The 49,936-nt window shown below is 71.9% G+C and carries 39 protein-coding genes and 3 pseudogenes (1 of these 42 running past the window's edge); 25 read left to right on the forward strand and 17 right to left on the reverse strand.

Annotated features, from left to right (window positions below; translation table 11 throughout):
* The 4 genes from ACFVHO_RS05615 to ACFVHO_RS05630 form a co-directional block, all read left to right on the forward strand.
* Positions 1-1,086, forward strand: partial view of a thiamine ABC transporter substrate binding subunit gene (locus ACFVHO_RS05615; protein ID WP_385710521.1) — the 3' portion only. It extends 21 nt beyond the left edge of the window; only the last 1,086 of its 1,107 coding nucleotides appear in the window; its start codon lies beyond the left edge, outside the window; it ends in the stop codon at positions 1,084-1,086.
* Complete coding sequence (locus tag ACFVHO_RS05620) at positions 1,062-2,771, forward strand: ABC transporter permease (RefSeq protein ID WP_385710523.1); 1,710 nt, start codon at positions 1,062-1,064, stop codon at positions 2,769-2,771. The genes ACFVHO_RS05615 and ACFVHO_RS05620 overlap by 25 nt, the downstream gene beginning before the upstream one ends.
* Entirely contained in the window at positions 2,771-3,838 is a 1,068-nt protein-coding gene (locus ACFVHO_RS05625) for an ABC transporter ATP-binding protein (RefSeq protein WP_385710525.1), read from the forward strand. The genes ACFVHO_RS05620 and ACFVHO_RS05625 overlap by 1 nt, the downstream gene beginning before the upstream one ends.
* Positions 3,839-3,947: 109 nt before the next feature.
* A complete protein-coding gene (locus ACFVHO_RS05630; RefSeq protein ID WP_385710527.1) occupies positions 3,948-4,739 on the forward strand; it encodes a maleylpyruvate isomerase family mycothiol-dependent enzyme in 792 nt (263 codons plus the stop codon).
* Between the two features lie 14 nt (positions 4,740-4,753).
* On the opposite strand, the pseudogene ACFVHO_RS05635 reads toward ACFVHO_RS05630, so the two are convergent.
* A pseudogene (locus ACFVHO_RS05635) lies at positions 4,754-4,993 on the reverse strand (Rossmann fold nucleotide-binding protein); the annotation flags it as partial.
* Between ACFVHO_RS05635 and ACFVHO_RS05640 the strand changes: the two are divergent.
* Entirely contained in the window at positions 4,947-5,129 is a 183-nt protein-coding gene (locus ACFVHO_RS05640) for a hypothetical protein (RefSeq protein ID WP_385710646.1), read from the forward strand. The pseudogene ACFVHO_RS05635 and the gene ACFVHO_RS05640 overlap by 47 nt on opposite strands.
* Before the next feature lie 24 nt (positions 5,130-5,153).
* Here ACFVHO_RS05640 and ACFVHO_RS05645 read toward each other — a convergent pair whose 3' ends face one another.
* The 5 genes from ACFVHO_RS05645 to ACFVHO_RS05665 form a co-directional block, all read right to left on the reverse strand.
* A complete protein-coding gene (locus ACFVHO_RS05645; protein WP_385710529.1) occupies positions 5,154-5,558 on the reverse strand; it encodes a VOC family protein in 405 nt (134 codons plus the stop codon).
* Positions 5,559-5,721: 163 nt separating this feature from the next.
* Positions 5,722-6,921, reverse strand: a complete 1,200-nt coding sequence (locus tag ACFVHO_RS05650) for a hypothetical protein (RefSeq protein ID WP_385710530.1) — start codon at positions 6,919-6,921, stop codon at positions 5,722-5,724.
* A complete protein-coding gene (locus ACFVHO_RS05655) occupies positions 6,903-7,727 on the reverse strand; it encodes an ABC transporter ATP-binding protein (protein WP_385710532.1) in 825 nt (274 codons plus the stop codon). Before ACFVHO_RS05655 ends, ACFVHO_RS05650 begins: the two co-directional genes overlap by 19 nt.
* Positions 7,728-7,930: 203 nt before the next feature.
* A complete protein-coding gene (locus ACFVHO_RS05660; RefSeq protein ID WP_385710534.1) occupies positions 7,931-9,313 on the reverse strand; it encodes an aspartate aminotransferase family protein in 1,383 nt (460 codons plus the stop codon).
* The gene (locus ACFVHO_RS05665; RefSeq protein ID WP_030362007.1) at positions 9,298-9,807 is read right to left on the reverse strand and encodes an Lrp/AsnC family transcriptional regulator; all 510 of its coding nucleotides are present in this window, start codon (positions 9,805-9,807) and stop codon (positions 9,298-9,300) included. Before ACFVHO_RS05665 ends, ACFVHO_RS05660 begins: the two co-directional genes overlap by 16 nt.
* Before the next feature lie 156 nt (positions 9,808-9,963).
* Here ACFVHO_RS05665 and ACFVHO_RS05670 point away from each other — a divergent pair, with 156 nt between their 5' ends.
* From ACFVHO_RS05670 to ACFVHO_RS05680, 3 genes are all read left to right on the forward strand, one after another.
* Entirely contained in the window at positions 9,964-11,403 is a 1,440-nt protein-coding gene (locus ACFVHO_RS05670; RefSeq protein ID WP_385710631.1) for a gamma-aminobutyraldehyde dehydrogenase, read from the forward strand.
* A 172-nt stretch (positions 11,404-11,575) separates the two neighbouring features.
* Complete coding sequence (locus tag ACFVHO_RS05675) at positions 11,576-14,419, forward strand: hypothetical protein (protein WP_385710536.1); 2,844 nt, start codon at positions 11,576-11,578, stop codon at positions 14,417-14,419.
* 73 nt (positions 14,420-14,492) lie between these two features.
* Positions 14,493-15,776: a spermidine/putrescine ABC transporter substrate-binding protein gene (locus tag ACFVHO_RS05680; RefSeq protein ID WP_385710537.1), complete on the forward strand. Its 1,284-nt coding sequence runs from the start codon at positions 14,493-14,495 to the stop codon at positions 15,774-15,776.
* Between the two features lie 86 nt (positions 15,777-15,862).
* On the opposite strand, the gene ACFVHO_RS05685 is transcribed toward ACFVHO_RS05680, so the two are convergent.
* Positions 15,863-16,273 carry a hypothetical protein gene (locus ACFVHO_RS05685; RefSeq protein ID WP_385710538.1) on the reverse strand — a complete coding sequence of 137 codons (411 nt, stop codon included), beginning with the start codon at positions 16,271-16,273 and terminating at the stop codon, positions 15,863-15,865.
* Between the two features lie 161 nt (positions 16,274-16,434).
* On the reverse strand, positions 16,435-17,046 hold the full coding sequence (locus ACFVHO_RS05690; RefSeq protein WP_385710539.1) for a TetR/AcrR family transcriptional regulator: 612 nt from the start codon (positions 17,044-17,046) through the stop codon (positions 16,435-16,437).
* A 179-nt stretch (positions 17,047-17,225) separates the two neighbouring features.
* Here ACFVHO_RS05690 and ACFVHO_RS05695 point away from each other — a divergent pair, with 179 nt between their 5' ends.
* Positions 17,226-17,972 carry an SDR family NAD(P)-dependent oxidoreductase gene (locus tag ACFVHO_RS05695; protein ID WP_385710540.1) on the forward strand — a complete coding sequence of 249 codons (747 nt, stop codon included), beginning with the start codon at positions 17,226-17,228 and terminating at the stop codon, positions 17,970-17,972.
* Positions 17,973-18,054: 82 nt separating this feature from the next.
* On the opposite strand, the gene ACFVHO_RS05700 is transcribed toward ACFVHO_RS05695, so the two are convergent.
* The 3 genes and pseudogenes from ACFVHO_RS05700 to ACFVHO_RS05710 all read right to left on the reverse strand — a co-directional run.
* Positions 18,055-19,242 carry a serine hydrolase domain-containing protein gene (locus tag ACFVHO_RS05700; protein WP_385710542.1) on the reverse strand — a complete coding sequence of 396 codons (1,188 nt, stop codon included), beginning with the start codon at positions 19,240-19,242 and terminating at the stop codon, positions 18,055-18,057.
* Positions 19,243-19,390: 148 nt separating this feature from the next.
* On the reverse strand, positions 19,391-19,705 hold the full coding sequence (locus ACFVHO_RS05705) for a winged helix-turn-helix transcriptional regulator (protein ID WP_385710633.1): 315 nt from the start codon (positions 19,703-19,705) through the stop codon (positions 19,391-19,393).
* Positions 19,666-19,764 (reverse strand): annotated as a pseudogene (locus ACFVHO_RS05710) (hypothetical protein); the annotation flags it as partial. The gene ACFVHO_RS05705 and the pseudogene ACFVHO_RS05710, both read right to left, overlap by 40 nt.
* A 202-nt stretch (positions 19,765-19,966) precedes the next feature.
* On the opposite strand from ACFVHO_RS05710, the gene ACFVHO_RS05715 reads away from it, so the two are divergent.
* On the forward strand, positions 19,967-20,599 hold the full coding sequence (locus ACFVHO_RS05715; protein ID WP_385710544.1) for an NADPH-dependent F420 reductase: 633 nt from the start codon (positions 19,967-19,969) through the stop codon (positions 20,597-20,599).
* A gap of 9 nt (positions 20,600-20,608) precedes the next feature.
* On the opposite strand, the gene ACFVHO_RS05720 is transcribed toward ACFVHO_RS05715, so the two are convergent.
* The 4 genes from ACFVHO_RS05720 to ACFVHO_RS05735 form a co-directional block, all read right to left on the reverse strand.
* A complete protein-coding gene (locus tag ACFVHO_RS05720) occupies positions 20,609-21,376 on the reverse strand; it encodes an SAM-dependent methyltransferase (RefSeq protein ID WP_385710635.1) in 768 nt (255 codons plus the stop codon).
* 101 nt (positions 21,377-21,477) lie between these two features.
* Positions 21,478-22,203: a glycerophosphodiester phosphodiesterase gene (locus ACFVHO_RS05725; RefSeq protein WP_385710546.1), complete on the reverse strand. Its 726-nt coding sequence runs from the start codon at positions 22,201-22,203 to the stop codon at positions 21,478-21,480.
* 110 nt (positions 22,204-22,313) lie between these two features.
* Positions 22,314-23,366 carry an adenosine deaminase gene (locus tag ACFVHO_RS05730; protein WP_385710548.1) on the reverse strand — a complete coding sequence of 351 codons (1,053 nt, stop codon included), beginning with the start codon at positions 23,364-23,366 and terminating at the stop codon, positions 22,314-22,316.
* A 280-nt stretch (positions 23,367-23,646) separates the two neighbouring features.
* Positions 23,647-24,180 carry an NADAR family protein gene (locus tag ACFVHO_RS05735; RefSeq protein WP_385710550.1) on the reverse strand — a complete coding sequence of 178 codons (534 nt, stop codon included), beginning with the start codon at positions 24,178-24,180 and terminating at the stop codon, positions 23,647-23,649.
* 207 nt (positions 24,181-24,387) lie between these two features.
* On the opposite strand from ACFVHO_RS05735, the gene ACFVHO_RS05740 reads away from it, so the two are divergent.
* From ACFVHO_RS05740 to ACFVHO_RS05775, 8 genes and pseudogenes are all read left to right on the forward strand, one after another.
* Positions 24,388-25,893, forward strand: a complete 1,506-nt coding sequence (locus ACFVHO_RS05740; protein WP_385710552.1) for a gamma-aminobutyraldehyde dehydrogenase — start codon at positions 24,388-24,390, stop codon at positions 25,891-25,893.
* A 72-nt stretch (positions 25,894-25,965) separates the two neighbouring features.
* A complete protein-coding gene (locus ACFVHO_RS05745) occupies positions 25,966-27,207 on the forward strand; it encodes a spermidine/putrescine ABC transporter substrate-binding protein (RefSeq protein ID WP_385710553.1) in 1,242 nt (413 codons plus the stop codon).
* 34 nt (positions 27,208-27,241) lie between these two features.
* Positions 27,242-28,405 (forward strand): ABC transporter ATP-binding protein, encoded by a 1,164-nt coding sequence (locus ACFVHO_RS05750; protein ID WP_385710555.1) that lies wholly within the window; start codon positions 27,242-27,244, stop codon positions 28,403-28,405.
* On the forward strand, positions 28,402-29,328 hold the full coding sequence (locus ACFVHO_RS05755; RefSeq protein ID WP_385710557.1) for an ABC transporter permease: 927 nt from the start codon (positions 28,402-28,404) through the stop codon (positions 29,326-29,328). Before ACFVHO_RS05750 ends, ACFVHO_RS05755 begins: the two co-directional genes overlap by 4 nt.
* Positions 29,328-30,149, forward strand: coding sequence for an ABC transporter permease (locus tag ACFVHO_RS05760; protein WP_385710559.1), 822 nt, complete (start codon positions 29,328-29,330; stop codon positions 30,147-30,149). Before ACFVHO_RS05755 ends, ACFVHO_RS05760 begins: the two co-directional genes overlap by 1 nt.
* Positions 30,150-30,186: 37 nt before the next feature.
* Complete coding sequence (locus tag ACFVHO_RS05765; protein ID WP_385710561.1) at positions 30,187-31,638, forward strand: NAD(P)/FAD-dependent oxidoreductase; 1,452 nt, start codon at positions 30,187-30,189, stop codon at positions 31,636-31,638.
* A gap of 142 nt (positions 31,639-31,780) precedes the next feature.
* On the forward strand, positions 31,781-32,410 hold the full coding sequence (locus tag ACFVHO_RS05770; RefSeq protein WP_385710563.1) for a hypothetical protein: 630 nt from the start codon (positions 31,781-31,783) through the stop codon (positions 32,408-32,410).
* Between the two features lie 349 nt (positions 32,411-32,759).
* Positions 32,760-33,776: pseudogene (locus ACFVHO_RS05775) on the forward strand (chitinase); the annotation flags it as partial.
* A gap of 40 nt (positions 33,777-33,816) precedes the next feature.
* Here the strand turns inward: ACFVHO_RS05775 and ACFVHO_RS05780 are convergent.
* Together ACFVHO_RS05780 and gabT are read right to left on the reverse strand one after the other, a co-directional pair.
* Positions 33,817-34,383 carry a phosphatase PAP2 family protein gene (locus tag ACFVHO_RS05780; protein ID WP_385710565.1) on the reverse strand — a complete coding sequence of 189 codons (567 nt, stop codon included), beginning with the start codon at positions 34,381-34,383 and terminating at the stop codon, positions 33,817-33,819.
* Between the two features lie 486 nt (positions 34,384-34,869).
* Positions 34,870-36,204: a 4-aminobutyrate--2-oxoglutarate transaminase gene (gene gabT, locus ACFVHO_RS05785; RefSeq protein WP_385710567.1), complete on the reverse strand. Its 1,335-nt coding sequence runs from the start codon at positions 36,202-36,204 to the stop codon at positions 34,870-34,872.
* Between the two features lie 347 nt (positions 36,205-36,551).
* On the opposite strand from gabT, the gene ACFVHO_RS05790 reads away from it, so the two are divergent.
* The 7 genes from ACFVHO_RS05790 (at position 36,552) to ispG (ending at position 49,420) form a co-directional block, all read left to right on the forward strand.
* Positions 36,552-38,930, forward strand: coding sequence for an ATP-binding protein (locus ACFVHO_RS05790; protein WP_385710569.1), 2,379 nt, complete (start codon positions 36,552-36,554; stop codon positions 38,928-38,930).
* A gap of 492 nt (positions 38,931-39,422) precedes the next feature.
* On the forward strand, positions 39,423-41,027 hold the full coding sequence (locus tag ACFVHO_RS05795) for a PucR family transcriptional regulator (RefSeq protein ID WP_385710571.1): 1,605 nt from the start codon (positions 39,423-39,425) through the stop codon (positions 41,025-41,027).
* Positions 41,028-41,484: 457 nt separating this feature from the next.
* On the forward strand, positions 41,485-42,930 hold the full coding sequence (locus ACFVHO_RS05800) for an aldehyde dehydrogenase family protein (RefSeq protein WP_385710573.1): 1,446 nt from the start codon (positions 41,485-41,487) through the stop codon (positions 42,928-42,930).
* Positions 42,931-43,136: 206 nt separating this feature from the next.
* Positions 43,137-45,086 carry an acyl-CoA dehydrogenase family protein gene (locus ACFVHO_RS05805; protein ID WP_385710575.1) on the forward strand — a complete coding sequence of 650 codons (1,950 nt, stop codon included), beginning with the start codon at positions 43,137-43,139 and terminating at the stop codon, positions 45,084-45,086.
* Positions 45,087-45,431: 345 nt separating this feature from the next.
* Positions 45,432-46,730 (forward strand): 1-deoxy-D-xylulose-5-phosphate reductoisomerase, encoded by a 1,299-nt coding sequence (dxr, locus tag ACFVHO_RS05810; protein WP_385710577.1) that lies wholly within the window; start codon positions 45,432-45,434, stop codon positions 46,728-46,730.
* Positions 46,727-48,028: a M50 family metallopeptidase gene (locus ACFVHO_RS05815; RefSeq protein ID WP_385710579.1), complete on the forward strand. Its 1,302-nt coding sequence runs from the start codon at positions 46,727-46,729 to the stop codon at positions 48,026-48,028. The genes dxr and ACFVHO_RS05815 overlap by 4 nt, the downstream gene beginning before the upstream one ends.
* Before the next feature lie 237 nt (positions 48,029-48,265).
* Complete coding sequence (ispG, locus tag ACFVHO_RS05820) at positions 48,266-49,420, forward strand: flavodoxin-dependent (E)-4-hydroxy-3-methylbut-2-enyl-diphosphate synthase (protein WP_385710581.1); 1,155 nt, start codon at positions 48,266-48,268, stop codon at positions 49,418-49,420.
* Positions 49,421-49,936: the final 516 nt, after the last annotated feature.

Consider the following 49,936-nt stretch of genomic DNA (forward strand, 5'->3'; position numbering starts at 1 on the left):
AAGAAGGCCTCGGTGAAGAGGGCCTCGGTCACGGCGGTCGCCGTGGGCCTCGGGCTCGTCGCGGTCACCGCGTGCGGCTCGGACAGCGGCTCCAAGGGCTCGGACTCCAAGTCCGTGACCCTCGTGACGCACGACTCCTTCAACGTCTCCAAGAGCGTCCTGAAGGACTTCGAGAAGACCTCCGGCTACAAGGTCAAGATCCTGGAGGACGGCGACGCCGGGCAGGCCGTGAACAAGGCGATCCTGTCCAAGGGCAACCCGCAGGGCGACGTCTTCTTCGGCGTCGACAACACCCTGCTGTCGCGTGCCCTCGACAACGGCGTCTTCGAGCCGTACGAGGCCAAGGGCGCGGACATGGTCCTGCCGCAGTACCGGCTCGCCGGGGGCGAGAAGGGCGTCACGCCCATCGACTCCGGCGACATCTGCGTGAACTACGACAAGAAGTACTTCGCCGACAAGAAGCTCGCGCCGCCGAAGACGCTCGACGACCTGATCAAGCCCCAGTACAAGAACCTCCTCGTCACCGAGAACGCCTCGACCTCCTCGCCCGGCCTCGGCTTCGTGCTCGGCACCGCCGCGAAGTACGGCGACGACGGCTGGGAGTCGTACTGGAAGAAGCTGAAGGCCAACGGCGTCAAGGTCGTCGACGGCTGGGAGCAGGCCTACAACGAGGAGTTCTCCGGCTCGGCCGGGGGCAAGAAGGCCAAGGGCGACCGGCCGCTCGTCGTGTCGTACGCCTCGTCGCCGCCCGTCGAGGTGCTCTACGCCAAGCCGCAGCCCAAGGAGGCGCCGACGGGTGTCGCCACCGGCACCTGCTTCCGCCAGATCGAGTACGCGGGCCTGCTCAAGGGCGCGAAGAACGAGAAGGGCGGCAAGGCACTCCTCGACTTCATGATCAGCAAGAAGTTCCAGGACGACATGCCGCTCCAGATGTTCGTGAACCCGGTGGTGAAGGCCGCGCAGACGCCCGAACTGTTCCGGAAGTTCGGCGTGACGGTCGACAAGCCGCAGACGATGGCCCCCAAGAAGATCGCCGACAACCGTGAGCAGTGGGTCAAGTCGTGGACCTCGCTCGTTCTGAAGTAGCCGAGTCCCGCTCCGGGAAGGCCCGTCGGGGCCTTCCCGGGAGGTGGCGGGGGAGCGCGGCGCGGCTCGGTCTGATGGCCCTGCCCGTCGCGTTCTTCGGCGTCTTCTTCGCCTACCCGGTCGCCGCGATCGTCGCGCGCGGCCTGAAGCCGGACGGGAGCTGGCGGCTCGGACGGATCACCGAGGTGCTCGGGCAGTCCGACATCCAGCAGGTCCTGTGGTTCACCACCTGGCAGGCACTCGCGTCGACCGGGCTCACGCTCCTCATCGCGCTCCCCGGCGCGTACGTCTTCGCACGCTTCGACTTCCCCGGCAAACAACTGCTCCGGGCCGTCGTCACCGTGCCGTTCGTGCTGCCGACGGTCGTCGTCGGCACGGCCTTCCTCGCGCTGATCGGGCGCGGCGGCCTCTTCGACGAGCTGTGGGGGATGCGCCTGGACACGACGGTGTGGGCGATCCTGCTCGCGCACGTCTTCTTCAACTACGCCGTCGTCGTCCGCACCGTCGGCGGGCTCTGGGCGCAGCTCGACCCGCGCCAGGAGGAGGCCGCGCGGATGCTCGGCGCGTCCCGCGCGCGTGCCTGGCGGACGGTGACGCTGCCCGCGCTCGCTCCCGCCGTCGCGGCGGCCGCGCTGATGGTCTTCCTGTTCACGTTCACGTCGTTCGGCGTCGTCCAGATCCTCGGCGGACCCGCGTACTCGACCCTCGAAGTCGAGATCTACCGGCAGACCGCGCAGCTCCTCGACCTGCCGACCGCCGCCGTCCTCACGATCGTGCAGTTCGCGGCGGTCGGAGCGGTCCTCGCCGTGCACGCCTGGACGGTGCGCCGGCGCGAGAGCGCGCTGAAGCTGGTGGATGCCTCGGCGACGGTGCGGCGGCCGCGCGGTGCCGGGCAGTGGAGCCTGCTCGGCTTCGTGTTCCTGACCGTCGCGCTCCTGATCCTGCTGCCGCTCGGCGTCCTGGTGGAGCGGTCGTTCGACGGGCCCGACGGCTTCGGATTCCTGTACTACGAGACGCTGCGGTCGGCCGACGGCGGGGCGTTCCTCGTCCCGGCCATCGACGCGATCGGGAACTCGCTGCGGTACGCCGTCGTCGCCACGGCCATCGCGGTGGTCGTCGGCGGGCTCGCCGCGGCCGCGCTCACCCGGCGTGCGGGGCGGTTCGTGCGCGGGTTCGACGCGCTCCTGATGCTGCCGCTCGGTGTGTCCGCGGTGACCGTCGGCTTCGGCTTCCTGATCACGCTGGACGAGCCGCCGCTCGACCTGCGGGCGTCCTGGTTCCTGGTGCCGCTCGCGCAGGCGCTGGTGGGAGTGCCGTTCGTCGTCCGCACCATGCTGCCCGTCCTGCGCGCGGTGGACGGGCGGCTGCGCGAGGCCGCGGCCGTCCTCGGCGCCTCGCCGCTGCGGGCCTGGCGGGAGGTCGACTTTCCGCTGGTGCGGCGGGCGCTCCTGATCGCGGCGGGCTTCGCGTTCGCGGTGTCGCTCGGCGAGTTCGGCGCCACGGTGTTCATCGCCCGGCCGGACAACCCGACGCTGCCGGTCGCGGTGGCGCGGCTGCTCGGGCGTGCCGGGGACCTCAACTACGGGCAGGCGATGGCCCTGTCGACGATTCTGATGGTGGTGTGCGCCGTGTCGCTGCTGCTCCTGGAGCGGTTGCGTACGGAACGTACGACGGGAGAGTTCTGATGACGGCCACGCAGGCCAAGCCCGGCGCGACCGGTGCCGCCGCCGAGGCGCTGCTGCGTCTCGAGGACGTGACGGTACGGTTCGGGGCCCGCGCCGCCCTGGACGGGGTCGGCCTCGACGTCGCCGAGCACGAGATCGTGTGCGTGCTCGGGCCGAGCGGCAGCGGCAAGTCGACGCTGCTGCGGGTCGTGGCCGGGCTCCAGGGCCTGGACGGCGGGCGGGTCGTCCTCGGCGGGCGCGACCAGGGCGGGGTGCCCGCGCACAAGCGGGGCGTCGGCCTGATGTTCCAGGACCACCAGCTCTTCCCGCAGCGGGACGTGGCCGGGAACGTCGCCTTCGGGCTGCGCATGCACGGCGTCCCGCGCGCCGAACAGGCCCTGCGGGTCGCCGAGTTGCTCGACCTGGTGGGATTGCCGGGCGCGCAGAAGCGGGCCGTGTCCGCGCTCTCGGGCGGTGAGCAGCAGCGCGTCGCCCTCGCCCGCGCGCTCGCGCCCCGTCCCCGTCTGCTGATGCTCGACGAACCCCTCGGCCAGCTCGACCGCTCCCTGCGCGAACGCCTCGTCGTCGAACTGCGGGAACTCTTCGGCGAGTTGGGCACCACCGTGCTCGCCGTCACGCACGACCAGGGCGAGGCGTTCGCGCTCGCCGACCGGGTCGTGGTGATGCGGGACGGGCGGATCGCCCAGTCCGGCACGCCCCTGGAGGTGTGGCGGAACCCCGCCGACGAGTTCGTGGCGCGCTTCCTCGGCTTCGACAACGTGGTCGACGCGACCGTCACCGGCGAGGCCGCGGACACCGTGTGGGGAAAGGTCCCGGTGCCCGACGGGACCCGGCAGGGGGCGTGCCGACTGCTCGTACGACCCGCCGGGGTGCGGCTCGTGGGGGCGCGGGACGGGCTCGCGTGCGTGGTCGCGGCGCGGACGTTCCGGGGCACACATGTCGCCGTCCAGCTCGAGCCCCCGGGCGGCCCGAGGCTCGAAGCGGCGTGCGCGCTGCGGGACGCGCCCGCCGTGGGGGACACGGTGGGGGTCGCCTTCGACTCCGGTGACGTGGTGGTCCTCGGCTGAGGGGCGGCCGGGGCGGGCCCGCGGGGGTGCGCCGGGTGTGCGCCGGGGTGGGGCCGCCGTACCGGAAATGGGGCTGTCATCAGCGCAGACGCCGATCTATGGTTCGGCCATGACGAGACTTGGTTACGACCTCTACCGCGCCGAAGTCGGCCGCCAACTGGCGCTGTTCAGGGAGACGCTGGCCGGGGCCGACCTGACGGTCACCGCGCCGACCTGCCCCGAGTGGACCCTCGGGCAGTTGGCCCGGCATACCGGCGGCGCCGTGCGGTGGGTCGAGGCGCATGTGCGGACCCGGGCCGAGAAGAACGTCCCCGAGTCGGAGGTCCCGGACTTCGCGGGGCCCGCCGACGACGACCCCGCCGCGCTCGACGCTTGGCTCGCCGAGACGGCGGAGCTGATCGACACGGCCTTCGCGGGGGCCACGGGGGAGACCGCCGTATGGACGTGGGCGGCGGAGCACACCGCCGATTTCTGGGCGCGGCGGATGACGCACGAGGTGGCCGTGCACCGGGCCGACGCGGCGATCGCCGCGGGCGTCGAGTACGTCGTCGCGCCCGAGGTGGCGGCCGACGCGATCGACGAGTGGCTGGAGATCGTGCAGTACGTCCAGCGGACCAATCTCTCGGACAACGCCAGGGAGTTGCGTGGGGGTGGGCGGACCATCCATCTCCACGCGGTGGACGCGGAGGAGTCGCTCGACGCGGAGTGGGTGGTGGAGCTCGCCGAGGAGGGTGTGGTGTGGCGGCGGGCCCATGAGAAGGCCGACGTCGCGGTTCGGGGGCCGCTCACGGAGGTTCTGCTGGCCTTCTATCGGCGGCGGGGGCTGGACTCCGGGCGGGTCGAGGTGCTCGGGGACCGGGAGTTGCTGGAGTTCTGGCTGGAGCGGGCCTCGTTCGGGTGAGCTTGCGGTGACGTCCCCGTGAGGTCGGCCAGCGTGGCCGCCGCCTCCTCCACGTCCCCCACCAACGCGATCCGCGACTCCATCTCCCGCCCCGCCGCCAGGGATTGGAGGAGGGGCCAGGCCGGGAGGCGGTGGGTCCAGTGGTGGGTGTCCACCGAGATCATGGGGGTCGGGCCGCCGCGGGACTCGTAGTAGTTGGGGGTCGCGTTGTCGAAGATCTCCTGGACGGTGCCCGCGGCACCCGGCAGGAAGATCGACGGCCTGGACGCGGTGTCCGGCGAGCGAACCGCCCGCCGCGAGGACCTCGTCGAACTCGGCGAGCGTCTCGATCTCACGGTCGCCGGGGTGCGGGGGGCGGATGCTTCGGAAGGCAGCATCCGCCCATGCTGAGCACCCCTGGGAGGAGGCTTCGGTTCAGCCCTCGACCTGCGTCTCGTCCATCCAGATGACCTCCCAGGTGTGGCCGTCCAGGTCGTCGAACGCCCGGCCGTACATGAAGCCGTAGTCCTGGGTCTTGCCGTCCGTGGCACCCGCCGCGACCGCCTTGTCGACGAGCGCGTCCACGGCCTCGCGGCTCTCGGCGCTCAGCCCCACGAGGACCTCGCTGGTCTTCGTGGCGTCGGCGATCTCCTTCGTCGTGAACTGCGCGTAGTGCGACTTGCTGAGCATCATCGCGACGATCGTGTCGCTGATCTTCACGCAGGCGCTGTCGTCCGTCGAGAACTGGGGGTTGAGCTCGTAGCCGAGCTCGGTGAAGAACTTCTTGGAGGCCTCGACGTCGTTGACGGCCAGGTTCACGAAGATCATCTGCTGGTACATGTGCGTCTCCCGTGGGGTGCGTGCCTCTTGTAAGCGCCTGTGTGCGTCTTACGGAGGATTAGACGGCCCTCCGGAGCGGAACTCATCGCCCTTCGCGAAAATTCTTGTACGAGTTTTCGAGGGCTCCGGAACCGGGGCCCCCGGGGCGGCCGTGCGGCACCGCTCAGCGGACGAGCGGCATCGCCGACACCTCCGCCACCAGCCACGTCACCGGCCCGAACACCGCGAGGAGCGCCCCGGCCCGCAGCGCCGCACACCCCCGCAGGAGCGCCGCGGGCGCCCCGAGCCGCAGCAGCGCCGCCGTGGTGTCGGCCCGGGCGTGCCGCGCCTCGACTGCGGCCGTGGCCAGCGTCAGGACGGCGCAGCCCGCGACGACCACGGCGCCGAGGGTGGTGAGCGGGCCGACGTCCGAGGCGCCGCCCGTCGTGTCGGTGTACAGGGTGCGGGCCGCGTACGCGCCCGACGCCACCGCGCACACCACGCCCAGCGGCCGCCCGATCCGCCGCGCCTCCTGCTGGAGCACGCGCCCCGCGAGCAGCCGCAGCGCCCCGGGCCGCACGGCCTGGAGGATCCGCCCGCACAGATGGGTCAGGGCGGGCCCGGCGAGGGCGAGGCCGAGTGCGGTGAGCCCCCAGCCGGCGAGGGCGCCGACGGGGCTGCCTGCGAGCCCGCCGGGCAGGCGTGGGCCCGAGCCGTCGTCGGCGCTGCTCGCGTACGTCTCGGCGGCGAGCCCGACGGCGAACAGGGCGACGCCCCACGGCAGACCGCCGGGGGCGGCGGTCGGCGGCGCCAGGTCGGTGAGGTCGGCGCCGGGGGCGGGCTCGGTGTCGGGCGCTGTGTCGGATCCGGTCCCGGCCCGGCGCGGGCGCAGCGCGACGGCGCTGGCCACGGACGCGGCGAGCGGCACGAGCGCGAGCAGGGTCAGGGCGGCGGCGAGCGGCAACGGCCGGTCGGCGGCGAGGAGTTCGGCGGCGGCGCCGTCGAACGGCAGGCCCGTCAGGTCGCCGCGCAGATGCAGGAAGAACAGCAGCGCGAGCATGGAGCCGAGCGTGCAGGCCAGGGCCGTGGTCATGGCGGAGATGACCATGAGGCGGCCCGGCCCGAGCCCGATGGCCGCGAGCCCGGGGCGCGGTCTGGTGCCGGGGTCGGTGCGGGCCACGGCGACGGCGAAGTAGACGGTGGCGGCGAGCGGGGCGGCGCACCAGGCGAGCCGGAGCACGGCGCCGGCCGATCCGGCGTGACCCATCGCGTACCCGAGGGCGCACAGGAGCAGGAAGCCGGTTCCGGCCGCGGCGGCGGCGACCAGGAGCCTGCGCAGCTGGACCAGGGGGTGGGAGCCGCGGGCTAGGCGGAGAGCGAGCACGCGGCCCGGCCTTCCGTGTCGGAGTCGGTGGGGGTGGCGGTGCCGGTGGGGGTGGGGGCGGCGACGCGGGAGCCCTTCGCGGCCCCGGCCCGCCCGCCGGACCCCGCCTCGTCCCCCGGCAGGTGCACCGTGTGCACGCGCCGTCCGTCGAGCAGCGTCACCGTGCGGTCGGCGAGGGACGCGACCTCGGCGTCATGGGTGGCGAGGACGACGGTGATGCCGTGCGAGCGGGCCGCCGTCGTCAGGGTGCGCAGGACGTGCGCGCGGTCGGCGCGGTGCAGCGGCGCGGTGGGCTCGTCGGCGAAGAGCACGGACGGCGCGCAGGCCAGGGCGCGGGCCACACAGACGCGTTGGCGCTCGGCCTGGGTGAGGGCGTGCGGGCGTTTGCGGGCGCAGTCGCCGATGTCGAGGCGCTCGAGCCATTCGTGGGCGGCGGTGCGGGCGCCGCGCCGGGCGCCGCCGCGCAGCATCAGGCCGAGGGCGGCGTTCTCCCAGGCGTTGAGTTCCGGGACGAGCCGGGGCTCGGGGTCGATCCAGCCGAACTTGTCGCGGCGCAGGCGTTCGCGGGCGAGCGGGCCCATGGTGTGCACGGGCGCGGAGTTGAACCACACCTCGCCCTGGTGGGCCAGGAGCTGGCCGGACAGACAGCGCAGGAGCGTGGTCTTGCCGCTGCCGCGCGGGCCGCCGACGGCCAGGATCTCGCCCTCGCGGACACCGAGCGAGACGCCGGTGAGCGTGGGTGATCCGTTGCGTGTGACGTGCAGGGCGCGTGCCCACAGCACGTCGTTGTCCGGCGGGGCCACCATGGCGTACACCTCGGTTCAGATCAGATTGCCTCCCCCGTACGGGGGAACGAAGGCTGGGCCGATCGGTCACTGGGCACGCTAAGGATTCGGCGCCGGGGGCCGGACAAGGACGCGGCCCGGGTGCGCCCATCTCACTCGGATGGGCGCACCCGGGCCGGTCACGGCGCGCGGGGCGGGGCGGGCCCGGAAGGGTCCGCGGCGGCTCAGATCTTGGTCCAGGCCTCCGTCAGGACCTGCCGCACGATGCCCTCGATCTCGTCGAACGTCGACTGGTCGGAGATCAGCGGCGGCGACAGCTGGATGACCGGGTCACCGCGGTCGTCGGCGCGGCAGTACAGGCCGTACTCGAAGAGCTTCTTGGAGACGAAGCCGTAGAGCACGCGCTCCGACTCCTCGTCCGTGAAGGACTCCTTGGTGGCCTTGTCCTTCACCAGCTCGATGCCGTAGAAGAAGCCGTTGCCGCGGACGTCGCCGACGATCGGCAGGTCGTGCAGCTTCTGCAGGGTGCTCAGGAAGGCGCCCTCGTTGTCGAGCACGTGCTGGTTGAGGCCCTCGCGCTCGAACAGGTCGAGGTTGGCGAGGCCGACGGCGGCGGAGACCGGGTGGCCGCCGAAGGTGTAGCCGTGCAGGAAGGTGTTGTCGCCCTTGTAGAACGGCTCGGCGATGCGGTCCGAGACGATCGCGGCGCCGATCGGGGAGTAGCCCGAGGTCATGCCCTTGGCGCAGGTGATGATGTCGGGGACGTAGCCGAACTTGTCGCAGGCGAACATCGTGCCGAGGCGGCCGAAGGCGCAGATGACCTCGTCGGAGACGAGCAGCACGTCGTACTGGTCGCAGATCTCGCGGACCCGCTGGAAGTACCCGGGCGGCGGCGGGAAGCAGCCGCCCGCGTTCTGCACCGGCTCCAGGAAGACCGCGGCGACGGTCTCGGGGCCCTCGAAGAGGATCTCCTGCTCGATCTGGTCGGCGGCCCAGCGGCCGAAGGCCTCGGGGTCATCGCCGTGGATCGGGGCGCGGTAGATGTTGGTGTTCGGGACCTTGTGGGCGCCGGGGACCAGCGGCTCGAAGGGGGCCTTCAGGGCGGGGAGTCCGGTGATGGACAGGGCGCCCTGCGGGGTGCCGTGGTAGGCGACCGCGCGCGAGATGACCTTGTACTTCGTGTGGTTGCCGTTGAGCTTGTGGTACTGCTTCGCCAGCTTCCAGGCGGTCTCGACGGCCTCGCCGCCGCCGGTGGTGAAGAAGACCTTGTTCAGGTCGCCGGGGGCGTGGTGGGCGAGGCGCTCCGCCAGCTCGACGGCCTTGGGGTGGGCGTACGACCAGATGGGGAAGAAGGCGAGGTCGGCGGCCTGCTTGGCGGCGACCTCGGCCAGCTCGCGGCGGCCGTGCCCGGCCTGGACCACGAAGAGGCCCGCGAGGCCGTCGAGGTACTTCTTGCCCTTGTCGTCGTAGATGTAGGTCCCTTCGCCACGCACGATGGTGGGAACGGGCGCGTTCTCGTACGACGACATGCGGGTGAAGTGCATCCACAGGTGGTCGTACGCGGTCCGGCTGAGGTCCTTGGTGCTCACGGCTATCGGGTTCCCCACATGTAGGTCTGCTTCTTGAGCTTGAGGTAGACGAAGCTCTCGGTGGAGCGCACGCCGGGGAGCGCGCGGATCCGCTTGTTGATGACTTCGAGCAGGTGGTCGTCGTCCTCGCAGACGATCTCGACCAGGAGGTCGTGCGAGCCCGCGGTCATCACCACGTACTCCGCCTCCGGCATGGCGGCCAGGGCGTCCGCGACCGGATCCACGTCACCCTCGACGTCGATGCCGACCATCGCCTGCCGCCGGAAGCCCACGGTGAGCGGGTCCGTCACGGCCACGATCTGCATCACACCCTGGTCGAGCAACTTCTGCACCCGCTGGCGCACGGCCGCCTCGGAGAGGCCGACGGCCTTGCCGATGGCGGCGTACGGACGGCGGCCGTCCTCCTGGAGCTGCTCGATGATCGCCAGGGAGACGGCGTCGATCGACGGGCCGCCGCCACCGCGGGAGCTGCTGGGGTCTGCGCTTCGACTTGCCACGACTTCACTGTGCACGACGTCTCGTCTGTTCCGCAAGCCCGGAGCGATGAAATTCGTTGTTGGGCAACTCTATGGACACGGATTTCGCAGATATGGGCGGCTGGGTATGTTGAAAGCGTCGGTGGAAGGACTAGGGTGGGTGTCTCATCCACTGGACAGGAGGGCTTGGCAGTGACCACCGAGCTGCGCCGTCTGCGCAACTACATCAACGGCGAATTCCGGGACGCGGCCGACGGGCGGACCACCGAGGTGATCAACCCGGCGACCGGCGAGGCGTACGCGGTGGCACCGCTGTCGGCTCAGGCCGACGTCGACGCCGCCATGAAGGCCGCCGCCGACGCCTTCCCCGCCTGGCGCGACCTGGTGCCCGCCGAGCGGCAGAAGGCCCTGCTGAAGATCGCCGACGCGTTCGAGGAGCGCGCCGAGGAGCTGATCGCGGCCGAGGTGGAGAACACGGGCAAGCCGATCGGACTCACGCGGTCCGAGGAGATCCCGCCCATGGTCGACCAGATCCGCTTCTTCGCGGGCGCCGCCCGGATGCTCGAAGGGCGCGCCGCCGGCGAGTACATGGAGGGTCTGACCTCCATCATCCGGCGCGAGCCGATCGGTGTCTGCGCGCAGGTCGCGCCGTGGAACTACCCCATGATGATGGGCGTGTGGAAGTTCGCCCCGGCGCTCGCCGCGGGCAACACCGTCGTCCTCAAGCCGTCCGACACGACCCCCGCGTCGACGGTCCTGATGGCCGAGATCATCGGCTCCATCGTGCCGCCCGGCGTCTTCAACGTCATCTGCGGCGACCGTGACACGGGCCGCGCCATGGTCGAGCACAGGACCCCCGCCATGGCCTCCATCACCGGCTCCGTGCGCGCCGGTATGCAGGTCGCCGAGTCCGCCTCCAAGGACCTCAAGCGGGTCCACCTGGAGCTCGGCGGCAAGGCGCCCGTCGTGGTCTTCGAGGACACCGACATCGCCAAGGCCGTCGAGGACATCTCGGTCGCGGGCTTCTTCAACGCGGGCCAGGACTGTACGGCCGCGACCCGCGTGCTCGTCCACGAGTCCATCCACGACGACTTCGTGACCGCCCTCGCCAAGGCCGCCGCCGACACCAAGACCGGCCAGCCGGACGACGAGGACGTGCTCTACGGCCCGCTGAACAACGCCAACCAGCTGAAGCAGGTCACCGGCTTCATCGAGCGGCTGCCCGCGCACGCCAAGGTCGAGGCTGGCGGCCAGCGGGTCGGCGAGAAGGGCTACTTCTTCGCGCCGACCGTCGTCTCCGGCCTCAAGCAGGACGACGAGATCATCCAGAACGAGGTCTTCGGCCCCGTCATCACCGTCCAGTCCTTCACGGACGAGGCCCAGGCGGTCAGTTACGCGAACGGCGTCGACTACGCCCTCGCCTCCTCGGTGTGGACCAAGGACCACGCCCGCGCGATGCGCCTGTCCAAGGCCCTCGACTTCGGCTGCGTGTGGATCAACACCCACATCCCGCTGGTCGCGGAGATGCCGCACGGCGGCTTCAAGAAGTCCGGCTACGGCAAGGACCTCTCGGCATACGGCTTCGACGACTACACGCGCATCAAGCACGTGATGACGTCCATCGAAGGCTGAGTGCTCCGGCGGGGCGCCTAATTCGGATGCCCTGATCACCGCCCCCGCGTACCGTTGCGTACGCGGGGGCGGCTCCCGTTGTGTGCTTCCTTCTTCCCTCTTCTGCAAAAAGATCCGTAGCGCACACACTCTCCGCCCCCGCCTTCTTCTTGTACGACGGGGGTGTGACCTGATGACGACGACCGACGATCTCGCGGGGCTGCTGCTGCGCCGCCGCCAGAGCGTGTACGTTCCCTCCGGCGCCGGGCGGTCCGCGGAGACCGACGCCGCCGTGGTCGTCCTCGAAGCCGAACTCGCCGACCGCGGACACCTGTTGACCGTCCCGCTGCGCCGGGCGCTCGCGGCCCTGCCCGCCGCCGAACTCTCCACGACCGGCATGCGGCTGCTCGCGGACGTCGACGCCCTGATGGGCTCCGACCGCCACCACGCCCCGCTGTTCGCACGGTTCCCCGAGGAGATCCCCTACCAGCACGCGTACGACCGTTTCACCTCCGTCGTCGTCGCCCACCTCGCCGCCCAGCCGCACCAGCCCTGCATGAACTGCGCGGGCACCAAGGCACGCGTGCGCGCGCTCGCGCCCTGCGCGCACCTCGTGTGCGACGACTGCCGCCGCGTGATGGAGGACTGGGGCTGCTGCGACGACTGCTGCGTCTGGTACGCCTGCCCGGTCTGCGAGAAGCGCTACGAGACGGACGGGCCCACCGACCCCTGGATCGACACCGGGGCCGAGCACCGCGGCGACGGCGGCGACATCCTGCGCGCCCTGCGCCTCGGCGCGCCCGACGACGCGGCGGCGGAACTCGCGGCGCTGCTCGCCCGTCGCACCCCCCTGAACCCGCAGGACCACGACGACTTGGTGCTCCTGCTCGCGCGGGCCCACGCGGGTGACCGGGCGGCCGGTGAATTCGGCCGGGGCAAGCCGGGCGGTCTTGTGTGGCTGCCGGACGAGATACCCCTGCGGGAGAGCAAGGCCCTCGCCCTCGCGCCGCTCCTGGACGACCCGGCCACGCGGCCGCTCGTCGCCCGGTACGCGAACACCGCCACCGACGTGCTGCGGCTGCTCGTCGTCCGGTCCGGCGGCGATCCCGACCTGCTCGAACTGCCCCGGCTTCGGCGGGTGTCCCGGCCGGTGCGGCGTGAACTCCTCGGCCTGCTCGGCACGTTCGGGCTCGACAGCCTCTGCGAGGACTTCGCCCGGTACCCCGGCGCCTGGAAGCGCGTCGGGGAGATCCTGCACCCCTTCGAGGGGGCCGAGCGGCACCCCCGTGTCGCGCTCGCCTTCGCCGTCCTGCGCGGCACGCGGCTCGACGACCCGGCGCTCACCGAGGTGCTGCTCACCGAGGCCGCCCGTCACGACGACATCCGCCTCGACGGCGACCGACTGCGCCACACCGGGTGGCAGGGCCGCGTCGAGGCGGCGCTCGCCCGCTGGGACGTCGTGGCCGCCACCGCGCTGCTGCGTGCCCGGCCCGGCGAGCTGCTGCGCCGACTCGACGTGCTCCTGTCCCGCTCGGGCGAGTCGACTCTGCCGGAGGTGGTCGGGGAGGCGCTGGTGCACGCTCTGCCGCGGGTGGGTGTGGGGCCGTTGCTCGGGGCGTACGGGCGGATGAAGGTGCGCGGGGCGCCCGGGGAGCGGCGTGTCTTCTTTCCGCGTGGGCGGGTGACCAAGGCCTACGCGGTCGACGATCACCGGCCGCCGCTGCCTTCGCGGGTGGCGTCTCGGGCCGCGGAGCTCATTGAGGCGGAGGCTGTGCGGCGGCTGCGGGTGGGGCCCTGCCGGGGGCTCCCCGATCCCGCCCCTTCCCGCGGCATCGATCAGCGGCTCCGCCGCGGGCAGGGGCTGCCGCCCCTGGACCCCGCTGATCGGCGCTCCGCGCCTCGTCCTCAAACGCCGGACGGGCTGAAAATGCGGCGCACCGGCGAGGGCGGCGTCCCGAACGGCCCGGACGGGCTGCAATCCCGCCGCACCGAAAAGGGTGGCGTGCCGTACGACATCGCCGTGCTCGACGCCTCCCTCGTCGATCTGCCCGTGCCGTTCGCCGAGCGTGCCTCCGCCGCTTCGCTCGTCTCCGTGCCGCGCGGCAGTTCGCTGCCCATGCCCGGGGACAGTGAGCACGTCCGGCTCTTCCTGCACTGGACGCAGCCCAAGGGGGTGCGGGTCGACCTCGATCTGTCCGTCGCGCTGTACGACGACGCGTGGCGGTTCGTCGGGCTGTGCGACTACACGCAGTTGGAGTACGCGGGTGGCGCCGCGTTGCACTCGGGCGACCTGACGTCGGCGCCCGCCCCGCACGGTGCCACCGAGTACCTCGACCTGGACCTGCCGCGGCTCGCCAAGGCGGGGGTGCGGTTCGTCGTGCCCGCCGTCCTGTCGTACAACGACGTGCCGTTCGATCAACTGCCGGACGCCTTCGCGGGGTTCATGGCCGTGTCGGGGGAGCGGAAGGAGCGTGCCGTCTACGACCCGCGTACCGTCCGGCAGCGCTTCGACCTCGCGGGTGATGCCGCGCTGCGCGTACCGATGATCGTGGACCTGCGCTCGCGCCGTGCGTGGTGGGCCGACCTGACGCTCGCCACGGGCGAGGGCAACCACAGTGTCTGGCGCTACAGCGCGGTGCTCGGCCGCGCCGGCCACGACCTGCTCGACACCTTCGAGCCCGGCGGCCGTGCCACGCTCTGGGACCTTGCGTGCTGGACGGCGGCGGCCCGCACCGACGGCGACGTGCTCGTGCGCGGGCGCGGGCACGTCCTGTGGGGGTACCGCCGGGAGCCGGACGAGCCGCGCGCCGACTTCGCCGTGCGCATCCGGGACGCGTGGGAGCCCGATGTGCTGTGCGCGGAACCGGAGTTGGCGGACCGTCACGCGCTGGTCGCCCTCGTGCACGGCGACCTCCCCGGGGCGGAGCGCGCCGCGTCCGGCACGGTGTACCGGCTCTTCCCCGGGCCGCTCGACGAGGCACCGCTGACGCGGGTGACGGCGTCGGACCTGGCGGGGTGGCTGGCGCCGGACGGCTGAGGGCCCGGGCCGCACCCCGGTGCGGCCCGACAGCATGTCGTCCCACGCCACCCCCACCCCGACGCACCGTCCATTGCCCGGCCCCCGCGCCCCCGTGCATGCTGCCGAGGTGCGAGCGAACCCGAGAGCATTGCGAGCGAACCCCGAAGGCCCCGCCTCCACCCGCGTCGGCGGGGGCGGTGTGTCCCGCCGGGCCCTGCTGCGCGCCCTCGGCGGCGGGGCCACGGCCGCCGGGGTGGCCGCGCTCGCCACCGGCTGCGGGGTTCCGGCCGCGTACATTGCGCCCGACGAGCGCGGCGCCGCCGACCGCTCGCGCACGGAGCGGAAGGTGACCTTCGCCAACTGGCCGCTCTACATCGACACCGACGACGAGGACAAGTCGAAGCGCCCCACCCTGGACGCCTTCGAGAAGCGCACCGGGATCGACGTGCGCTACACGGAGGAGATCAACGACAACGACGAGTTCTTCGGCAAGATCAGCCCGTCCCTGATGAACCACCAGGAGACCGGCCGCGACCTCATCGTCATCAGCGACTGGATGTGCGCCCGCTTCGTGCGCCTCGGCTGGGTGCAGGAGATGGACCGGGCCCGGCAGCCGAACGTCACCGAGCACCTCGACCCGCTGCTGCGCTCGCCCGGCTTCGACCGGGGCCGCAAGTTCACGGTGCCGTGGCAGTCGGGGATCACCGGCATCGCGTACAACAAGAAGCGGCTCGGCCGGGAGATCCGGCACGTGTCGGACCTGTGGGCGGGCGACCTCAAGGGCCGCGTCACCCTGCTGTCCGGCCTCGACGAGGCCTTCGGGCTGCTGATGCAGGGCGACGGCGTCGACATCACCCGGTGGACGGCGGACGACTTCCACCGCATGTGCGACCGGGTCGAGAAGCTCGTCGACAGCCACCACATCCGCCGCTTCACCGGCAACGACTACATCAAGGACCTCGCCGGCGGCGACGTCCTCGCCTGCCAGGCCTACAGCGGCGACGTCATCCAGCTCCAGGCCGACGACCCCGACATCGAGTTCGTCGTCCCGGAGGAGGGCGCCGAGCTGTGGGCCGAGTCCCTGATGATCCCCAACCTCGCCCGCCACAAGGCCAACGCGGAGCGCCTGATCGACCACTACTACGAGCCCGAGGTCGCCGCCGAGCTCGCCGCCTGGGTCAACTACGTCTGCCCCGTGCCCGCGGCCCGCGACATCCTCGCCTCGTCCAAGGACAAGGAAGTCGCGGCGCTCGCCGAGGACCCGCTGATCTTCCCGGACGACGCGATGCGCAAGCGGCTCGTGATCGCACGGGACATCACCTCGGGGGAGCGCACCGAGTTCGCGAAGCGGTGGAACTCCCTGGCGGGGCTGTAGGACGGACCCGCCCCGGCATCAGGCCGGACCCGCCCCGGCATCAGACGGATCCGCCCCGGCGCCAGGACGCATCCGGCCCTCCCGCGTCACCCGAGCGAGTTCCTGCCGCAACTGCCGTGCGCGGTGCCGAGGATCCGCGAAGCCTGCTTCCCGTCGACCTTCAGTTCCCGCCTGGTCTTCTTGACCTGGTCGACGAGGGCCTGCCCATGGGCGGCGCAGAGCGCGCTGCCGTGGGCCACGAGCACGTCGTCGCTGATGCGGTCCAGGTCCGGGTAGTGCTCCCGGATCGTCTTGAGGTAGAACGCGGCCGACAGCTCCGTGAGGCCGCGCGCTCCGTCGGGGGACGCCGACGGGCCCCTGGACGGGGTGGCCGAGGCGGACGCGGTGGTCGGTGTCGCCGAGGCGCTCGCCTCGCGGTCCCCGGACGAGCCGCATGCCGAGGCGCCGAGAGCGGCGAGTGTGAGACAGGCGGCGAGCAGGGGCAGACGCTTGTGCATGAATCTCCTGGTACAGAGGTGAACCGAGGGATTCTCCCCCATACCCGGCACCGGCTCTCCATCGGCCCCGCACCGGCCCCCGCCTCAGCCTCGGCCCCCGCCCCGACCTCGGCCCCCATCTCAACCTCGGCCTCGGCCGAAGGCGCCGTGCCTGACGTCGGTCAGCGCGCCGGAGCGGCCACCACGTCCCACGCCGCCATCGCCCGGTCCACCGTCTTGTCCAGGTCGGCGCCGCTCGCCCCGTCGCGGGCCTGGACCGACATGCCCTGGATGACCGTGGTGTAGAACGCGGCCATGGCCTCGGTGTCCGTACCGGCGGGGAGTTCACCTTCCCGCACGCCCCGGTCCAGACGGCGGGCCATCATCTCCGCGCTCGCCTTCCGCCAGTACGCCAGGTGCTCCTGCACGGGGGCGTTCGCAGCCGAGCAGTTGGTGGCGGCGAGCACGATCATGCAGCCGCTGGGGTTGGCGGCGTCGGTGTAGACGCGGGCGTTGTCGCGCAGCACGGCCTCCACCGCCGCCCGCGCCGTGGGCAGTTCGGTCAGCGCCCGGGCCATCGCGGCGCCCTCCGTGGCGTTGTACAGCGTGACCGACTCCCGGAACAGCGCCTCCTTGGAGCCGAAGGCCGCGTAGAGGCTGGGCGAGGCGATGCCCATCGCGGAGGTGAGGTCCGTCATCGACGTGGCCTCGTACCCCTGCCTCCAGAACACCTCCATGGCCCGGCGCAGCGCCGTCTCGCGATCGAACGCCCGGGGTCGTCCGCGTCCCGCCAAGGCTGTCGCCTCCCTCGTCGCTGTCGCCGCCGTCGCCGTCGTCGAATTTCTGTAGTGACTGACAAATATAGGCCTTGACGTGCTGCTGTGCCCGTGTGAAAGTTTCTGTGTCGATCGGCACAGAAATATGGTCCGGGTCGGCACACCTACACGTACAAGATCGAGACTTGGGGTCGGGGATGACTGAGCTGCTGGGCAAGGCCGCGCTGGTGACGGGTGGCAGCCGGGGGATCGGGGCGGCGATCGTGCGGCGTCTCGCGCGGGACGGGGCCGATGTGGCGTTCACCTATGTGAGCCCGGCCGGGAAGGCGAAGGCCGAGGCCGTCGTCGCCGATGTGGAGGCGGCGGGGCGGCGGGCCGTGGCCATCCAGGCCGACGCGGCGGACGCGGACGCCGTGCGGGGGGCCGTGGAGCGGGCGGCGCGGGAGCTGGGCCGCCTGGACATCCTGGTCAACAACGCGGGCGTGTACCCGTACGGGCCGTTCGAGGACGTCGCCCTGGAGGAGCTCGACCGCACCCTCGCGATCCACGCCCGCGCCGCCTTCGTCGCCGGGCAGGCCGCTGTCGCCCATCTGCCGCGGGGCGGACGCATCGTGAGCATCGGCACCAACCTCGTGCACCGGGTGCCCTTCGGCGGCATCGTCCTGTATTCGATGAGCAAGTCCGCCCTCAGCGGCTTCACCAAGGCCCTCGCCCGTGAGCTCGGCCCCCGCGGCATCACCGTCAACGCCGTGCACCCCGGCTCGACGGACACGGACATGAATCCGGCCGACGGGCAGAGCGCCGACTTCCAGCGCGGCATGTCCGCCCTCGGCCACTACTCGGAAGCCGACGACATCGCGGCGACGGTGGCCCACCTGGTGGGCCCGGGCGGGCGCACCGTCACGGGCGCGGAGCTCACGGTGGACGGCGGGATGAACGCGTAGGTCCGGCGCGGGCGGGGGGTCGGCTGCGCGCGGGCGGGAGGTCGGCCGCAGGCGGGAGGCTGGCCGCGGGCGGGCGGAGAGGTCAGCCGCGGGCGGGCTTGAGCGCCGCCTTGATGATGCGCTCGGCGACCGGATTCATGTCCTGGCCCTTGGCGTCGGTGGAGTTGACCGAGTAGACGAGGACGGTGTCCAGGTCCCGGGTGGCGGCGACGATCGAGTTGTAGCCGTGCCGCCCCCCGGTCTTCAGCCAGACGACCCGCCCGTCGGGTGCCTCGTACCGCATCAGGCCCGCGCTCATCGTGGCGCCCTTGATGTCCGAAGGCACCGTGAACATCTCCTCCAGCTGCGGCTTCGGCACGATCCTGCCGCGGAACAGGGCGACGGTCAGCCGCTCCAGGTCGGCCGTCGTGGAGATCATGTCCCCGCCCGCCATCCGGTCCCGCTGGTTCCACTCGGTGACGTCGACCAGGCGCGTCCCGCCGCCGGGCTCCCGCACGGCCTGGTAGCCGCGGTTGTGCGGGCCGTGGATGCGCGGGTCCGTGCCGGGGAAGGAGGAGTGCCGCATGCCCGCGGGCCTGAGGACGCGCCGGGTGGCCTCGCGCTCGTACGAGTGCCCCGTGACCTTCTCGACGAGCAGCCCGAGAAGCGTGTAGTTGATGCCCAGGTACTCCTGCTTGACCCCCGGGTCGTGTGCGGGCCCCTTCGCGATCGAGGTGACGGCGACCTCCTGCGGCGTGAGCGTCTCGAAGCGGTTCGCGTACAGCTCCTCGAACGTCTTGCCCAGCGAGCGCCCCGGCTGCAACCCGCTGCTGTGGTTGAGGAGTTGGCGTACGGAGATGGGCTTGCGGAAGGCGTCGGCGTTCGGGGCGAAGAGGTCCGGCAGATAGCGCTGCACGGGCGCGTTCAGGTCGACTCTGCCCTCGGCGGCGAGCTGCAGCACCACGGCCGCCGTCACCACCTTCGTGGTCGACCCGGCCCGGAACCTCCCCTCGGGGTCGGCCTCCCGCCCCGACTTCAGGTCCCGCACCCCCGAACTCCCGTGCCACGACGTCTTCTTCCCCCGCACCCGCACCAGCGCGGCCGTCGCGTCGGCGTCGGGCAGCCCGGCGATGGCCGCACGCAGCGCCTCGCCGTCGGGCTCCGAGCGCGAGTCCGCGGCGACGGCGGCGGGCGCCGGGCCGCCCCTCGCGAGGGCGGGCGCCGCGGTGGCCGTGAGACCGAGAACGACGGCGGTGGCGATCGTGACGGCAAGACCGGAACGTACACGCATGAGCTGCTCCAGGTGAGTGGCTGCGGGATCCCTCTCATCCTGTGCGGCGTGCGGGCGGGGCGGATCGTCACTGGGGAGGGGTGGCGACCCTGAGGTTGGGCCGGGGTCAACTCGGGTGTGCGTGAGGGTAGTTGTCAGGGTGATCCCCTCAGGGGCCCTCGGTTCTCTCCTGGGCCGCGAGGACCTCGTCGCCGTGCTCGTGGGCCCAGGCGCCGAACGTCTCGATGGGGGCGAGGAGGGTGCGGCCGAGGGCGGTGAGCGCGTACTCGACGCGGGGCGGGGACTCGGCGTAGGCGTGGCGGGTCAGGAGGCCGTTGTGCTCCAGGCGGCGGAGGGTCTCCGTGAGGATCTTGGGGCTGATGCCGCCGATGCGGTCGCGGAGTTCGCGTGGGCGCAGGGGGCCGTGGCGCAGGGCCCAGAGCGTCACCGCGTTCCAGGTGTTGGCGAGCAGGTCGAAGGCCAGGCGCGCCCGGCAGTCGGCGAGGAGGTCGGTCGGTTCGTGGGGCGGGTCGTAGGGCGCGTCGTGGGGTGGGTGGTGGGGTGTGTCGTGGGGCGCGCGGTGGGGTGTGCTGTGAGGCTTCATCCTTCGCATGGTGCCCGAGGTGTCGTGGGGCGGTGCGGCGGGGCCGAGACTTACCGAATGGTGCCCGAGCGGCTTCCTACTGTCGTTCTCGTGCCGGTCACCGGGCCGGGACACGAGGACGGACGAGGGAGGGCGACGCGTATGCGGATGGGGATTCTCGGGGCCGGGAACATGGCCGAGGCGCTGGGTGCGCAGTGGGTGCGCGCCGGGCACGAGGTGTTCGTCGGCGGTCGTGACGAGGGCCGGGCGGCCGCGCTCGCCGGGCGCATCGGCGCCGCGGGCCACGGCTCATTGCGGGCCGCCGTCGAGTTCGGGGACGGCGCCGTGCTGCACGCGCTGCCGTACGCGGCCGGGGCCGACGTCGCCGCCGGGCTCGCCGACGCCCTGCGCGGCCGGGTCCTGATCGACTGCGGCAACCCCGTGGGCGACGGCTTCGCGCTGCTCACGCAGGGCGCGGAGTCCGCCGCCGAACGGCTGGCCGCCGCCGCGCCCGGGGCCCGCGTGGTGAAGGCGTTCAACCTGTGCCACGACAGCGTGTGGCGCCTCGCGCCGCCCGTGTTCGACGGGCGGCGCCTCGCGGTGCCGGTGTGCGGTGACGACGAGGACGCGCTTGCCGTCGTACGCGCACTGGTGCGGGACATCGGCTGCGTGCCCTACGACGCGGGCAGCCTCGGGCGGGCCGGGCTCGTGGAGGCGACCGCCGCGCTCCTGATCGGCCTCTGGGTCGGCGAGGGCGTGGACGCGCAGGCCATCGTGCCGCCGGACAGGCCCTAGCCTCCGGCGCTACGGTTTGCGGCCCACCGCGCCGAGTTGCGGCACCGGTTCCGCCTCCGGGAAGCGCCAGCGCGCGCACGAGTCGACGCCCGGGTCGAGGAGGTCGAGGCCCGCCATGAACGACAGGAACTCCGCGCGGGTGCGGCCCGTGATCGGCGGCGTCGCGTTGGCGTTCCAGAAGTCCATGGCCGGCTGGTTGTCCGCGCCGCCGACGTCGGCGTCCAGCGTGGGGTGGGTCAGGACCAGGTAACTGCCGGACGGCACCGCGTCCATGAGGGTCCGTACGATCCCGCGGGCCACCTCCGTGTCGGGGATGAAGTTGAGGATGCCGAGCAGCATCACGGCGACGGGCCGCTCGAAGTCGAGGGTCTCGGCGGCGGCCCGCAGGATGCGCTCCGTGTCCCGGGCGTCCGCGTCGATGTACGCGGTCGCGCCCTCGGGGGAGCTGGTGAGCAGGGCGCTCGCATGGGTCAGGACGATCGGGTCGTTGTCCACGTACACGATGCGGGCGTCCGGTGCGAGGCGCTGGGCGACCTCGTGGGTGTTGTCGCCCGTCGGCAGGCCCGTGCCGATGTCGAGGAGCTGGCGGATGCCCGCGTCGCCCACGAGATGCGCCACCGCGCGGCCGAGGAACGCCCGGTCCGCGCGGGCCACTTCGCCGATTCCGGGGAACATCTCGACGACCTGCTCGCCCACCGCGCGGTCCACCGAGTAGTTGTCCTTGCCGCCCAGCCAGTAGTTCCAGACGCGGGCGTTGTGGGCCATGTCGGTGCGGATGCGGCCGGTGGTGTCCGCGTGTTCTGGGTGTTCCGGGCGTTCTGTGTGCCCCGGGTGATCCGGGTTCTCCGTGCTCGATAAGTTCGCTGCGGGCTCTGCGCTCACTCGTGAGGTTCCTTCCCCGTCTCCTGGCGATGCCGCCGGGGCCCTCGGGACAGCTCGGCGGCGAGTGCGTCCACGCGGTTGGTGGTGATGGAGTCCACCCCGTGGGAGATGAGCTTACGCATGGAACGCCTGGTGTCGGGAGTCCACGCGGAGATCAGCAGTCCACTCGCGTGCACATGGTCGACCAGGTCCGAACTCACCAGTCCGAAGCGGTAGTTGAGCCAGCGAGGCGTGATCGCGGCGAGCACGGCGGGCCGGGGCGGGGCGAGCGACTTCCAGGTGAGGGCGATCTCCGCGGCCGGGTCCGCGGCCCGCACCGCGAGCATCGCGTCGGGGCCCGCGCAGTAGTACGCCCGGTCGGCGGCACCGCAGTCGCCGATGACGCCGACGACGGCCCGCGCCGACTCAGGGGTCGCGCCGGGCAGGTCGACGAGGACGCGGTGGCCGTCCGTCTCCTTCAGGGCCTCTTCGAGGGTGGGCACGCCCCCGCCGGTCAGCCCCCGCACCTCGTCGGCGGACAGCGCGGCCAGCGGCCGGTCGTGCTCCCAGAGGCGCAGGAGGTCCGCGTCGTGCAGCAGGACGGGTACGCCGTCGCGGGTCAGGCGGACGTCGATCTCCACGGCGTCCGCGCCCCGTTCGAGCGCGGAGCGCAGGGAGGGGAGGGTGTTCTCGCGGACGCGGTAGGGGTCGCCCCGGTGGGCCACGGCAGTCACGGTGCGCATGACTCCCATTGTGGCGGGGGACGGGCCCCGGGGCTTGTCGGCCCCGGGGCCCGTCCGTGCGTTGCGCGGTCCCGCGATCCGGTTCCCGCGATCCTGCGTTCCCGCCTGCGTCAGGAGGCGAGCCAGTTCTCCGTGTACGCGTCGATCTCGGCGGCGATCCTGTCCTTGCCCGCCCGGTCCAGGAACGACGCCTCGACGCCGTTCTTCGCGAGGTCGGCGATGCCGCGCTCGTCGAGGCCGAGGAGGCGGGCGGCGACGGCGTACTCGTTGTTGAGGTCGGTGCCGAACATCGGCGGGTCGTCGGAGTTGATCGTGACGATGACGCCCGCGTCCACGAACTGCTTGAGCGGGTGCTCGTCGAGGGTGGTGACGGCGCGCGTGGCGATGTTCGAGGTCGGGCAGACCTCCAGCGGGACGCGGTGCTCGGCCAGGTGCGCGAGGAGCTTCTGGTCCTTGGCGGAGCTGGTGCCGTGTCCGATGCGCTCGGCGCGCAGGTGCGTGAGCGCGTCCCAGACGGTCTCGGGGCCCGTGGTCTCGCCCGCGTGCGGCACCGAGTGCAGGCCGGCGGCGATGGCGCGGTCGAAGTACGGCTTGAACTGCGGGCGCGGTACGCCGATCTCGGGGCCGCCGAGGCCGAAGGAGACCAGGCCCTCGGGGCGGATGCCGTCGGTGGTGGCGAGCCGCACCGTCTCCTCCGCCGACTCCAGGCCCGCCTCGCCCGGGATGTCGAAGCACCAGCGCAGGACGACGCCGAGCTCGGCCTCGGCGGTCTTGCGGGCGTCCTCGATGGCGGCCATGAAGGCGCGCTCGTCGATGCCGCGACGGGTGGAGGAGAAGGGGGTGATGGTCAGCTCGGCGTACCGCACGTTCTGCCGGGACAGCTCGCGGGCCACCTCGAAGGTGAGGAGCTGGACGTCGTCGGGGGTGCGGATCAGGTCGACGACGGACAGGTACACCTGGATGAAGTGGGCGAAGTCCGTGAACGTGAAGTAGTCCGCGAGGGCCTCGATGTCGGTCGGCACCTTCGAGTCGGGGTGCCGGGCGGCGAGGGCGGAGACGATCCGGGGGGAGGCGGAGCCCACGTGGTGGACGTGCAGTTCGGCCTTGGGCAGTCCGGCGATGAAGGCGGTGGCCTGCGCGGCGGAGATGTGCTGGTCGGTCATGGGTTCCTCCCCGGGAACACGGTGTGATCGGCTGATCGGCTGACCCCCGCGGGGGTCGGGATCATCGTAGGACGCGGGTCCTGGCCGGAATCGAGCGGCCACCGAAGCCGGGCCACGGGCACGACTGGGCGGCCACCGAAGGCGACGCCGCACGGCCACCGAGGGCGGGCCACGGGCACGACCGGGCGGCCACCGAAGGCGACGCCGCACGGCCACCGAAGCCGGGCCACGGGCACGACCGGGCGGCCACAGCCACCGCTTCCCGGCCGAGACGGAACCGCTACCGCAGCCGCTCCCGCGCCTCCATCAGCGCGAGCCCCAGCAGATTCAGCCCCCGCCACTGGGCCGGATCCCCGATCCGCGGATCGTCGGCGGCGAGCCCCACACCCCACACCCGGTCCACCGGGCTCGCCTCGACAAGGACCCGCTCCCCGGTGCCGAGGAGATACGCCCGCAGCGCGTCGTCCGACGAGAACTTCCGCACCGACCCCTCGACCACGATCCCGAAGCGCTCCCGCTCCCAGACCTGGTCGTCGAACCCCCGCACAAGGCGCCCGGCCCGCTTGGCCTCGGCGGGCGTCCGGGCGGACAGCGCCGCCCGCTCGGCGTCGGCGTCGCCGAAGAGGCGGGCCTTCGCGGCCATCATCCAGTGCTCCGCCGTCGCGTACTCCACGCCGTCGGCCGTGAACGGCGAGGGCCACCACTGGCTGAAACAGCTTGCCCCCAGCGTGCCGTCCCGGCGTGGGGCGTGCCCCCAGAAGTACAGGTACTTGACCCTGTCCCTCCCCGTGTCCTCCCCCGTGGAATCCCTCATGCACGCCACTCTGGCAGGCACCACTGACATTCCGTCCCACAATTTCCAGGCCGACTCGACATCTGGTCGACAGATTCCGTCGCGTAACCAAAAGGCAACAACGGAATCGCTTGCTGGACCCTCGACCCCCTGTCAGGATCGGCACTCAAATCGATCTGGAACTACGCCGACCCTCTCGGGACGGGGCGGCCGGCGGAGGAGAGCGTCATGCACACATTCCAGGCGCGGGACCGTTTCGCGGACGGCGCCCAGTACATCGCGGGACGCCTCACCCAGGGCACCTCAGGACGCACCCACGCGGTCGTCGATCCGGCCACGGGCGAGGAGGTCCTCACCTACGAGCTGGCTGGCCCCAAGGACGTGGACACCGCCGTCGCCGCGGCCGCGGGCGCGTACGACGGCTGGGCGGCCGCGAGCCCCGGTGAGCGCTCCGACGCCATGCACCGCTTCGCCGCGGAGCTGTCCGCGCGGGCCGAGGAACTCGCCCAGGCCGAGTCCCTGCAGTGCGGCAAGCCGATCAAGCTGAGCCGTGAGTTCGACGTGCCGGGGACCATCGACAACACAGCGTTCTTCGCGGGCGCCGCCCGGCACCTGGCGGGCCAGTCGGCGGGGGAGTACGACGGCGGCGACCACACCTCGTACGTCCGCCGCGAACCGATCGGCGTCGTCGGCTCCATCGCGCCCTGGAACTATCCACTCCAGATGGCCGCCTGGAAGGTCCTGCCGGCCATCGCCGCGGGCAACACCATCGTCCTGAAGCCGTCCGAGCTGACCCCCTTCACGTCCCTGCTGTTCGCCGAGGCCGCGACCGCCGCCGGGATCCCCGACGGCGTCGTCAACATCGTCAGCGGCGCGGGCCAGGAGGCGGGCGAGCACCTGGTCGGCCACCCCGACGTCGTCATGACGTCCTTCACCGGCTCGACCGGCGTCGGCAAGCGCGTCGCGGAGGTCGCCACCGCCACCGTCAAGCGGCTCCACCTGGAACTCGGCGGCAAGGCGCCCTTCGTGGTCTTCGACGACGCCGACCTGGAGGCCGCCGTGCACGGGGCCGTCGCGGGCGCCCTCATCAACAGCGGCCAGGACTGCACGGCCGCCACGCGCGCGTACGTGCAGCGGCCGCTGTACGACGCCTTCGTGGCGGGCGTCGCCGACCTGATGGCGACCGTGCGCCTCGGTGACCCCTTCGACCCGGCCACCGACCTCGGCCCGCTCATCTCGCACACGCACCGTGACCGCGTCGCCGCCTTCGTCGACCGGGCCCGCTCCTACGCGCGCGTGGTGACGGGAGGCGAGGCGCCCGACCACCCCGGGGCGTACTACAAGCCCACCCTCATCGCCGACGCCGCCCAGGACAGCGAGGCCGTGCAGGCGGAGATCTTCGGCCCGGTGCTCGTCGTGCTGCCCTTCGACTCCGACGCCGACGGCCTCCGGCTCGCCAACGACACCCCCTACGGGCTCGCCGCCTCCGCCTGGACCCGGGACGTCTTCCGCGCGGGCCGCGCCACCCGCGAGATCAAGGCGGGCTGCGTGTGGGTCAACGACCACATCCCGATCCTCAGCGAGATGCCCCACGGCGGCTACAAGGCGTCCGGCTACGGCAAGGACATGTCCGCCTACTCCTTCGAGGAGTACACGCAGATCAAGCACGTCATGTTCGACAACACCGCGGTGGCCAGGAAGGACTGGCACCGCACGATCTTCGGGGACCGATAGCCGCACGCGGGGACGGGCGCCGCGCGACCGGGCGGCGCCCGCCCGCTCACCTCCCGAAAGGGCAGCAAGCGCATGGAGCACTACGAGCCCGACCATCTGTCCCCGGCCCAGCTCGCCGCAGCACAGCGCGCCCTGCGCGGCGGTTCCGCGATCGGCCGCCGTTCGGTGCTGCGCGCCTCCGCGGGCGGGGTGCTCGCCGCGGGCGGGCTCGGCGCCCTGAGTGCCTGCGGCATCCCCGCGGCCGGCAAGGGCGAGGGCGGCATCGCCGCGGACGACCGCTCGGACAAGGAGAAGCGCGTCAACTTCTCCAACTGGACCGAGTACATGGACGTCGACAAGGACGAGCGGCGCCCGACGCTCGACGCGTTCACGAAACGCACCGGCATCAAGGTCAAGTACACCGAGGACATCAACGACAACAACGAGTTCTTCGGGAAGATCAAACCGCAGCTCGCCGCAGGACAGGACACCGGGCGCGACCTGATCTGCGTCACGGACTGGCTCGCCGCCCGCCTCATCCGCTTCGGCTGGGTGCAGAAGCTCGACCCGGCCCAGCTGCCGCACGCCTACGCCAACCTGTCCCCCCAGTTCCGCTCGCCCGACTGGGACCCCGGGCGCGCCTACTCGTACCCCTGGACCGGCATCTCCACGGTCATCGCGTACAACAAGAAGGCGACCGACGGGGAGAAGATCACGTCGGTGTCGCAGCTGATGGACGATCCCAAGCTGAAGGGGCGGGTGGGGTTCCTGTCCGAGATGCGTGACTCCATGGGCATGGTGCTCCTCGACCTCGGCAAGGACCCGGCGAAGTTCACCGACGACGACTTCGACGCGGCCGTCGCGCGGCTGCAGAAGGCCGTGGACAAGAAGCAGATCCGCCGCTTCACCGGCAACGACTACACCGCCGACCTCGACAAGGGCGACCTCGCCGCGTGCGTGGCCTGGGCCGGGGACGTCGTCCAGCTCAAACTGTCCAACCCCGACATCGAGTTCGCGATCCCGGACAGCGGCTACCTGACCTCGACGGACAACCTCCTGGTCCCCAACAAGGCGCGTCACAAGCGCAACGCCGAACGGCTCATCGACTACTACTACGAGCCGGGGCCCGCGGCCCGCCTCGCCGCCTACATCAACTACGTGTGCCCCGTGGACGGCGTCCGCGACGAGCTCGCGAAGATCGACCCCAAGGCCGCGGCGAACCCGCTGATCATCCCCGACAAGGCCATGGCGGCGAAGTCGCACGCCTTCCGTTCGCTCACGCCCAAGGAAGAGGCCGCGTACGAGGGGAAGTTCGCGAAGCTCACCGGTTCTTGACGTACACCTCATCCACATTCCTCGGGACGCCAACATGACGACTGCCAAAGAACCCAAAGAGCACAGCGGCGACGTACGCCTCAGCGGTATCAGCAAGACCTACGGCTCCTTCACCGCCGTGCACCCGCTCGACCTGACCGTGCCTCAGGGCTCCTTCTTCGCGCTGCTCGGCGCCTCCGGCTGCGGCAAGACCACCACCCTGCGCATGATCGCGGGCCTGGAGGAGCCCAGCAGCGGCACCGTCCGCCTCGGCGAGCAGGACGTCACCGCGCTGCCGCCCTACAAGCGGCCCGTGAACACGGTCTTCCAGTCGTACGCCCTCTTCCCGCACCTCGACATCTTCGAGAACGTCGCCTTCGGCCTGCGCCGACGCGGCATCAAGTCGGTGAAGAAGCAGGTCGGCGAGATGCTCGACCTGGTCCAGCTCGGCGAGCAGGCCCGCAAGAAGCCGCACCAGCTCTCCGGCGGCCAGCAGCAGCGCGTCGCCGTCGCCCGCGCCCTCATCAACCACCCCAAGGTGCTGCTCCTCGACGAGCCCCTCGGCGCCCTCGACCTGAAGCTGCGCCGCCAGATGCAGCTCGAACTCAAGCGCATCCAGACCGAGGTCGGCATCACCTTCGTGCACGTCACGCACGACCAGGAGGAGGCCATGACGATGGCCGACACCGTCGCCGTGATGAACGGCGGCCGCGTCGAGCAGCAGGGCGCCCCCGCCGACCTGTACGAGAACCCGCGCACCACCTTCGTCGCCAACTTCCTCGGCACGTCCAACTTCATCGAGGCCGAGGTGGCCGAGGTCAGCGGCGACGACGTGTTCCTCAAGGCGGGCGGCGGGAAGCTGACGCTGCCCAAGGCACGATGTACGGCGTCCGCCACCACCGGCGGCACGGTCCTGGTGGGCGTACGCCCGGAGAAGATCTCGCTCGCGCACGCCGACGACGCGGGCACGGTCCCCGACGGCCGCAACCGCATCACCGGTCGCATCGCCGACTCCAGCTTCATCGGCGTCTCCACGCAGTACGTCGTCGACAGCCCCGTCTGCGACGCCTTCGAGGTGTACGCGCAGAACATCGAGCGCGACACCCGGCTCGTCCCGGGCGCCGAGGTCGTCCTGCACTGGAACCCGGCGCACACCTTCGGCCTCGACGCCGACCAGGATGCCGAGGCGGGCGTCGAAAAGGTCGAGGAGGACGCGTGACGACCCTCATCAAGGCCGCGCCACCCGAGGCCGACGAGCCCCCGGCGAAGCCGCCCCGCAAGCGCGGCCGCCTCGTCCCCTACTGGCTGCTGCTTCCCGGCATCCTCTGGCTGCTCGTGTTCTTCGCGCTGCCGCTGATCTACCAGGCGTCGACGTCCGTGCAGACCGGTTCCCTCGAAGAGGGCTACAAGGTCACCTGGCACTTCGCCACCTACTGGGACGCGCTCGGCGACTACTGGCCGCAGTTCCTGCGCTCGGTGATCTACGCGGGCGCCGCGACGATCCTGTGCCTGCTGCTCGGCTACCCGCTGGCGTACCTCATCGCGTTCCGCGCGGGCCGCTGGCGCAATCTGATCCTCGTCCTGGTGATAGCGCCGTTCTTCACCAGCTTCCTGATCCGCACGCTGGCGTGGAAGACGATCCTCGCCGACGGCGGCCCGGTCGTCGGCGCCCTGAACAACCTGCACCTCCTCGACATCACCAACTGGCTCGGCGCCACCGACGGCGACCGCGTCCTCGCCACCCCGCTCGCGGTGGTCTGCGGCCTCACGTACAACTTCCTGCCGTTCATGATCCTGCCGCTCTACACCTCCCTCGAGCGCATCGACGGCAGGCTGCACGAGGCCGCGGGCGACCTCTACGCCCGGCCCTCCACCACCTTCCGCAAGGTGACGTTCCCGCTGTCCATGCCGGGCGTCGTCTCCGGCACCCTGCTCACCTTCATCCCGGCGGCGGGCGACTACGTGAACGCCGACCTGCTCGGGTCCACCGACACCCGCATGGTCGGCAACGTCATCCAGACGCAGTTCCTGCGCATTCTGGATTACCCGACGGCCGCCGCGCTCTCCTTCATCCTGATGGCCGCGATCCTGTTCATGGTCACGTTCTACATCCGCAAGTCGGGGACGGAGGATCTCGTCTGATGGCCGCGCTCTCCCCGATCTCGAAATTCTTCCGCTGGCTGCGCCGCAATCTCGTCGTCATCGCCGGACTCATCACGCTCGGCTATCTGCTGCTGCCCAATGTCGTCGTCACGGTCTTCTCCTTCAACAAGCCGAAGGGCCGCTTCAATTACTCCTGGCAGGAGTTCTCGACGGACGCCTGGAAGGACCCCTGCGGCGTCGCCGACATGTGCGGTTCGCTCTCGCTGAGCCTGCAGATCGCCTTCTGGGCGACGCTCGGCGCGACCGTGCTCGGCACGATGATCGCCTTCGCGCTCGTGCGCTACCGCTTCCGCGCGCGCGGCGCCGTGAACTCGCTGATCTTCCTGCCCATGGCGATGCCCGAGGTCGTCATGGCCGCCTCGCTGCTCACGCTGTTCCTCAACATGGGCGCCCAGCTGGGCTTCTGGACCGTCCTCATCGCGCACATCATGTTCTGTCTGAGCTTCGTCGTGACGGCCGTGAAGGCGCGCGTGATGTCCATGGACCCGCGTCTGGAACAGGCCGCGCAGGACCTCTACGCCGGGCCCGTGCAGACGTTCCTGCGCGTCACCCTGCCGATCGCCGCGCCCGGCATCGCCGCGGGCGCGCTGCTCGCCTTCGCGCTCTCCTTCGACGACTTCATCATCACGAACTTCAACGCCGGATCGACTGTGACCTTCCCCATGTTCGTCTGGGGATCCGCGCAGCGGGGCACGCCCGTTCAGATCAATGTCATCGGCACGGCGATGTTCCTGATTGCCGTTCTCCTCGTGGTGGCAGGAATGCTCGTCGGAAAGCGCCGCGCCAAGAAATCCCTGTAAGAGCGTAAGAGTAAGAGCCCTGAAGGAGTTGGAAATCATGGCCCCAAGCGCCATGCTGCCCACTTTTGGGGGCAGCGCCCCCAAACCCCACGGCTGGACCACGTCCCTCTCCGAGGCCAAGCCGGTCTCGTTCTGGCTGGACGACCCCGAGAAGCCCGACCCCGAACCCGCCCTCGTCGGCGACGAGCGCTGCGACCTGCTCGTCGTCGGCGGCGGCTACAGCGGCCTGTGGACGGCCCTGATCGCCAAGGAGCGCGACCCCGGCCGTGACGTCGTCCTCGTCGAGGGCCGCGAGATCGGCTGGGCCGCCTCCGGCCGCAACGGCGGCTTCTGCGCCGCCTCCCTCACCCACGGCCTCTCCAACGGCCTCGCCCGCTGGCCGCGGGAGATCGCGAAGCTGGAGGAGCTCGGCGCCCGCAACCTCGACGAGATCGAGGCCGCCGTCGCCCGCTACGCCATCGACTGCGACTTCGAGCGCACCGGCGAGATCGACGTCGCCACCCAGCCCCACCAGCTCGCCGAACTGCACGAGATGTACGAGGAGATGGACGCTCTCGGCCTCGCGGGCGGCGCCGAGCTGCTCGACGCGGACGAGCTGCGCAAGCAGGTCGACTCGCCCACCTTCCTCGGCGGCCTCTACGACCGCGACGGCGTCGCCATGCTGCACCCGGCGAAGCTCGCCTGGGGCCTCAAGCGCGCCTGCCGTGACCTCGGCGTGCGGATCTACGAGCACACCCCGGCCCTCGACCTCGCCTCACCCGGCGCGGGCATGGCGATCCGCACGCCCTACGGCCGGGTCTACGCCCGCCAGGTCGCCCTCGGCACGAACGTCTTCCCGTCCCTGGTCAAGCGCGTCCGGTCGTACACGGTGCCGGTGTACGACTACGCCCTGATGACCGAGCCCCTGAGCGCGGACCAGCTCGCCGCGATCGGCTGGCAGAACCGCCAGGGCCTCGGCGACGCCGCCAACCAGTTCCACTACTTCCGGCTCTCCGCCGACAACCGCATCCTGTGGGGCGGGTACGACGCCATCTACCCGTACGGCGGCAAGGTGCGCGCCGAGTACGACCATCGCCCCGAGACGTACGCGAAGCTCGCGGGCCACTTCTTCACCTGCTTCCCGCAGCTGGAGGGGGTGCGCTTCACACACGCGTGGGGCGGCGCGATCGACACGTGCTCGCGCTTCTCGGCGTTCTTCGGCACGGCGTACGGGGAGCGGGTCGCGTACGCCGCCGGGTACACCGGACTCGGCGTCGGGGCCACGCGGTTCGGCGCCGAGGTGATGCTCGACCTGCTCGCGGGCGAGCGCACGGAGCGCACGCGCCTGGAGATGGTCCGCTCCAAGCCGCTGCCGTTCCCGCCGGAGCCGTTCGCCTGGACCGGCGTGGCGCTGACCAAGTGGTCCCTGGCCCGGGCCGACGAGAACGGCGGGCGCCGCAATGTGTGGCTGCGCGCGATGGACAAGATGGGACTCGGCTTCGACAGCTGACCCGGACGTCCACCGGCGTACGCCGCTCCGCCCCGTGACGCGCTTCACTACCACTCAGTAGCGGAAGCCGCGTAATGATCGCCCCCGAGGCCGCTCTCCCTCGTGACACGCGTATGCGTGACCGACGAGAGGAAGGTTCGCCATGACGGGATCGGGCAGTAAATCGGCGGTCGAGTGGCTGGTGTCGGTGGCGCCGGATCCGGACGCCTGCCGCTGGGAGTGGGAACGCAACCCCCTGGGGGTCGTCCTGCTCCCGGCCGGCCGCCTCTGGGACGTGCTCATCCTGCCCGGCGACCTGGGCTACCCCACCCTCGACGTGCTGGCGCGGGTCGTGGACCAGCCGGGACCCGTGCTCGCCGACTTCGGCGACGCCCGCATGGGCTTCTTCGTGCCCCCGGGCACGGTCGCGCGCTGGCTGGGCACGGGGGTGCGGGGCGCGGGGCGCGGCACCTGGATCGTCGTGCCCTACCCAGGCAGGTCCACCGGCGGGGTGCGCTGGCTGATCCCACCGGACGGCTCCGGGACGCTGGTCGATCCGGCGCTGCTCGAACTGGCGATGCACGAGGCGGCGGCGTCGCTGGCGCGGGCGGAGCGGGTCGCTGAGGGGGGCGGGGCGGCAGGGGGCGCCGAGGGCGGCCGGGACGGCGAGGCCGACGAGGACGTCGAGGGCCGCAGGGGCGGTGAGGACGTCGAGGGCCGCGGAGTCAACGAGTCCGACGAGGTCATCGAGGTCATCGAGGTCAACGAGTCCGACGGGGACGGCGAGAGGTGAGCGGCACACCGCCCCGGTAGTCGCCGGACCCTCGCTGCTCAGCACCGCTGGACACCCCCTGCGTACGGCAGGGGCGGTGCTGCCCGAAGCCTTGACAACGGCATTGGTCTGGACCATCTTGAGCGCGTCCTGCTCTCCAATCCCCCCACCCCCGGAGGCAGTTGTGGACCGCTCACGCTTCCGCACACCCCTGCGCAGATCCGGACTCCTCACCGCGGCCGCCGCACTCGCGCTCGCGGCGTCAGGCCTGCTCGCCGCACCGAGCACGGCGGACTCGGCGTCCCCGGCGGATACGACGCCCCCGACGAAGTCGGCGCGCGCAGAAGCCAAGGCCTCGCCCACCGGCACCAGGGCCCTCCCCGCCCACGCCCTCGTCGGCTATCTGCACACCAGCTTCGCCAACGGCTCGGGCTACACGCGCCTCGCGGACACCCCCGCCAGCTGGGACATCATCGACCTGGCCTTCGGCGAGCCCACGTCCGCCACGTCCGGCGACATCCGCTTCGGCCTCTGCCCGAAGACGGAGTGCCCGAACGTCGAGACGAAGGACGAGTTCAAGGCGGCCATCAAGGCCAAGCAGGCCCAGGGCAAGAAGGTCCAGATCTCCATCGGCGGCCAGAACGGCCAGGTGCAGCTGACCACCACCCAGGCCAGGGACAAGTTCGTCTCGTCCGTCTCCGCGATCATCGACGAGTACGGCCTCGACGGCCTGGACATCGACTTCGAGGGCCACTCGCTCTCGCTCAACGCCAACGACACGGACTTCAAGAACCCCACGACCCCGGTGATCGTGAACCTGATCTCGGCGGTGAAGACCCTGAAGGCGAAGTACGGCCCCGGCTTCACCCTCACCATGGCCCCGGAGACATTCTTCGTGCAGCTGGGCTACCAGCACTACGGCCCCGGCCAGTGGGGCGCCGACCCGCGCGCGGGCGCCTACCTCCCGGTCATCCACGCCCTGCGCGACGACCTCACCCTGCTGCACGTCCAGGACTACAACTCGGGCCCGATCATGGGCCTCGACAACCAGTACCACCAGATGGGCGGCGCGGACTTCCACATCGCCATGACCGACATGCTCCTCACCGGCTTCCCGGTCAAGGGCAACACCGCCAACGTCTTCCCGCCACTGCCCCCCGAGAAGATAGCCATAGGCATGCCCGCCTCGGTCAACGCGGGCAACGGCCACGTCTCCACCACCGAGGTCAACAAGGCCCTGGACTGCCTGACCAAGAACACCAACTGCGGCTCCTACCGCCCTCACGGCAAGTGGCCCGCCCTGCGCGGCCTGATGACCTGGTCCATCAACTGGGACCGCTTCAACAACTGGGAGTTCTCGAAGAACTTCGACAGCTACTTCGGGTGAGGTCCGGCTGGGCCGGTCGCGTCGGCTGCGCCGGAGGGCATCAGTCCGCGGCCGACCCCCGACCGTACCGTGCCGTGCTCGTCACCATCACAAGGAGCAGGATTCCGCTCAGGCACCAGCTGGCGAGGACGTCGATCGGCCAGTGGTAGCCCCTGTGGACCAGGCCGTAGCCGACGCCGAGGTTCAGGAGGGTGCAGGTGAGGAGGAGGGTGCGGCGGGTGCGGGGGTGGGTGAGGTGGGGGAGCAGGAGGAGGGTGGCGGCGCCGTAGGCGACGGCGGCTGTGGCGGTGTGGCCCGAGGGGTAGTAGCCGCTGCCTTCCATGCCGGGAGGGCCGGTGCGGTTGACGGCCAGTTTCAGGGGGACCACGAGGAGGGGGACCGCCATCATCGTGAGGACGGCGGTGAGGGGCGGTGACCACCAGAGGACGGCGCCGGTTCGGTGGGTCCGCCAGGCGGTGTACGCGGCGACGAGGGCGAGGACCGGCACGGCGACCGTCATGTTGCCCAGATCCGCGAGGAGTTCGGCGAGCCCTTGGGGCGGCGGTCCGTCGGCGAGGGCGCGGCCGACGCGCTCGTCGAGGCGGCGCAGCGGGCCGTCAGCGGCCACCTGCCAGGTGAACAGCGCGAAGAGGAGGCCGAGTGCGAGGCCGAGGAGGAGACAAGTGGTCGGCCGCCCCGGAACAGGGGGGGTAGTTCCGAGGCGGCCGAGCTGACCGGGCTGCCGCACGCCCCGGGGGGTTTGGGGCGGGCGGCCATCCGATCGGTGAGGAGTTCCGGAGCCATAGGCTCCAGGTGTGCGCGCGAAGGCACGCCCAGGGCGGGGCTGGGGAGGCTCCGACCCGGTGTCGCCCGCGGTTTCCCGTGGGCGGGGTGTTTCTCTCATCTGCGGAAACCGTACGTCAGGAGGAAGAGGGCCAACAGGCGGAACGGTATCCCGACATGGGGCTCCCACACGTTCTTCACAGGCCCTGACCGTCACTCCTGGCCACAGCTCCCACACGGTGTGAGGTCGGCACATGTCAGGGGTGGTTCCGCGCCGTCCGGAGCCGGATCCGGGGCCGGGTACGTCACCGACGTACCCGGCCGAAACGGATCAGATCTCGGCGAACGCCGCCTCGATGATGTCCATGCCCTCGGACAGGAGCTCGTCGCCGATCACCAGCGGCGGCAGGAAGCGCAGCACGTTGCCGTAGGTGCCGCAGGTCAGGACCAGCAGGCCCTGGGCGTGGCAGGCCTTGGCGAGCGCGCCGGCCGCCTCGGGGTTCGGCTCCTTGGTCGCGCGGTCCTTGACCAGCTCGATCGCGATCATGGCGCCGCGGCCGCGGATGTCGCCGACGACGTCGTACTTCTCCGCGATCGCGGTCAGCCGGGCCTTCATGGTGGACTCGATCTTCTTCGCCTTGGCGTTGAGGTCGAGCTCCTTCATCGTCTCGATGGCGCCGAGCGCGGCGGCGCAGGCCACCGGGTTGCCGCCGTAGGTGCCGCCGAGGCCGCCCGCGTGCGCGGCGTCCATGATCTCGGCGCGGCCGGTGACGGCGGCGAGCGGCAGGCCGCCCGCGATGCCCTTGGCCGTCGTGATCAGGTCCGGGACGACGCCCTCGTGCTCGCAGGCGAACCACTGGCCGGTGCGGCAGAAGCCCGACTGGATCTCGTCCGCCACGAACACGATGCCGTTGTCGGTGGCGAACTTGCTGATCGCGGGCAGGAAGCCGGCCGCCGGCTCGATGAAGCCGCCCTCGCCGAGCACCGGCTCGATGATGATCGCGGCGACGTTCTCCGCGCCGACCTGCTTGGAGATCTGGTCGATGGCCTGGGCGGCGGCCTCGGGACCCGCGTTCTCAGGCCCGGTCGGCCAGCGGTAGCCGTAGGCCACCGGGACGCGGTAGACCTCGGGCGCGAACGGGCCGAAGCCGTTCTTGTACGGCATGTTCTTCGCCGTCAGCGCCATCGTGAGGTTGGTACGGCCGTGGTAGCCGTGGTCGAAGACGACGACGGCCTGGCGCTTGGTGTACGCGCGGGCGATCTTGACGGCGTTCTCGACGGCCTCGGCGCCCGAGTTGAACAGGGCGGACTTCTTGGCGTGGTCACCCGGCGTCAGCTCGGCCAGGGCCTCGGCCACGGCCACGTAGCTCTCGTACGGCGTGACCATGAAACAGGTGTGGGTGAAGTCCTGCAGCTGGGCGGAGGCGCGGCGTACGACGGCCTCGGCGGAGGCGCCGACGCTCGTCACGGCGATGCCGGAACCGAAGTCGATCAGCCGGTTGCCGTCGACGTCCTCGATGATGCCGCCGCCGGCGCGCGCCGCGAAGACGGGCAGCACGGAGCCCACGCCGCCCGCGACCGCGGCGGTACGGCGGGCCTGCAGCTCCTGGGACTTCGGCCCGGGGATGGCGGTGACGACGCGGCGCTCCTGGGGAAGGTCGGTCATGAGGGCTCCTGGGGGTGGGTCGTGCGGACGCGTGCGACGCGCGCCTTCTCCGACGCTCGTCTTTCGGACGCTTCTGGCTTTTCTCCGCAGGTTAGGGGCGGGCAAGGGGGTCGGGCATGCTCCACGGGGGAGATGTTGGGCGTGGCGGTTGTCCGCAGTGGACATACCGGTGAACAGGGGCGTGTCGCGGCCGGCGGCACCGGATATGTCCCCTGCGGGTCCCTCACGGACACATGGACCCGGTGGCGCGTTCGGCGCGCACGCCGCCTAACTGCGGGGCGCGGGCACTAGATTGAGCCGCGAACCACCGTGAACCACTGGACAGGGCAGGTCAGGGGGCAAGGGCCATGACTTCCGACGGCACGCACGACGCTCGCGGTACGCACGCCACGCCGGTGCCGCGTCCGGCGCCGCGACCCGTGTCGCCGCAAGGTGCCGGGAGCGACGTCGAGCGCGCCATCAGCGAGGCCGGGCGCGCCACGGGCGACCCCGGACGCGCCGGGAACGGCGTGGCGCCGCGTGCGGGGAAGGGCGGTGGGCGCGCCGGGAAGGGGGGCGCGCACGCCGGGAGCGGTGGCGGGAGCGGCGGGGCGCATGACGCGCACGCCGCGCGTTCCGGGACCAGTGGTGCCGGGCACGCCGGGCGCACTGCCGCGCCCACCGGGAGCGGCGGCGGCACGCACGCCCTTCCGCCCCGGCCCACCCGCGCACCGGGCGCGCCGGCCCTCACCGAGGGCGAGGAGTTCCTCGCCTGGCTGCGCACGCCCCGACCCGCGACCGTCCCCGGAGTCTGGCGGTTCGGGCACCGGCCGCGGCCCGAGCAGGAGCCGGAGGTCGTCCCGACCCGGCAGCTCCTCAGCGGCGCGGTGATCGCGTTTCTGGTGGGCTGGCTCGTCTGGTCGCTGCTCTGGAACGGCTACCTGGGCGGCTGGTGGGTCGTCCCCCTTGAGCTGTTCCTGCCCGACGCCTGGATCTACACCGGCGACAGCGTCGGCAACGCCATCGTCTGGAACTCGTACTACACCGTCATCGCCCTCGGCATCATGATCGCCGTCGGCCGGGTCGGCCGCTGGGCCGAGGTCTGGCGCCGCTTCGTCGCCCCCCGCCTCAAGCGCCCCGCGCCCGCCGCCCCGCCGCCCCCGCCCGGGGAGGACCCCGCCGAGTGGCCGAAGCTCCGCGCGGGCGGGGCGGGGGCCGCCGCCGACCGGCTCGCCGCCGAGGCCCGCGCGGGTCGCATGCGGGACATCGACGTCGCCCGGATCGCCCGCGCCTGGCGCTCCGTGCGGTCCGGCAACAGCCCGCTCGCGACCTTCACCGACGCCGTCGTCCGCGACGGTGCCGCCGCCTGCCCGCACCCCTCCGGCGACCGCGACCTGCCCGCACGGGCCGCCCGCCACGACCTCGCCACCGCGCAGGTGCGCATCGGCACGACGGTGGACGACCCCCGCAACCCGTACGCCTACCGGGGCACCGGCCTCGCGCTCGGCCCCGACCTGATCGGCACCTCCCTGCTCGCCGTCGGGCCCGCCGGGTCCGGCAAGACCGGCACCGTCGTGTGGCCGCTCGCCGAGGCGCTGTGCCTGCAGGCACTCGCCGGACGCGCCGCGGTCGTCGTCGTGGGCGCGGCGGGCGCGGGGCTCGGACCCGGCGACGACTACGACGTGGTGGTGCGGATCGGCCACCCGGACTCCGTGTACGACCTCGACCTCTACGGCGGTACGACCGACCCCGACGAGGCCGCCGCCGTGCTCGCCGAGGCGCTGGTCGGCGACCTCGTCGACCCGCACCCCGGGGCCGACAGCCGCCGCTCCACCACCGTCCTCGCCCAGCTCCTCGGCCCGTTCCACGCGGTCCACGGCCGGTTCCCCGCCGTACCGGAGCTGCGGGCCCTGCTCGACGGCGTGCCCGGCCCCCTCGACGCCCTCCGCAAGGCACTCCAGGACGCCGGGCAGGAGGTCATGTTGCGCGAACTCGACGCCCGCGAGCGGCAGCTGGGGCACCCCGGCGACCCCGGCGCGATCCTCGCCGACCGCATCGCGCTGCTCGACCGGCCCGCGTTCGCCGCGTTCTTCGACACCTCGGGCCAGACCACGCCCTTCTCGCTGCGCGCCCTCGACCACCCGGTGCGGGTCCGCATCGACCTGCCCGAGCGCGGGCACGCGGACGCCTCGCGGATCCTGGCGCGGCTCGTGCTCGCGCAGTTCACCGCGTCCGCCGCCGTACGCGACGACCGCTCCCTCTTCGCCTGCCTGGTCCTCGACGACGCCACCGGCACGGTGACGCCGGAGGCGGTGCGCCGCATCCAGCGGCTGCGGTCCGCGAACGCGGGGGTCGTCATGACGCTCCGTACGCTGGACGACGCCCCTCGGCCGCTGCGCACGCCCCTGCTCGGTGCCGTCGGCTGCCGCATGGCCCTCTCCGGGCTCACCCCCTGGGACGGGCAGGACTTCGCGGAGGTCTGGGGCAAGGAGTGGACGGAGGCGCGCGACGTCACCGACCGCCAGATCATCGCCGAGACCCCCGCCGGGAAGGCCGTCCACGTCCTGCGCCGCGTCATCACCGGCCAGGCACCCACCGCCCGCGCGGTCACCGTCCGCCAGGTCGAACGCGAACGCTGGTCGGCCTCGGAACTGGCCCACGCGGTGCCCCCGGGCCACGCGGTGCTTTCGCTGACGGATGTGCGGGGGGAGCACGCGCCGCCGTTGTTGGTGGATCTGCGGGGGTGAGTGTTCCGCGTCCGCTGGGAGCTGGGATCGCGGGCGGGTCGGGCAGGCCGGATGGGTCGGACGGCCTGTGGGGTTGAATCCGGTGCGCCCCCGCCGCCCCCGTTCCCCGTGGACTCGACAGCTCGCTCCAGCGGACCCGCGGCCCCCGCCCACCCCGGCGCGATCAGGGCGCGAGGTGGGGGCGCGCGAAAGTGCTTGCGCGCCCAGGGCGTGCGGCAAAGGGCGCCAGCTATACCCCGCAAGCCGCCCGGGGCGACCATACGGTAAGGCAGAATCGACAGCAGTCGTCATACGCGACGGCCAAAAGATCAACTAATGAGCTCGCGTCGGCCCGGCCCGGCGTACGGCTCACCGGCACCCGCCCGCACAACACCCGCACCCGCCCGCAGGACCAGCCTCCGCACCCGCCCGCAGCACCCGCGTCCGCCTCCGCGCCGCCCCCGTCCGCGGTCCCGCCGACCGGACTCCGCCGCCGTACGCCCTGAAGGTCCCATGCCGCCCACGCTCGCCTCGCTCGTCCACCACTCCGCGCTCAAGCTCACCGTGCGCGCGGGTGAGGACCGCCTGGACACCCCCGTGCGCTGGGCCCACGTCAGCGAGCTCGCCGACCCCGTGCCGTACATGGAGGGCGGCGAGCTGCTCCTGATCACCGCGCTGAAGCTGGACGCGGAGGACCCGGACACCATGCGGCGCTACGTGAAGCGGCTCGTCGGCGCGGGCGTCGTCGGCCTCGGCTTCGCGGTCGGCGTGAACTACCCCGACATCCCCGACGCGCTGGTCGAGGCCGCCCGCGCGGAGGAGCTGCCGCTCATCGAGGTGCCGCGCCGCACCCCCTTCCTCGCCATCAGCAAGGCCGTGTCGGCCGCCATCGCCGCCGACCAGTACCGCGCCGTCACCGCGGGCTTCGCCGCCCAGCGCGAGCTGACCAAGCAGGCACTCGGCGACGGCGCGCAGGGGCTGCTCGGCGCGCTCGCCGGTCAGGTCGACGGCTGGGCCGCGCTGTACGACGCCTCGGGCGCCGTCGTCGCCACCGCGCCCGAGTGGGCCGCACGCCGCGCCGCCCGGCTCACCCCCGACGTCGAGCGGCTGCGGGAGCGGCCCGCGCCCGCCAGCCTCGTCGTGGCCGGGGCCGACGACCGGGTCGAGCTGCACACCCTCGGCACCGGGCGGCGGCCCCGGGCGGCGCTCGCCGTCGGCACGGCCTCCACCCTCGGCACCGCCGAGCGGTACGCGGTGCACTCCGCCATCGCCCTCCTCACCCTCACCACCGAACGGTCCCGATCCCTCCAGGACGCGGAGGCCAGGATCGGCTCCGCCGTGCTGCGGATGCTGCTCGCCGGGGAGCCGGACCACGCCCGCGCGGTTGCCGGCGATCTGTACGGCGGGCTGCTCGACGCGCCGTTCCGGCTGGTCGTCGCCGAGTCGGCCGGGCCCGCGGAGGCGGCGGGCGAGGCGGCCGGGGCGGCCGAGGGGGCCTGGTCGGCGGAGCTGGTCGACGCCGTCGAGTCGGCGGCGGCGCGGTTCGGGGAGGCGCTGCTCGTCGTGCCCTACGGGGAGCGGCTCGTCCTCCTTGTCGCCGACGGCGGAGCCGCGCACCTCGCCACCGTCGAGTACGCCGCGCTCCTCGACGCCCGTCGGGCCGAGGGGCGGGAGCCGGCCGAGGAGCCCGGGCCGCTCATGGGGCTCTCGGCGCCCGCCGGGCCCATCGCCGCCGCGCCCGCCTACAAGCAGGCCGAGCAGGCGCTGTCCGTCGCCCGGCGGCGCGGGCGGTCCCTCGTGGAGCACGAGGAGCTGGCCGCGGGGTCGGTCCTGCCGTTGCTCGCGGACGACGCGGTGCGGGCGTTCGCGGACGGGTTGCTGCGGGCGCTGCGCGAGCACGATGCCACCGGGCGGGGGGATCTTGTCGCCTCGCTGCGGGCGTGGTTGTCGCGGCACGGGCAGTGGGATGCCGCTGCCGCCGACCTCGGGGTGCATCGGCACACGCTGCGCTACCGCATGCGGCGGGTCGAGGAGATCCTCGGACGCTCCCTGGACGACCCGGACGTCCGGATGGAGCTGTGGCTGTCGCTGAAGGCGACTTCGGCGGCGGGGGAGTAAGGCGGTTCCCTCGCGGGGCGCCCCAGTCCCGCCCCTTCTCCGATCCCAGGGCTCCGCCCCTGGACCCCAGGGGTGGGTGCCCCGTTGCCCTGGGCCGGGGGCGCCCTCGATCGGCGCTCCGCGCCTCGTCCTCAATCGCCGGACGGGCTGAAATATCCCCGGGGCGGGCCGGAGAGGTACCGGAAGGCTGGGAGAGGTACCGCGGGGCTGATGGTGCCGGGCTGTTGCTCAGCAGAGTGCAGGTTTGGGCGGGTGGGTGGGAAAGAGCCCGTCCGGCGATTGAGGACGAGCGCGGAGCGCGATCGGGGGTGCCCCTGTCAAGGCCGCCCTGACATTCCGGCGCGCCAGGCCTCCCCACTACGCCGAGTCGGACAAGCCCCGCGAGAAAGCCGCGCCCCTACGGTGGGACCCGTACCCCCGAAGACGAACGAACCTCCGCGGAAGGGCCGGGATTCTCATGACTTCCATCCACGCCTTCTGGCTCGCCGGTCGCCAGACCACCGGTGAGACCACGCTCGACGTCACCTCGCCCTGGGACGGGCGCCTCGTCGGCAAGGCGGCCGTGCCCACCGACGCACAGGTGGAGGAGGCCGTCGCGGCCGCCCACGCCGTGCGCGACGAGTTCGCCGCGACCCCGGCGCACGTCCGCGCCGCCGCCCTCGACCACGTGAGCCGCCGCCTCGTCGAGCGCACCGAGGAGATCGCGCAGCTGATCTCCGCCGAGAACGGCAAGCCGATCAAGTGGGCGCGCGGCGAGGTGGGCCGCGCCGTCTCCGTGTTCCGCTTCGCCGCGGAGGAGGCCCGCCGGTTCAACGGCGGCGAGGCCCAGCGCCTGGACACCGACGCCGGCGGCCAGGGCCGCCTCGCCTTCACCCGCCGCTTCTCCAAGGGCGTCGTCCTCGGCATCGCGCCGTTCAACTTCCCGCTGAACCTCTGCGCCCACAAGGTCGCCCCGGCGATCGCCGTCGGCACGCCGATCATCCTGAAGCCCGCCCCGGCGACCCCGCTTTCGGGCCTGCTGATCGGCGAGCTGCTCGCCGAGACCGACCTGCCCGCGGGCTCGTGGTCGGTGCTTCCGGTCGCGAACGACAAGATGCCCGCGCTCGTCCAGGACGAGCGGCTTCCGGTCGTCTCCTTCACCGGCTCCGAGAAGGTCGGTTACGCGATCATGGACTCGGTGCCGCGCAAGCACTGCACCCTGGAGCTCGGCGGCAACGGCGCCGCGGTCGTCCTCGGCGACTTCTCCACCGAGGCCGACCTCGACTGGGTGGCCGCGCGCGTCGCGACCTTCTCCAACTACCAGGGCGGCCAGTCCTGCATCTCCGTGCAGCGGGTGATCGCGGACGCTTCGGTGTACGACCGGCTCCTTCCGAAGATCGTCGAGGCGGTCGAGGGCCAGGTCACCGGCGACCCGTCCGACCCGAAGACCGACGTGGGCCCGCTCGTCAACGAGGACGCGGCCAAGCGCGTGGAGTCCTGGGTCGACGAGGCCGTGGGGGCCGGCGCCCAGCTCCTGACAGGCGGCAAGCGCGACGGCGCCACATACGCGCCGACCGTCCTCGCCGACGTACCGGCCGACGTCACGATCGCCTGCGAGGAGGTCTTCGGCCCCGTCATGACGGTGACCAAGGTCGACGGCGAGCAGGCCGCGTACGACGCCGTCAACGACTCCAAGTACGGCCTCCAGGCGGGCGTGTTCACCCACGACCTGCAGGCCGCCTTCCGCGCCCACCGCGCCCTGGAGGTCGGCGGCGTCGTCATCGGCGACGCGCCCTCCTACCGCGCCGACCAGATGCCCTACGGCGGCGTGAAGCAGTCCGGTGTCGGCCGCGAGGGCGTCCGCTTCGCCATGGACGACTACACGTACGAGCGCGTGATGGTCCTGACGGGGATCGAGCTGTAGCCACCCGTTCCACCCGTCCCACCCGGAGAACGGCCGGAGCCCGCTGTGCGGGGGCTCCGGCCGTTCTTGCGCGTTCGCTGCGCGAGGGCTGGTGAGAATGCCCGGAATCGGGTACCAACGATCGAGTAGCACCGGTGAGTAACCATGATCCGGTTCTGTCCGGTCCAAGATCGGCTGATCGGTCCCGACCCCCGACTCGCGGCGAGGTGAGCCTCTTGTCCGCACCACACTCCACAGAGCCCAAGGTTTCCGAACGTGAGGCCAGGCAGGTCGCCGAGGCCGCCCGCGAGCAGGACTGGCGCAAGCCCAGCTTCGCCAAGGAGCTGTTCCTGGGGCGCTTCCGGCTCGACCTGATCCACCCGCACCCGCTGCCCACCGACGAGGCGGTCAAGCGCGGTGAGGAGTTCCTGGCCAAACTGCGCGACTTCTGCGAGACGAAGATCGACCCGGCCCGCATCGAGCGCGAGGCGCAGATCCCGGACGAGGTGGTCAACGGCCTCAAGGAGCTCGGCGCGCTCGGCATGAAGATCGACACCAAGTACGGCGGGCTCGGCCTCACGCAGGTGTACTACAACAAGGCGCTCGCGCTCGTCGGCTCCGCCAACCCCGCGATCGGCGCGCTGCTCTCCGCCCATCAGTCGATCGGCGTACCGCAGCCCCTGAAGCTGTTCGGCACCCAGGAGCAGCGGGACGCGTTCCTGCCGCGCTGCGCCCGCACGGACATCTCCGCGTTCCTGCTCACCGAGCCGGACGTGGGCTCCGACCCGGCCCGCCTCGCCACGTCCGCCGTTCCCGACGGGGACACTTACGTCCTGGACGGCGTGAAGCTGTGGACCACCAACGGCGTGGTCGCCGATCTCCTCGTCGTGATGGCACGGGTGCCCAGGTCCGAGGGGCACAAGGGCGGGATCACGGCCTTCGTCGTCGAGGCCGCGTCCCCGGGCGTCACCGTCGAGAACCGCAACGCGTTCATGGGGCTGCGCGGCCTGGAGAACGGCGTCACCCGCTTCCACCAGGTGCGCGTCCCCGCCGCCAACCGCATCGGCCCCGAGGGCGCGGGCCTGAAGATCGCCCTCACCACCCTCAACACCGGCCGCCTCTCGCTGCCCGCGATGTGCGTCGGCGCGGGCAAGTGGTGCCTGAAGATCGCCCGCGAGTGGTCGGCCGCGCGCGAGCAGTGGGGCAAGCCCGTCGCGTACCACGAGGCCGTCGGCTCGAAGATCTCCTTCATCGCCGCGACCACCTTCGCCCTGGAGGCCGTCCTCGACCTGTCCTCGCAGATGGCCGACGAGGACCGCAACGACATCCGCATCGAGGCCGCCCTCGCCAAGCTGTACGGCTCCGAGATGGCCTGTCTGATGGCCGACGAGCTGGTCCAGATCCGCGGCGGCCGCGGCTTCGAGACCGCCGAGTCCCTCGCCGCGCGCGGCGAACGGGCCGTGCCCGCCGAGCAGATCCTGCGCGACCTGCGCATCAACCGGATCTTCGAGGGCTCCACGGAGATCATGCACCTGCTGATCGCCCGCGAGGCCGTCGACGCCCACCTGAAGGTCGCCGGGGACCTGATCGACCCGGAGAAGACCCTCTCCGACAAGGCCCGCGCGGGCGCCGCCGCGGGCGCCTTCTACGCCCGCTGGCTGCCCAAGCTCGTCGCCGGACCCGGTCAGCTCCCGCGCACGTACGCCGACTTCCATCCGCCGGGGCACGCCGACCTCGGGACCCATCTGCGCTACGTCGAGCGCTCGGCCCGCAAGCTGGCCCGCTCCACCTTCTACGCCATGTCCCGGTGGCAGGGGCGGATGGAGACCAAGCAGGGCTTCCTCGGGCGGATCGTCGACATCGGCGCGGAGCTGTTCGCGATGAGCGCGGCCTGCGTACGCGCCGAGCTCCTGCGCACCTCGCAGGATCACGGCCGTGAGGCCTACCAGCTCGCCGACACCTTCTGCCGCCAGGCCCGCATCCGCGTCGACGAGCTCTTCGGCCGTCTGTGGACCAACACCGACGACCTGGACCACAGGGTCGTCAAGGGTGTCCTCTCGGGTACGTACACCTGGCTGGAGCAGGGTGTCATCGACCCCAGCGGGGACGGGCCCTGGATCGCGGACGCGACGCCGGGCGCGACCACGCGGGAGAACGTCCACCGTCCTATCCGCTGACGCACCGGGCGGTCCTTCGCGGGGCGCCCCAGACCCGCCCCTTCACCGAAACTGGGGCTCCGCCCCAGACCCCGCTCCTCAAACGCCGGAGGGGCTGAAAACTACCGGCACATACCCAGCCCGCCCCGGCAGATCTCAGCCCGTCCGGCGTTTGAGGACGAGGCGCGAAGCGCCGATTCGGCGGGGGTCTGTCCCACCCGCCCTGGACCCCCACCCCCGGGGTCCAGGGGCGGAGCCCCGGTTTCGGAGAAGGGGCGGGACTGGGGCGCCCCGCGAGGAACCCCCGCCGCCGCGAGCCGAGAGGCGCTGTCGGATCCGGGGCCGGGTACGGCCACAATGGGGGGCATGAGCGAAAGCCCTGCCCCCCTCGCCGACCCGCACCTCGTCTTCGACCCCGTCGGGACCGACGGCCCGAGGGACGTCGTCGTCCTCGGCTCCACGGGTTCGATCGGCACCCAGGCCATCGACCTGGTGCTGCGCAACCCCGGCCGCTTCCGCGTCACGGCCCTCTCCGCCGCGGGCGGCCGCGTAGGCCTCCTCGCCGAGCAGGCGAGGCAGCTGCGGGTGCGGACCGTCGCGGTCGCCCGCGAGGACGTCGTACCGGCGCTGCGCGAGGCACTGCGCGAGCAGTACGGAGCCGGGGAGCCGCTGCCCGAGATCGTCGCGGGCCCGGACGCGGCGACGCAGCTCGCCGCCACCGACGCGTCCCACTGCCACACGGTGCTCAACGGCATCACCGGCTCCATCGGCCTCGCGCCCACCCTCGCCGCCCTGGAGGCGGGCCACACGCTCGCGCTCGCCAACAAGGAGTCGCTGATTGTCGGCGGCCCGCTGGTCAAGGCGCTCGCCAAGCCCGGCCAGATCATCCCGGTCGACTCCGAGCATGCCGCGCTGTTCCAGGCGCTCGCCGCGGGCACCCGTGCCGACGTCCGCAAGCTCGTCGTGACCGCGTCCGGCGGTCCCTTCCGGGGCCGGACCAAGGCCGATCTGGCGCACGTCACCCCCGAGGAGGCACTCGCGCACCCCACCTGGGCCATGGGGCCGGTCATCACGGTGAACTCCGCGACGCTGGTCAACAAGGGCCTGGAGGTCATCGAGGCCCACCTCCTGTACGACATCCCCTTCGACCGCATCGAGGTCGTCGTGCACCCCCAGTCGTACGTGCACTCCATGGTCGAGTACGCCGACGGCTCCACCATCGCCCAGGCCACCCCGCCCGACATGCGCGGCCCCATCGCCATCGGGCTCGGCTGGCCCGAGCGGGTCCCGGACGCGGCCCCCGCGTTCGACTGGTCGCGGGCCTCGACCTGGGAGTTCTTCCCGCTCGACACCGAGGCGTTCCCCTCGGTCGGGCTCGCCCGGCACGTCGGGGAGCTCGCGGGCACGGCCCCGGCGGTGTTCAATGCCGCCAACGAGGAGTGCGTGGACGCCTTCCTGGCGGGCGCGCTGCCCTTCAACGGCATCATGGAGACCGTGACCCAGGTCGTCGCCGAACACGGCACACCGAGCGCGGGAACCTCGCTCACCGTGGCGGACGTCCTCGAAGCGGAGACCTGGGCGCGCGCCCGGGCCCGTGAACTGACGGCCACGACCACCTCGTCGGCGACGACGGGGAACCAGACCACCGCGGAGGCCCGTGCATGACGACCTTGATGATGATCCTCGGGATAGTCGTCTTCGTGATCGGGCTGCTGTTCTCGATCGCCTGGCACGAGCTGGGCCACCTGTCGACCGCGAAGATGTTCGGCATCCGGGTGCCCCAGTACATGGTCGGCTTCGGCCCGACGCTGTTCTCGCGCAAGAAGGGCGACACCGAGTACGGCATCAAGGCCATCCCGCTCGGCGGCTACATCCGCATGATCGGCATGTTCCCGCCCGGTCCGGACGGGAAGATAGAGGCACGCTCCACCTCGCCCTGGCGCGGCATGATCGAGGACGCCCGCTCCGCGGCCTTCGAGGAGCTCAAGCCGGGCGACGAGAGCCGCCTGTTCTACACGCGCAAGCCCTGGAAGCGCGTGATCGTGATGTTCGCCGGGCCGTTCATGAACCTGATCCTGGCCGTCGTGATCTTCCTCGGCGTGATGATGACCTTCGGCATCAGTACGCAGACGACGTCGGTCGGCAAGGTCTCCGACTGCGTCATCGAGGCCAGCCAGAACCGCAACACCTGCGCGAAGGGCGACAAGCCCGCCCCCGCCAAGGCCGCGGGCCTCAAGGCGGGCGACAAGATCGTCGCCTTCCAGGGCAAGGACGTGGGCGACTGGTCGGCCCTCCAGTCGAAGATCCGCGAGACCGTCGGTCCCGCGACGCTCACCGTCGAGCGGGACGGCAAGCGCCTCGACCTGCACGCCAACCTGATCAAGAACCAGGTCAGCAAGACCGACGGCGACGGCGGCTACGTCGAGGGCAAGTACGTCTACGCCGGGTTCCTCGGCTTCACGCCCGCCTCCGGCATCGTCCAGCAGTCCTTCGGCCAGTCCGTGGACCGCATGGGCAACATGATGGAGAACGGCGTCGAGTCCATCGTGGCGCTGCCCTCGAAGATCCCCGACCTGTGGGACGCGGCCTTCGGCGACGGCGACCGCAAGCAGGACTCGCCCATGGGCGTCGTCGGCGCGGCCCGCGTCGGCGGTGAGGTGTTCACCCTGGACATCCCGCCGGAGAACCAGATCGCGATGATGCTGTTCCTGCTCGCGGGCTTCAATCTCTCCCTGTTCCTGTTCAACATGTTGCCGCTGTTGCCGCTGGACGGTGGGCACATCGCGGGTGCACTGTGGGAGTCGCTGCGCCGCAACGTGGCGAAGGTGTTCCGGCGGCCGGACCCCGGCCCCTTCGACGTGGCGAAGCTGATGCCCGTCGCCTACGTGGTCGCCGGCATCTTCATCTGCTTCACCATTCTGGTGCTCATCGCGGATGTGGTTAACCCGGTGAGAATTTCCTAGACACGCGATGTTTGCGGCGGTCGGGCACCATGTGTGTCCGGCCGCCGCAGTGTGTGCGAGGCCGCCCGCCAATGGGTGGACATCAGGGCGGGATGTGCTTGAGGCCTGTGGGGTGCCGTAACCTCGAACCCGCGAATGAGCGATGTAGTTGCGAAGCCGCGATTGTGTGGCGGAGCCGCGAAGCCCGGTGCCCGCCGAACTCGGGACCTTGATCCACATTTTGGGGATGCACGCCAGATGACTGCCGTTTCTCTCGGAATCCCGTCCGTACCGACCAAGCTCGCCGACCGCCGGGTCAGCCGCAAGATCCAGGTCGGTTCGGTGGCTGTCGGCGGGGACGCGCCCGTGTCGGTGCAGTCGATGACGACGACGCGTACGTCGGACATCGGGGCGACGCTGCAGCAGATCGCCGAGCTGACGGCGTCCGGGTGCCAGATCGTACGGGTGGCGTGCCCCACGCAGGACGACGCGGACGCGCTCGCCACGATCGCCCGCAAGTCGCAGATCCCGGTGATCGCCGACATCCACTTCCAGCCGAAGTACGTGTTCGCGGCGATCGACGCCGGGTGCGCGGCGGTGCGGGTGAACCCCGGCAACATCAAGCAGTTCGACGACAAGGTCAAGGAGATCGCGCGGGCCGCGGGTGACGCGGGTACGCCGATCCGCATCGGCGTCAACGCGGGTTCCCTGGACGCACGCCTCCTGAAGAAGTATGGCAAGGCGACCCCCGAGGCGCTCGTCGAGTCCGCCCTCTGGGAGGCGTCCCTCTTCGAGGAGCACGGCTTCCAGGACATCAAGATCTCGGTCAAGCACAACGACCCCGTGGTCATGGTCAACGCCTACCGGCAGCTCGCCGCCGCCTGCGACTACCCCCTGCACCTCGGCGTGACCGAGGCGGGCCCCGCTTTCCAGGGCACGATCAAGTCGGCCGTCGCCTTCGGCGCGCTCCTCTCCGAGGGCATCGGCGACACGATCCGCGTCTCCCTCTCCGCACCGCCCGCGGAGGAGGTCAAGGTCGGCATGCAGATCCTGGAGTCCCTGAACCTCAAGCAGCGCCGCCTGGAGATCGTCTCCTGCCCGTCCTGCGGCCGCGCCCAGGTCGACGTCTACAAGCTCGCCGAAGAGGTCACCGCGGGCCTGGACGGCATGGAGGTCCCGCTCCGCGTCGCCGTCATGGGCTGCGTCGTGAACGGCCCCGGCGAGGCCCGCGAGGCCGACCTCGGCGTCGCCTCCGGCAACGGCAAGGGCCAGATCTTCGTCAAGGGCGAGGTCATCAAGACCGTCCCCGAGTCCAAGATCGTCGAGACCCTCATCGAAGAGGCCCTCAAGATCGCCGAACAGATGGAGAAGGACGGCGTGATGTCGGGCGAGCCTTCGGTCACGATCAGCTAGTTCTGGCCCCTGGGCCTTGTGCGGGGTGCCCTCCGGGGCGGGTGGCTCGGCGTGCGTCGGCGGCTGGCCCGCCGCGCGGGGGTTCCCGCCCGCTGGCGCGGCCGGATTTGCTCCCACCCGCCCACCCGTGGCTGTGGGGCTCGGGGTGACCGGGGTGGGGAGTGGTGCCCCGGAGCTGTGGTTCGGGTGGGTTGTGTGCGGCGGATGGCCTGGGGTGCGTCGGCGGCTGTCCCGCCGTGGGGGTGCCGCCGCTGGCGCGGCGGAATTCCCCCCACCCGCCCACCCGTGGCTGTGGGACGTGCAGTGACCGGGGTTGGGCGCGGAGCACCTGGGACGGTGGTTCGGGTCGGTCATGTGCGGCAGGTGACTCGCGGTGCGTCGGCGGCTGGCCCGCCGTGAGTGCGCCGCCGCTGGCGCGGCGTGATTGCGCGCACCCGCCCACCCATGACCGTGCGGGACGCGACGCGCCCCACCGCCACCCACCCGTGCCGTTGCACCGAGCTGGACAGCTCCCGC

This window comes from Streptomyces sp. NPDC127108, from assembly GCF_042677545.1.
Lineage (GTDB): Bacteria > Actinomycetota > Actinomycetes > Streptomycetales > Streptomycetaceae > Streptomyces.

What these genes read in the sequence shown, in the direction of transcription:
- ACFVHO_RS05625 (WP_385710525.1), top strand. Translation starts at nt 2,771, where the DNA reads ATGACGGCCACGCAGGCCAAGCCCGGCGCGACCGGTGCCGCCGCCGAG.
- ACFVHO_RS05630 (WP_385710527.1), top strand. Translation starts at nt 3,948, where the DNA reads ATGACGAGACTTGGTTACGACCTCTACCGCGCCGAAGTCGGCCGCCAA.
- ACFVHO_RS05645 (WP_385710529.1), bottom strand. Translation starts at nt 5,558, where the DNA reads ATGTACCAGCAGATGATCTTCGTGAACCTGGCCGTCAACGACGTCGAG.
- ACFVHO_RS05655 (WP_385710532.1), bottom strand. Translation starts at nt 7,727, where the DNA reads ATGGTGGCCCCGCCGGACAACGACGTGCTGTGGGCACGCGCCCTGCAC.
- ACFVHO_RS05675 (WP_385710536.1), top strand. Translation starts at nt 11,576, where the DNA reads ATGACGACGACCGACGATCTCGCGGGGCTGCTGCTGCGCCGCCGCCAG.
- ACFVHO_RS05685 (WP_385710538.1), bottom strand. Translation starts at nt 16,273, where the DNA reads ATGCACAAGCGTCTGCCCCTGCTCGCCGCCTGTCTCACACTCGCCGCT.
- ACFVHO_RS05695 (WP_385710540.1), top strand. Translation starts at nt 17,226, where the DNA reads ATGACTGAGCTGCTGGGCAAGGCCGCGCTGGTGACGGGTGGCAGCCGG.
- ACFVHO_RS05700 (WP_385710542.1), bottom strand. Translation starts at nt 19,242, where the DNA reads ATGCGTGTACGTTCCGGTCTTGCCGTCACGATCGCCACCGCCGTCGTT.
- ACFVHO_RS05715 (WP_385710544.1), top strand. Translation starts at nt 19,967, where the DNA reads ATGCGGATGGGGATTCTCGGGGCCGGGAACATGGCCGAGGCGCTGGGT.
- ACFVHO_RS05725 (WP_385710546.1), bottom strand. Translation starts at nt 22,203, where the DNA reads ATGCGCACCGTGACTGCCGTGGCCCACCGGGGCGACCCCTACCGCGTC.
- ACFVHO_RS05730 (WP_385710548.1), bottom strand. Translation starts at nt 23,366, where the DNA reads ATGACCGACCAGCACATCTCCGCCGCGCAGGCCACCGCCTTCATCGCC.
- ACFVHO_RS05735 (WP_385710550.1), bottom strand. Translation starts at nt 24,180, where the DNA reads ATGAGGGATTCCACGGGGGAGGACACGGGGAGGGACAGGGTCAAGTAC.
- ACFVHO_RS05740 (WP_385710552.1), top strand. Translation starts at nt 24,388, where the DNA reads ATGCACACATTCCAGGCGCGGGACCGTTTCGCGGACGGCGCCCAGTAC.
- ACFVHO_RS05745 (WP_385710553.1), top strand. Translation starts at nt 25,966, where the DNA reads ATGGAGCACTACGAGCCCGACCATCTGTCCCCGGCCCAGCTCGCCGCA.
- ACFVHO_RS05750 (WP_385710555.1), top strand. Translation starts at nt 27,242, where the DNA reads ATGACGACTGCCAAAGAACCCAAAGAGCACAGCGGCGACGTACGCCTC.
- ACFVHO_RS05760 (WP_385710559.1), top strand. Translation starts at nt 29,328, where the DNA reads ATGGCCGCGCTCTCCCCGATCTCGAAATTCTTCCGCTGGCTGCGCCGC.
- ACFVHO_RS05765 (WP_385710561.1), top strand. Translation starts at nt 30,187, where the DNA reads ATGGCCCCAAGCGCCATGCTGCCCACTTTTGGGGGCAGCGCCCCCAAA.
- ACFVHO_RS05770 (WP_385710563.1), top strand. Translation starts at nt 31,781, where the DNA reads ATGACGGGATCGGGCAGTAAATCGGCGGTCGAGTGGCTGGTGTCGGTG.
- gabT (WP_385710567.1), bottom strand. Translation starts at nt 36,204, where the DNA reads ATGACCGACCTTCCCCAGGAGCGCCGCGTCGTCACCGCCATCCCCGGG.
- ACFVHO_RS05790 (WP_385710569.1), top strand. Translation starts at nt 36,552, where the DNA reads ATGACTTCCGACGGCACGCACGACGCTCGCGGTACGCACGCCACGCCG.
- ACFVHO_RS05795 (WP_385710571.1), top strand. Translation starts at nt 39,423, where the DNA reads ATGCCGCCCACGCTCGCCTCGCTCGTCCACCACTCCGCGCTCAAGCTC.
- ACFVHO_RS05800 (WP_385710573.1), top strand. Translation starts at nt 41,485, where the DNA reads ATGACTTCCATCCACGCCTTCTGGCTCGCCGGTCGCCAGACCACCGGT.
- dxr (WP_385710577.1), top strand. Translation starts at nt 45,432, where the DNA reads ATGAGCGAAAGCCCTGCCCCCCTCGCCGACCCGCACCTCGTCTTCGAC.
- ACFVHO_RS05815 (WP_385710579.1), top strand. Translation starts at nt 46,727, where the DNA reads ATGACGACCTTGATGATGATCCTCGGGATAGTCGTCTTCGTGATCGGG.
- ispG (WP_385710581.1), top strand. Translation starts at nt 48,266, where the DNA reads ATGACTGCCGTTTCTCTCGGAATCCCGTCCGTACCGACCAAGCTCGCC.